We start from the raw sequence: 56,179 nt of genomic DNA on the forward strand, positions 1-56,179 counted from the left end.
TGCTGTCGGCACCGGTGTTGTTGATCGATTGGACAACGGCGTTCGGGTCGCCGTTGAGCACCAGCCTGTCCCGCATGCCCGGGCCCGCATCGAAGCCGCTGACCTGGTACAGGTTCTCATTGACTGACAGATCGATGTTGAACGCATCCTGCTCACCGATCGTGCCAACCAGCGTGAAGTCGAAGGGTGCGTTGGCCGGTTCGTTGGCGAACAGGTTGGCGTCAAAGGTACTCGTCGCCGAGTCCCCGTCCTTGTCCGTCAGCGTCGCGCTGAACGCCAGCTGGACATCGCTGGCCAGACTCTCGCTCTCCTGAATGAACTGGATCACCGGGATCTTGATATCGCCCCGGCCCATCGTCAGCTGAACCGCGTCGATCAGTGTCGTACCCGCCTTCTCGACGAGGAAGGACACCTGCCCGCCAGCCTCCGGCGTCAGGGTGTTTACCTCGATGCGGTCCGAAAACGTGCCATCCGCGTAGTAGATCCGGTAGTACAGGTCCTCGGTCGCGGTGTTGTAACCCGCCACGGAGTTGTCGATGAAGACCTTCATTGCCGTCAGCAGGCTCTCTGGATTGATGACGAAACTTTCATCGACGGCGCTGATTGCCGCCAGGTTATCGCCCTGGAGCACGTTGTTGGCGACGCCGATGCCGGATGTGCTGACGTTCATGGCCCTCGGGTCGATGTACGACGGCAGGGGGGTGGTCTGTAGCGCGGCTTCGGTAGGGTCGGGTGCTCCGAGCCCGATGCCGGTCAGGATGTCCGCGGTCGACGCCAGCGCCTTCGCGGAAAAGAACACGATCTCCTCGGATGCCGAAGGAATAGCCGGGTTGCTCGTCTGCGGAATCAACAATGTGCGCACCGGATCCGGGCCGCCGGCAGCGAGCGAGCCGTCGGCACTGCTGAGCACGATCGTCGAACGGAAGCCTTGCACCAGATCCAGTGCATAGCGACCATCGGCATAGGCGGTCAACGTGTAGTCGACGGTGGTATTCGCCGTTGCGGCGTTGTTGTCGAAATCACCGGTCAAGGTTCCCGCGAACTGGTACGCGCCATTGACATCCGGTGATGGCGACAGCTCGTTGAGTGTGCCGGTCCCGGTCGTGGTCGTGTTGTCCGGCCTGACGAGAGTGAACTGGTTATTGACCAACGAGATATCCAGACCGGCCGCCCCGAGCCCGTCGGCTCCCGTCGCCATATTCCAGAACCCGGATTGCGCAAGGACGCTACCGGTCCCGATCAGGTTGCCGAAACTGAGTGCCGGCCCGTCGTCCTTGAACACCAGGTTCTGCCCGATGTTCAGCGTCGCCTGGGCGCTGTCGCCGTCCCCGTCGGTCTTGATCGCCGTCAGCGTCACCAGGTTGTCCGAGGTCAACGATTTCGAATCATCGGGATTGCTTGGGTCGGAATGCACCACGGCGCGGAGCTGGTCGAGCGTGACGCTGCCATTGGCGGCTACGCTGACCGTGAACACCAGCAGATTACTCGTGGCCGTGCGGCCTTCCACCACGGTGCCATTGAGCGACAGGTTCACCGCCTGGTTCGAGGCCGTGTCCGTCAATCCGGAAGCCCCGGCCACCACGCCCAGCGCATAGCTCAGGGTGCCAGCCCCATCGGCGCCAAACGCCGAGGTGAAGTTGGCGGCAAAGCTCTGGGTATCATTGGTCGCCAGTACCGTCTCGTCCACTGTCAGCGTCGGTTCCGCGCCGGTGGTACTAATGCTTGGCCCGTCGTCCTTGAACACCAGGTTCTGCCCGATGTTCAGCGTCGCCTGGGCGCTGTCGCCCTCCTTGTCGGTAATGGTCGCGGTCAGCGTCACCAGGTTGTCCGAGGTCAAACTCGTCGAGTCATCGGGATTGGTGGCGTCGGGATGCACCACGGCGCGGAGCTGGTCGAGGGTGACATCACCGTTGGCAGCCACGCTGGCCGTGAACACCAGCAGGCTGGTGGTGGCCGTGCGGCCTTCGACCACGGTGCCGTTGAGCGACAGGTTCACCGCCTCGCCTGTCTCCGTGTCGGTCAACCCGGAAGCTCCGGCCACCACGTCCAGCGCATAGGTCAGGGTGCCGGCGCCATCGGCGCCAAACGCCGAATTGAAGTTGGCGGCAAAGTTCTGGGTATCGTTGGTCGCCAGCACCGTTTCGTCTACTGTCAGCATCGGTTCCGTGCCGGTGGTATTGATGCTCGGCCCGTCGTCCTTGAACACCAGGTTCTGCCCGATGTTGAGGGTCGCCTGGGCGCTGTCGCCGTCCCCGTCGGTCGTGGTCGCCGTCAGCGTCACCAGGTCGTCCGAGGTCAAACTCGTCGAGTCATCCGGATTGGTTGGGTCGGGATGCACCACGGCGCGGAGCTGGTCGAGGGTGACATCACCATTGGCGGCCACGCTGACCGTGAACACCAGCAGGTTGCCGAGGGCCGTGCGGCCTTCGACCACGGTGCCGTTGAGCGACAGGTTCACCGCCTCGCCTGTCTCCGTGTCGGTCAACCCGGAAGCTCCGGCCACCACGTCCAGCGCATAGGTCTGCGTGCCGGCCCCATCGGCGCCAAACGCCGAGTTGAAGTTGGCGGCAAAGCTCTGGGTGTCGTTGGTCGCCAGTACCGTCTCGTCCACCGTCAGCGTCGGCTCCGTGCCGGTGGTGCTGATGCTCGGCCCGTCGTCGTCGAAGATCATCTTGGAGCCGATTTCGGTGGTGGTAACAGAGGCTTTGACCAGCGTGAAACCACCGATATCAAAGTCGGCGTGGTCATTGCCCTTGGCATTGACGGCCGCACCGTTCTCGATAAGCACGCGGTTGTGATCCGCCGTAGTGGTGTATTCAATCTGGTAGCCGGCTTTAATGCCGGTGAGGGTTGCGACCCCTGCAGCAAAGCTGATGGTAATGGCCGGATCATTCACCGATCCGTCTGAATTCTCGATCACCAGCCCGGTGCTATTGTTGATCACGCGAACATTGGTGATGGCCACCGACGTATCGCCTGCGTATCCATTGATGAAATTCACGCCAGGTTCAGCCGCGGTGCTGAATGCGCTGATTTTTACGATAGCGCTCTTGCCGCTTTGCAATTGCACAACGTCGAAATTGGCCGACTTCGTGTTGTAGACGTCGGTAAAGTCGACGTTGGATTCAAGGTCGGCTTCGTTCTGATCCAGGTTGGGAATGGTCACATTCTGCCTGGCACCTGTGACGAACGAAAAGCGGATGCCCTCTTGCTCCACAATCATCTGATTGTTGGTGCCGAAGGTGGTCGGGCCACCCGCCTGGCTGGTATTGATCGTGTCGCCAGTGTTTATGTTGACGCCGCTTGACTGGTCTGCGGGGTCTTTGCCGGTGGCGATGATGGTGGGATCTGTGATCCGCAACACACCGCCGTCATCGACAACGTTTGGGTTCGCCTTCGTGAACATCAGGAACAGGTTCTGACCGGAGGGCGCATTGGCCAGGCTGAACACCAGATCCTCACTGGCTCCGATGAAAACCTTATTCAGCAGATTGAGCGAGTCATCGGCATCCGTCATATCGGGATGCTTGAGCGGTTGGTACTCCACGGTCCAGATCTTGCCGCCCGTGACCGGCGAACCGGTTTCTTCAATGTAGGCAGCGAACACGATCGCACCGGCCGGGCCCCCGGCTCGGCCCACGACGATGTTGTTGTCGTTCGTATCGGTATAGAGAAGGATGCTGGTGCCATCGAGGGTATCGAGTCCGCTGTCCAGGCCATTGAGCGGTGCGCCTAAACTGTCGGTGAAGCTGATATCGGTAATGCTTCCTCCGGGCGCGGCGGTGACGGTGAATGCATCGCTGCCCGTGTTGCCCGCGGCACCGGTATAGCCGCTCAAGGCCGCACCCGTGGCGGTGCCTGCCCCCAGTCCGGCCAAACGGTTAGCGAAGGTCGTGGGCAGGGACGCCACCAGAATGTCGTTGTCGTCAGCGTCCCCCGCAGGGGTTGGCGTGGCAGTGGCGTTCTGCAACCCCGCCGTTTCGTCCAGGGTCACGTCCTCGCCGGTCGCCACGACGCCCAAAGCGCTGGCTGTAACCGACGTTGTCACCAATGACTCGTTGAGGTCAGTGGTGAGGGGCTGGGTGGATAGAGCGATCTGATCGTTCGTTGACGATGAGTTTTTTTTCTGAGTAGCCATGACTTTCTCCAAAGCAATTGCAGTCACCAAGGCCGGACCGCGGACCTTTTTTCGGTACATGCCACAACTATGGATAAACGCCGGGCGATATACATCGGCCGATACTCCCAGACGAGGCAGGAGATTCAGACTACTGGGAAGGGGAGACGGGATGACGCGGAGTCGAATATTCCGCCTGTGAATGAGGGCATGGCGCGGGTGTTCAAGGTTACCGGGGCTTTAACCTTCAGCGTGTCGAACTGAGGCTGAACCAGCCTGTCGAACTACATCCGCTCCCTGAAGCTGGGGAAAATGATGAAGTACGAATACGTGCCCGCGTTCCAAAGTGCGCTCTACGCGCCGAAGCCGTTAGCAGCACTGGCTAACGCGTACTGATTCAACGATCCGGCAAAAAAACCTGTCAGACCTCACAAGCCTGACAGGTGACGTTTTACTTGGACGACGCAATATCACGGCCGCGTGGTGCTGCCGCCACGCCTTCCTCGCGTAGACGATGCAATAACAACTGCGTGTTGTCCACGCAACCCATGCCTTCAGGCTTACTTTCAACTCCCTCGATAACCAGAAGAAGTTGCGCTTTATTGAGTGCCAGCCGTTGCTGCAGGACTTCGATTTCCTCAACCTTGCGCTTGAGTCCACTGAGCAACTCTTCATGCCGCCAACCGTTCGCATTCATCGGCAGTAATTGTCGAATTTCTTCCAGTGAAAACCCCGCCGCCTGGGCGCCCGTGATGATCTCCAAAACCCACTCCGTATCAGGTGCATAGTCCCGATACCCATTGGCTTTGCGCCCGACAGATTTGATCAGGCCGCTCGCTTCGTAAAAGCGAATCCGTGAAGGCGCCAGTCCGCTGATTTTCGCCAGTTCGCCTATTCTCATATCCCACCCCAAAAAAGCCATTGACCTTAAAGTTGACTTTAAACCTAAAGTGATTTGGCGACCAAGCTGCGCGGATGTAATGCATTGCTAAAACGCCATGGAATTCAGGGGTGGGCGAAAACCAGACCAGGACCAATCCCTGGGAACCGCCTATTGGATGGGCTGCACGTTATTGAACAAGGGCAAGGTTCAACAAGGGGCACGATCAGGACACGATTGGTCATACCCTCCATTTCATTCGGGAGATGCGAACATGGGTTATGTCACTACGCAGGACGGTGTTGAGATCTTTTACAAAGACTGGGGACCACGCGATGCCCAAGTGATCTTTTTTCATCACGGATGGCCACTCAGTGCGGACGACTGGGATGCGCAGATGCTCTTTTTCCTGGCGAACGGCTACCGGGTCATTGCACACGACCGGCGTGGTCACGGGCGATCCAGTCAGGTCTGGGACGGGCACGACATGGATCACTATGCTGATGACGTCGCGGCCGTGGTCAACCATCTTGGGGTACAAGGCGCAGTTCATGTGGGGCACTCCACCGGCGGTGGTGAAGTCATCCATTACATTGCGCGCCACGGCGAAGACCGAGTGTCGAAGGCCGCCATAATCAGCGCCGTGCCACCCTTGATGGTTCAGACACCGAGCAATCCAGGCGGCTTGCCAAAGTCGGTTTTCGATGACTTGCAGGCACAGCTGAAGGCCAACCGCGCACAGTTCTACCATGACATTCCAGCTGGACCTTTCTACGGTTATAACCGCCCTGGTGCAAAACCGTCTGAGGGCATCATCCGGAACTGGTGGCGACAAGGCATGATGGGCTGTGCAAAGGCGCATTATGACGGGATCGTGGCCTTTTCCCAGACCGACTTTACCGAGGATCTAAAGAGCATCACGATCCCCGTGCTGGTGATGCATGGTGATGATGACCAGATCGTGCCTTATGAAAACTCCGGGCTCTTGTCAGCCAAACTGTTGCAAAACAGCACGCTGAAAACCTACTCGGGCTTCCCGCACGGAATGCCTACGACGAACGCCGATACAATCAACGCCGATTTGCTCGCTTTCCTGCGAGGTTAGGCAACTTGGGGGGTAAAAAACTGCCCCCCAGTTTCTTCAAAGCCAAAAAATCGATGCGTTGAAGATTCGACTAAGTGGCTGAAAACTGAGCTGACCGAGTGTCCGCTTGCGACTCCCTTCGTCTATGTTTCCTGTTCCTCACTGGACTAAAAAAATGGGGCTGTTAATCAATTAATTATTTGCCCTGTTTAGGCTGCCCAGCGTAGTCCGGCGACGCTCAGCAGGATCATGGGCAACCCGAAGCGTGAATTCCAGGATGGCGGCATTTAGGGCGGGTAGGGCGAGATTTGGGTTGATTTTGAAACGCAGGCATCGCTCTGGGTGCTCCGGCCTGAAGGTTCGCTGTAATTCACATCACTCAATGCTCATGGGCATGCGAATGGATGGAAAGGGCACCAGGTACCTTGGTGCGTTCGAGCCCCCCACGTTCCAGCCACCGGAGGGTCTGCTCATAGGCACGCTGCAGCAAAGACTCGGTCTGGTCAAAGTTGAAAACCGAGACATCCACCGGGCACAAGGGCGGGACGATGTGCAGACTGGTGACAGTGCGGAAATGTTCGATGTCGCTCACCAGTTGGCGCATGCTCATCAGATTGACAGTGTGCAGGGCCAAGGCGACCAGTCCTCGGGGAGGTTGCGTCAGGTCGCAACTCACTCCGGTGGGGATTACCACGACGTTGGTGGCGCCCAAGGCTACGGCAGTCGAAATAGGTGTATTGCTTGCCACGCCGCCATCAACCAGAAACTGATCGGCGATTTGTACGCAGGGGAACACCAGCGGAATGGCAGCGCTGGCCAGTAACGCCTGCTCGAGTTCGCCACTGGACAGAACCGTCTCGGCACCACTGAGCAGGTTGGTGGTGACGATGTATAGGGGCAGCACCGCATCCTCAATGCGGTGAATGGGCAGTGCCTGACCCAGCAGCCGATTCAAGGCCGACGGCTGCAACAGATAGCCACGCCGTTTGATCAATCCTCTACAGGTATCGAACCAAGAGAGGGGGAAGATGTCAGTTTTACTCAGCCCGCGCCAGAATCCGGCGAGCGCCTGGACGCCATCGGAATCGGGTCTTGCGGCAAAGTAGGCACCGTTGATAGCGCCTACCGAAGCACCAATCACCATGTCAAACCGAACATTGGCTTCGACCAGGGCCCGCAACATTCCCACCTGCACCGCCCCCAAACTGCCACCGCCAGCGAATACGATTGCGGTTTTGGTCGTCATGGCGGAAGTCTCTGTGCGGAAATGTATCGAATGAGTGTAGCTGGCGGGGCGGCATGACTTCCGGCAGCCCGCCATATGCATTCAGTGCGCGACCTATGAAGCGGCGCTCGCCTCATTGGTAGAATTCAAATAGCAGGCCATCTCCCGTTCGACAACGTCGATCTCATTTAGCCCCCAGTTTGTAAGGGGCGCGGAAAGTTTGCCGGTCGACGCAAAACTCGCCGCCAGCAGACGGGTCATCAGCGTCTTTGCCAAGTCCAGTTGCTCCTGAAGCTCCTGAACCGCGCGATCAGCCTTGTCCAGGCGCTGTCGCAGGGCATCGCGCCCGGCAGTGATCTGTCCGACACTGGCCATCGTTTCATGTAGGTCGACAATCAATGCCGCTTTTTCTTCCAAAGATTTATCACTCATCAATGTGCTCGTTCGCTCAGGTTCAAGGTCAGGCACGCGCAGGCCTTGCCTCAGTGATATCGGCACGAGAGTTTATTCCTATAGTTTTCTATCGCACTGCTGCGCAAGGTGCCGACCAACGGCAGCGGAACTCATCAGTACCCCCGGCCCGAAACGCCCGCTGAACGATTTAGCCTATTTGTTGCGTTGGCCGGTTGAATCCACAACCCATAGCTGACGGTCGGCTTGGCTCAGATTCAGGTTGAGCAAGCCGGTCTCTCGAATCAACACTTCGTAAAAAACGAACAATTCGCAACGAATAAACGATTTTTACTGATGCTACATGCCCGTTAGCATGACCTCTTCCAGCCCATTTACTTCATGCAGAGACAGTCATGCAGAAGGCCATCCAATGCCGCGGTTTCGAGATTACTTCAGCAAGCGCCTGGCCTACCGCTTAAGTCACTGCGCCGCCCGCATTGGGGCGGGTGATCGTGCGGCGCTATATGAGTATCGGCCAACCTTGGATAGTTAAATGACCACCATTAGCGTCGGCCAATCTTGGATGTGGGCCGCCTTTATCGGGTTCGTCCTCGCCATGCTGGCGCTGGATCTTTTCGTTTTCGGCGGGCGCAAGGCGCATCGTGTTTCGGTACGCGAAGCGCTGGCCTGGGTCATCGCCTGGACCAGTTTGGCGTTGGTCTTCTCCGTCCTGCTCTGGTGGTATCTGCGCAGCATGTTCGGCGCCGAAGTGGCCCAGCGTACAACGCTCGAATTCCTGACGGGCTACCTGATCGAGCAGTCGCTGTCGATCGACAACATGTTCGTTTTCGTGATGATCTTCGGCTATTTCGCCGTGCCGCCAGAGTTGCAGCGCCGCGTCCTGCTCTATGGCGTGCTCGGCGCCATCATCATGCGCGCCGGTATGATTTTCGCCGGTGTCTGGCTGGTGCAGGAGTTTGCCTGGCTGCTCTATGTCTTTGGCGCTTTCCTCCTCATCACCGGCGTCAAGATGCTGATCTTCGCCAACCAGCAGCCAGAGCTCGAAAAGAACCCTTTGCTGCGCTGGTTGCGTAGCCATCTTCGCATCACCGACGGTTTTCACGGCGAGCGCTTCTTCGTGCGCCAGAGCGGCCTGCGCTGGGCGACGCCGCTGTTCCCGGTGCTGGTGCTGATCGAGGCCAGCGACCTGGTGTTCGCGGTCGACAGCATCCCGGCTATCTTCGCCGTCACCACCGACCCCTTCATCGTGTTCACCTCCAACATCTTCGCCATCATGGGCATGCGCGCACTGTATTTTCTACTTGCCGACATGGCCTACCGTTTCCACTTGCTCAAATATGGTCTGGCCATCGTACTGGTGTTCATCGGCGGCAAGATGCTGGTCGCGCCGTGGTGGCACATGCCGATCCAATGGTCGCTGACCACGGTCGGCGGCATCATCTTGATTTCGGTACTGTTGAGCCTGACTTTGACGAAGAGCAAAACACGGGTTACGGGAGAATAAGGATGAATTTGAGACAAGAACGGGCGATGGCGGCACCGACGCTAGCTGAGCGCGACAGTGATGGTCGACTGATCGGCGTAGTCATCGACCGGTTGAATCTACAACCCAAAGCAGACGGTGGCGACAGGCAAAAGTCGGCCAATAGCGGCCTACCTGAAAATCAAGCTTTCAACAAAGCATCCGCGATTGTTCCTGAAAAAGTCGTCTCTACCGGCCCGGTGAGAAAAACTGATCCCACGCCATCCCATTGAACCGTTACAGCTCCGCCGTCACATTCGACCTCAACGCAATTGTCTAACAAGCCACGACGAATTCCGTTAACCGCGGCGCCACAAGAGCAGGAGCCTGAACCCAGAGGGATACCACCCCCGCGCTCCCAAATTCGCAACCGGATGTGCTTTCGGTCAATGATCTGGACGAAATGCACGTTCGTCCTGAGGGGAAACAAGGGGTTGGTTTCAACTCCCGGTCCAATCGTCGCAATCTCAACGGCTGTCAGATCATCCACAAAATAGGTGCAGTGCGGATTTCCCATGCTGCAAGCTGTTGGGTGACCGGCAAGTGGCATCACTAAAGTGTCCATTTCCAAAGCCAGAGGAACATCCGACCAGCCCAAAAGTGGCTTTCCCATGTTTACAGAAATGGCGCCGGTTGAAGTTCGTTCGCAAGTCAGCAGGCCACGGTTGGTTCGCAGTGCTGCCGAAGTCATATTGGATTCACGCATCAGCATATCAGCGGCCCCGCGCGTTGCGCTGCCACAAGCGTCCAGCGTTGAGCCATCTGCATTCCAGAACATCAAACGCGCATCTGCATCATCGCAATCAAACACCACCGCGAGTTGGTTGAAGCCGATTCCTCGGTTCCGATCTCCCATTAGACGAGCCATATTGCTGGTGATTGGATTCGGTGATTTTCGCGAGTCGACGATAACGAAATCATCGCCATTGGCGTGCATTTTATGAAAGCTGAGCGGCATAAATAGACCTGGCAGCAAGACATGTGATGAGTTGACGTTTTAAAGCGATCTATCCCTATTCGCATGACTTTTGCAAGCTACGTGAAAACTCATGAGGCGAATGTGTTTGGCAGACTGGACACATCGTTGTGTTTGATTCGTCACCGGCAGCTTTTGGTCGAATCAGGTCAGTTTCGACAGGCGAAGACTGACGCGATGCAGGGAGTCCCTTTCACTTTTCGAGACTCTCGGTATGGCTGACAGCTACCTGTCGCCCGCGCTCCAGGTTGACGCCGGCCAGGATCAGCAGGCCGACAACGAAATAGCTGCCGGTAATCAGCATCGCCAGGCGGTGATCGCCTCCGGACAGCCAACTGGTCAGGCCGTAAGTCATGGGGCCGAGGATTGCCGACAGTTTGACGGCCAGCCCCCAGAGGCCGAAGAACTCCGCCAGCCGCGTCGGCGGCGCGAGCAGACCGACTATCGCACGTCCGGCCGATTGGCTGGCGCCCATGCACAGACCGGCGAGGTTGGCCGCCAGCCAGAACAGCCCGGGGCCGCGCGCGACCCAGACCAGACCGACCATGCCGAGCCAGCCCAGCAAGGTCAGCGCCAGCGTGGTGCGATGGCCGAGGCGATCCTGCAGCCAACCGAACAGCACGGCACCGATGGAGGCCGTGATATTCACCACGAAGATCAGCAGCAGCGTGTCCTGGGTACTGAAGCCCATGACCTGATTGGCATAGATGGCAGCCAGGGTGATCACCGCCGAGATACCGGCCTGGTAGCAGACGGTGCAGGCAAGGAAGCGCAGCAGGTCACGATAGCGGTCGGCTTCGCGCAGTGTCTGCGCGAAGCGCGCCAGCACCGCTTGCGGGATAGGCCTGTCGCTGCTCCCTGTCTGCGGCAGGCTGCGTTCACGCAAGAACAGGAAGGTCGGTACGCTGGCCAACGCGAACAAGACCGCAGTGATCAGCATGCACACCGGCACGAACTGCGCCGCTGTCTGGCCTTGCGCCTGGGCCCAGCTGACGAAGGCCAGGCAGGCGCCCAGGCTGACCAGGCCGCCTATATAGCCAAACCCCCAGCCCCAGCCGGACACCTTGCCTAAAGCATCCGAACGGGCGAGCTGGGGCAGGAAGGCGGCAATCAGGTTCTCGCCGCTGCCGAAGCAGTAGTTGGATAGCACGATGAACAGAATCGCAACGCCGAGCTCCCCCGGCCCGGCCAACGCCAGTCCAGCGGTAAAGGTGACGCAACCGATCGTGCTGAACAGCAGCAGGCGCTTCTTGCAGGCGAACGCGTCGGCGTAGGCACCGATCAGCGGAGCGGTCAGGATGATCAGGGCGTAAGAGAGGGATATGGCGCTGGTCCAGGCCAGCGTACCCCAGGCTTCGCCCTTGGCGACCACGGCGACGAAGTAGGCGTTGAACACGGCGGTGATCACCACGGTCGTGTAGCCGGAGTTGGCGAAATCGAACATCGCCCAGGCCCAGATTTCTCGGCGTGTCACTCCGGGGGCAAGGCTGGCTGGCATGGCAGATCTCTCTGCAGGGGCTGCGTTCTTCAGAAGCCTAGCCTCGGCTCACCCATCCTGCGAGCGCTGCAGCTGATGATGGCATTCCCAGTCGCCTCCGTAGGCGCATAATGGCAGTTGGCAAGGATCTACACACACAGAGTGTTCTGTCATGAGGGGCTGCCGATGCCTCGTCCGCCTCCAGAAACCCGTGCCGTTCCCCGTTGCGATGGGGACGCGGAAAAATTGCTCGAAATTGTCCGGCGTACCGTGGTCGAGCTGCGCCCGCAAGCGGCAGAAGGTTTGCAAGTCACCTTGCACAGCGTGCTGGATCGGGATCTGGGCGTAGACAGCCTGACTCGAGTTGAGCTCTGGTCACGTATCGAGCACGAATTCGGTGTGCGCTTGCCAGAAAACCTGTTCGCCTCGGCAGACACCCCCACCGACATACTGCGCGTGCTGCACAGCAGGCATGGCGCCGAGGCCGTACGTCCGTTGCCCTCCAGCAACTCCAGCGAGACCCTGATAGCAACGGGGCAGACGCCAGATGCCGCGCGGACCTTGATCGAGGTACTCGACTGGCATGTGCGCCAGCAGCCGCAGCATCTCCACGTGCGCCTGCTAGGTGAAAGTGACCAGCAGGAAGATATCAGCTATGGCGCCTTGCACCAGGGGGCCTTGGCCGTTGCCGGAGGGCTGCAACGCAGTGGCTTGCACGCCGGTCAGACCGTGGCCCTGATGCTGCCCACAGGCCGCGACTTTCTCCAGGGCTTTTTCGGCATCCTGTTGGCCGGTGGTGTGCCGGTGCCCATCTACCCACCGCTGCGCCTGTCGCAGATAGAGGATCATCTGCGCCGCCAGGCCGGTATTCTGCGCAACGCCGAGGCCAAAGTGCTGATTACCGTGACGCAAGCGAAGCTGCTCGCCCGATTGCTCCAACCGCAGGTCCCGAGCCTGACGCGCATTGCCAGCGTGGCCGAGCTGACAGGCGAGGGGGGCGAGTGTGTCACACCGCCGCGGCAACCGGATGACATCGCCTTCCTGCAGTACACCTCGGGCAGTACTGGCCAGCCCAAGGGCGTGATGGTCAGCCACGCCAATCTGCTGGCCAATCTGCGCGCCATGGGGAGGGCTCTGAAGGTGGGGCCGCAAGACGTGTTCGTCAGCTGGCTGCCCATGTACCACGACATGGGATTGATCGGTGCCTGGCTGGGCAGCCTGTACTACGGCTACAGCCTGATGCTGATGTCGCCGCTGGCTTTCCTGGCACGGCCGGCGCGTTGGCTATGGGCCATCGACCGCTTCCGCGGCACGTTGTCGGCGGCGCCCAACTTTGCCTACGAACTGTGTCTGAACAAACTTGCTGACGGCGACCTCGAGGGCCTGGACCTGAGCAGTTGGCGCCTGGCCTTCAACGGTGCCGAACCGGTCAGCCCGCAGACCTTGCAGCGCTTCGCCGAACGCTTCGCTCGCTACGGCTTGGCGCCCACTGCGCTGGCGCCCGTCTATGGGTTGGCCGAGGCCACACTGGGCGTGGCCTTTCCTCCCCTGGACCGAGGACCGCTGATCGACCGGGTACAGCGCGACGCGTTCCAGGCCCGTGGCAATGCACTGCCCGTCGAAGCGGATGCCAGCGCAGCGCTGCGCTTCGTCTCCAGCGGTCGACCACTGCCGGGCCATCAGATTCGTATCGTCGATGGCAGCGGAATCGAACTGCCCGAACGCAGCGAAGGGCACCTGCAATTTCGCGGGCCGTCTACCTCGGCAGGCTACTACCGCAACCCCGAAGAGACCCGCCGGGTGCTGCGCGATGGCTGGTTCGACTCGCTCGACTTCGCCTACATGGCCGGCGGCGAGGTCTACCTGACCGGCCGTGCCAAGGACTTGATCATCCGTGCCGGGCGCAACATCTACCCCTACGATGTCGAAGCAGCGGTCGGCAATCTGCCCGGGCTGCGCAAAGGCTGCATCGCGGTGTTCGGCAGTCCGGAGCCGGCCACCGGCACCGAGCGCCTGGTGGTGTTGGCGGAAAGCTACGAGAAGGACGCTGCTGCGCGGCAACAGCTGCAGCAGGAGGTCAACCGTATCGTGTTCGACCTCACCGGTGTGGCGCCCGACGATATCGTTCTGGCGCCACCGCATAGCGTACTGAAAACCTCCAGCGGAAAGCTTCGCCGTGCTGCCAGTCGTGAACTGTATGAGCGCGGCGAAGTGGGGCGGCCGCACCTGGCCGTTTGGCGCCAGCTGCTGCGCCTGGTATTGCAGGCCTTGCGCGGGCATTTCGGTCGCGGCTGGCAGACCTGCCGCGCCGTGTTGTATGCCACTTACATCTGGCTGCTGTTCTGGCTGGTCACACCGCTGACCTGGCTGGTCGTTGCAATCCTGCCGCGCCAGCGTTGGTGTCGCAGCTTTACCCGTGCGGCCTCCCGGCTGTTTCTGCGCCTGGCGGGTGTTCCGTTCAGTGTCACGGGGCTCGAGCGCCTGCCTTCCTCCTCGGTGAGCGTGCTGGCCGCAAACCATGCCAGCTACCTCGATGGTGTCATTCTCAGCGCGGCCCTACCGCCGCAGTTCAGCTTCGTTGCCAAGCGCGAATTGGCTGACCAGTGGATCGCCGGCCGGTTCCTGCGCAAGCTCGGCGCCCGCTTTGTCGAACGCTTCGACCTGCAGCGCAGCGCCGCAGACACCGAACCCCTGGCCGAGGCGCTGCAGGCTGGCCAGCCCCTGGTGTTCTTTCCCGAGGGAACCTTCACCCGCGAGCCAGGATTGCGAACGTTCCACATGGGCGCCTTCGTGCTAGCTGCGCGTGCCGGCGTGCCGCTGCTGCCGGTCGCAATTTGCGGCACGCGCAAGGTGCTGCGCGACGGTCAGTGGTACCCGCGCCACGGTGCAATCCACGTCAACGTCTGTCCTCAGCTGTTGGCAGACGGGCCGGACTGGATGGAGGCAATCAAGCTGCGGGATGCGACGATAGCGGTGCTGCTAGAGCACCTGGATGAATCGGAACGAGCCCAGCGCCCAGGTTAGGCGACTACTTTGCTGCCGTCGTTTTTCCAGAGCCGTTTATAGAGTGGGCACACGTCAAAATCTAAATCCGCTGTGAGCGCCCGCTTTTGGCTGACTGCTGCCTGTCGCGAAGGGCCGAAAACGACTCAGTCACTCCGGTGCCATCATCACCACAAGCGTCATCTTGATGAATTCTTCAATCTTATCGATGGCTTCCAGGGCACCGCGTACGTTGTTAGCGACACCGGCTGACCCAAACTGCTCGACCCAGCCAGGCGCTATAGCGGAGGGCGGGCCTGCACCCGGCCCAGGGCGGTTTCATGCTCTGGGCGCAGCTGCTGGAATATTTCGACACACTGCTTGAAACGGGCTTTACTGGAACAAGTCGTGCGGACTATCGAGGGCTGCATGTGCTCGGCAGCCAGTACTGGCTGGATGCCGAGTTCAAAACTACACCCGTTGTGGTTGAGGAGCAGTCCTTACCCATGTCCCGGTTTCTCTGCGCCATGCTGTTCGCGCTGCTGCTCGTCGGCTGCGCCACCACGCGCTTGCCTCACGAATTCAGCGAGGCGATACCCGCCAGCGATTCGGCGTTCGGGCGCTCGATCCAGGCTCAGGCCGCCGAGCATGAGGGGCGCTCGGGTTTTCGCTTGCTGCCCAACAGCAGTGAAGCATTCCGGGCGCGCGCGGAGTTGATCCGCAATGCGCAGAAAGCCGTCGATCTGCAGTACTACATCGTGCATAACGGTTTCAGCACTCGGGCGCTGGTGCATGAAATGCTGCTGGCAGCAGATCGCGGCGTACGGGTACGCATCTTGCTCGATGACACTGCCAGCGACGGCCAGGAAGAAGTCATCGCTACCCTGGCGGTGCACCCGAACATCCATATCCGCGTCTTCAACCCTTTGCATCTGGGGCGCAGCACCGTGGTCACTCGAACCATGGGCCGCCTGCTTGATCTTTCCCAACAACACCGACGCATGCACAACAAACTGTGGCTGGCCGACAACAGCGCAGCCATCGTCGGCGGACGCAACCTGGGGGATGAATATTTCGACGCCAGGCCCGACCACAACTTCACCGACATGGACCTGCTGGGCATCGGCCCGGTCGCCGAGCAATTGGGGCACAGCTTCGATCAGTACTGGAACAGCGCCTTGAGCCAGTCGATCAGTGACTTCCAGCTCAACAAGCCAACAGCGCAAGACTTGCTCGAAAGCCGCCAACGCCTGGAGCAATCGCTCCAGACCTCACGTATCGAGAGCAAGGCGTTGTACAACCATCTCATGACCTACCAGACTCAACCGCAACTCGAGACCTGGCGCAAGCAGCTGATCTGGGCCCATAGCAAGGCGATGTGGGACGCTCCAAGCAAGGTCCTGGCCAGCGGCGAACCGGCACGCGCGCTATTGATGGCCACACAGCTGCGGCCTGAACTCGATAGCGTCAATAGCGAGCTGATCATGATCTCGGCCTATTTCGTCCCGCAAAAGCCGGGCATGGACTATCTCCTGGGTCGTGCCGATGCCGGCGTTGATGTGCGCCTGCTGACCAACTCACTGGAGGCCACCGATGTGCCGGCGGTGCATGGCGGCTATGCACCGTATCGCAAGACTCTGCTCGAACATGGCGTGAAACTCTATGAGCTGCGGCGCCAGCCGGACGATCCCGGTCGTAGCTCCTCGTTTGGTTTCAGTGGTGGCTCTGACTCCAGCCTGCACACCAAGGCCATGATCCTGGACAGACAAAAAGTGTTCGTCGGCTCGTACAATTTCGACCCGCGTTCAGTGTTCTGGAACACTGAAGTCGGGGTGCTGGTCGATAGTCCCGAACTGGCCGGCTACGTACGCCAGCTGGCGCTTGAGGGCATGGCGCCGGCCCTGAGTTACCAGGCCCGACTGGAAAACGGCGAAATTGTCTGGCTCACCGAAGACGACGACCGCCTGCATACCTTGCGCAAGGAGCCCGGCGGCAAGTGGCGCAGCTTCAAGGCCTGGCTCAGCGACAAGATCGGCCTGGAGAAAATGCTCTAGATCGAAACCCGGAGTACACCCACTGGCCTCACGCCCATGTGTGAGCATTCAATCAGCGCGCGGAGCTCAGGGCTTGCGTCAGGCCGCCGTGCAATAGGGACTTACAAAGAAGCCTCTCGATAAGGGTGACGCGATCAAGCTGGATGTCTTCTGACATTTTTGTCTTCACCTGCATGACTCAGGCGCCTTGCAGTAAACGGAGGGTACCTTATGCCCTTATTTTTGAGGGTAATGAATGAAACAAGGACAGGTTCTGCTGTTGGCATTGTTGATGCTGTTTTTAACGGGGTGCACGACTACACCGCCAAAAGACCAAGGCAATCTCTGCAGTATTTACCGTGAGTATCCCGACTGGTATGAGGACTCGCTGCAAATGCAGAGTGAATATGGGACGCCTCTGCATGTGGCCATGGCGATCATGAAGCAGGAAAGCAGTTACGTGGCGGACGCATTGCCGCCTCGTGACTACCTGCTCTGGGTGATCCCCTGGGGGCGAGTCAGTTCGGCCTACGGTTATGCGCAGGCTCAAGACCCGGTGTGGGGTGAGTACAAGGACAATACGGGCAACGGTGGTTCGCGTGACAGTTTTGACGACGCGATCATGTTTATCGGTTGGTACACCACTGGCACCCAACGTCAGCTCGGAATCTCCAAATGGGACACCTACAATCAGTACCTGGCCTATCACGAGGGGCGTGGGGGCTTTAGCCGCAATACCTATCGCAGTAAACCCTGGCTGATGCAGGTTGCCCAGAAAGTGCAAAAGCAGTCAGAGATTTACAACGCTCAACTTAAAGTGTGTCGCCAAGAGTTGGAAGATGATCGTAGCGGGTGGTTTTAACGCATTTACGAAAAAAAACCCGCATCTCCTGGGGGAAGATGCGGGGAAAAGTATTGCACATGGTGAGGAAGGTCGGCCTCCTCGAAAGCAGACTGGCTGTATTCGAAGCGTCCGTTAAAGGTGTCACCTGTAAACCTCACCTTGGCCAACGCCCCCTCGACGCATATTTAAAGACGAGGGAGAGGGGCGAGCGAAATCAATAATTGTCAAAGACAGATTAATAAATACGGATATGACGTCGTGGATAGCCTCTCGGTGATGGCGTCGCGAGGTCAAGCCTGTTCCAAAAGAAGTCTGGCGGTGCTGATAGGCAAGGGGTGAGGTGCATTGATCCGGCCTTCCAATCTGATCACGAACGCCAAGGCCTCTGCGTAGCTGCGAAACTCAACGCACCACGCGTTCATCCATACATTCCAGCCTTCCGGTTTGCTCGCCTTCTCGATTTTTATCAGCATCCTGGAATCCCTCCATGTGGTGGTTTAGCCTGGTCTCGAACCGGGGAAAACCGAAGTGCGGTGTGTGAATGTTTGTCTGCGTGGCCTGGGTGACGACGCAGGACAAAACAGTAAATCTGCTCAGGAAAGTCAGCCTCTGCAAATGCGGTTTTGATGGCAGTCGAAGCTTTCGTCAAAAACGTCACCTGCGGGCCCTGCCATGGCTAACCCTCCTCCTGGCACATTTAAAGCCGATAGAGGGGAGTGTTTGGAAATTAATAATTATCAAAAATGGATTTACGGCGGCGGGGGGGATTCAGACGTTGGAACCGTGTTTGCGTTCGATTGGGCATTCTCTAAAGCAAGGGCTTGCAAGCGAAAGCGGATGCAAGCCCTTGTTTTTTTCTATTCCATTATTTCTATCTTGATCGTGATTGCCTGATGCTTTTCAGGACGTCGGGTCTGCCTTGCGGCGATCGTTGCCGGCCGGGTTGCCGGTATCGATCAGCCTTCTTTCCAGCAGTACGTTTTCCAGGGCCTGGCGGTCTGACGGGTTCATCTGATGTTCTCGCTCCTTGAGTTCCAACAGGATCGGGGTCGACCACTGGCGGTAGGTTTGTTCAGCACTACGATTGAGTGACATGGGTTCCTCCTTGATCAGGCTCCTGCCAATAAAGGCGCCGCACTTCGATACGCCAAAAAACCCTAGTCGACGAAGCCTGTTCCCGCCACTGCTTTACGTCGGACGGCCATTGCCCCAGATGCCCGTAGCGGCAGTGCGCCGTACGTAGTCGCCAAAGTCGCGCGCCGGCCGTCCCAGCGCCCGCTGTACACCATCGGCCACGGGTGTGTTGCGCCCGTCCAGCACAGTCGTGAAGAGATACAACACCAGGTCGATCAACGCCGGGGGAAGCTGTTCCTGTTCCATTGCCTGTCGATAGGCGTCCCGAGGTACGGCCACGAATTCGATCTTGCGACCGGTGGCGCAAGCAATCTCGGTCACGGCCTGGGCAAAGGTCAACGCCCGAGGGCCGGTCAGTTCATAGAGCTGGTTGGTGTGTCCGGGTTGGGTCAGTGCCGCGACGGCACATTCGGCGATGTCTTCAGCATCGACAAAGGGCTCGGCGACCTGGCCGACGGGGAGTGCAAGCTCACCTTGCACAATGGGTTCAAGAAAGTGTGCCTCGCTGAAATTCTGGCAGAACCAACTGGCCCGCAGAATCGTCCAGTCAATCCCGCTGTCCTGTACGACGCGTTCGGCCTGTTGCGCTTCAACTTCGCCGCGCCCGGATAACAAGACCAGTTTGCGGACGCCGCTTTTCACCGCCAGGTCGGTGAACGCCTGGATGGTTTCAACGGCGCCTGGAACGGCGAGGTCCGGTTGAAAGGAAATGTAGACGCAATGAACGCCATCGATCACGGCGTCCCAGGTCGATCGATCTTCCCAGTCGAAGGGTGGATTGGCATCGCGCGAACCCCGGCGAACGGGCAAGCCTGCAGCCTCGAGCCGTTGTGTGATGCGACGTCCGGTTTTGCCGGTGGCGCCGAGGACCAGCGTGATGGGTTGGGCCGTTTTCATCGCGTTCATCTCCATCGATTAATGTGAGTGATGCTCATGTTCAAAAGATGATAGATGCTCATGTTTCGCCGTCAACCCATCAGATCGAATTCCCCGACGTGCGGCATCTGTTGTTGGGCGTAGGGAATGGCGATGCTAAGGTGAGTACATGTCACGTTTTTGATCGGGAACTCACTCGTGCGCAAAAAAACCTCTGAAACCCTCGAACAGCCTGCTGCACAAGCGGTTCGACGCAATCCCACGCAACAGCGCAGCCGCGATCGTCAGGAGCGGATTCTGGCCATGGCCACTCAATTGATCGCGGACAAGGGCAGCGATCAACTCAAGATGAGTGAAATCGCCGAGCGATCCGAGATCTCGATCGGTTCCCTTTATCAGTATTTCCCTGACAAGAGTTCCGTGATCCGTACGCTGGCTGAGCGCTATAACGCTGAAAGCCGTCGTTGCATTGCCGAGGCAATGGAGGCTGTCGAGGATGCCCATGGTTTGCGCGCCGCCTATTCGCAGTTGCTCGATCTGTATTACGAGATCGTGATGACGACACCGGTGATGCGTGACATCTGGTCCGGTATGCAGGCCGACAAGCAGTTGTTGCAGCTGGAACTGGAGGAGAGCCGGGTTGCCGGAGCCCTGCTGGCCCAGGCGATGCTACGCGTGTATCCCGACTGCGACGAGCAACAGGTCGAGGAGTCCGCGTTTTTGATCTGGCACCTGGGCGAGGCGACCATGCGGTTGGCGGTCACTTGTGCACCCGTTGAGGGGCGAGCACTGGTCGAGGCGTTCAAGCGCATGTCCCTGCGCGAGATCATGGAGCCCGCGCGCAGGGACATCGTCTTGCCGTAAAAACCTGACGGCTACTTCATGCTCCCTAAACGAAGGGTTGGCCGCCAAAGCCACGGGGCAGTCGTTGCAGGCCGGCCATCGCGGTCAGCCGCTCGGTCCAGGCTGAACGCCAGTCATTGGCGGTGTGCACGGCTTTGGCTTTGCGTGCTGCGCGGCGGGCAGCGTTGCGCTCAGCCTTGCGGGCTTCTTTGTAGGCGTCGGTGTTTCGGCAGCTTCGGCATTTCACCCGGTTGAGTTCGCGGGTCGATACGAGGTTGTTGCCGTGGTGACCGCAGGCCAGGTGCCCGCTGACTTTGAAATGAGTGACCATTGGAACGTCTCCTTCGTGACGTGTGAGCGGTTGACTCCACGTGAGCGGGGACGTTCGATTGGTTTTGCGCAACAAAAAATCCCGGTTCCAGGCCGGGTTGTGAGAAGGGATGGAAATCCAGCAGGCAGCCAAGGGTGTGGAGACGTACGGTCACCGATCATGCTGCCCGAATAGGGCCTTTTCCCGCACCGCGAATTCGTGACGGATCATCTGAACCGGGGCAGAGGCCGGTCGACAGGCTTGAGAGACGACAGCGTGTGCCGGATCAGCGGCGTGTCCTTCTCAATGTCGTTCAGGCGATCACGAATTCTGAGGGCGGTGGGGTGTCCGCCTTGATGATCGACCCAGTCGGCGATTTCCTTGCAGGCGGCGGCCAGGCGAGCCTGACGGGAGTCCAGCAAGGTGAGCAGGGTGGTGATGGACTCTTTTTCGGACATGGGAGGCACCTCCGTTCAAGAAACCTGGGTGTGGCAGCAAAAAGCCCGCCTGGGGCGAGCTTTCTGCCGAAAGGGGTACTGATCCTTCAACTATCTCAGTATAGACCCGTTAAAAAATGGTGACGAGCCGTCAACTTTGTCGGGCTGTCACTTGTGATTGAGCGTTCAACTGACGGCAAACACGCACAGCGTCTTCTTCACTATCGTAGCCATCTCCGATGAAGCCTTGGGTGCGGGTATCGGCGATGCGGTACCAGACCGTGGCATCCGGTGGCAGGTGGTCATTTTCACCCGCACGGCGACCATGGATGATGATCTTGTTGCAGCGTTTCACGACGAAAATGTCTTCCATGGCGTCTCCGCAGCGGATACGTGTTCAGTTCAACTATAGAAGCCATTGGTGATCGTGCAAAAAATAGGCAGGTCAATTCGTCGATTCAGGCGCTGACCTCTGCCCGGTGCAGTCGTGCCTTCGGATTTACGCCAGCACCGCGACCGCTTTGATTTGTGCCCACAGTGGCTGGCCGGGGTGGATGTTCAGTTGATCACGGGAATAACGCGTGATCCGCGCAAGCAATGGCGTGCCGGCGGCGTCCAGGCGAATCAGCACGTGAGCAGCGTTGTCGGCGCTCATTTCGCTGACCACAGTGACCGGCAGGCGATTGAGAATGCTGCTTTGCCCGGTATTGTCCAGGCTCAGGCTCACATCTCGCGCCTGGACCTTGCAGCGCAGTGCCTGGCCCGCATCCAGTGGCGTATGAGGCACACGGATGTTGAGGGTAGTGTCGGGCAATTGCAGGCTCAGCAATTGATAGTCGGCGTCATAAGCGCTGACGCGACCTTCGATCACCACACCCGCGTCATCCCCCATTGCCAGCGGCAAGTCGAGGCGTGCCAGGGTCTGGCCGATCGGGCCGCTGGCCAGTGCCTTGCCGTTGCTGAGCAACACGATATGGTCGGCCAGCCGCGCGACTTCATCCTGGGAGTGGCTGACGTACAGCACCGGGATGTCGAGTTCGTCGTGCAGGCGTTGCAAGTAGGGCAGGATTTCACCTTTGCGTTGGGCATCCAGCGCCGCCAGAGGTTCGTCCATCAACAACAGTTTCGGGCTGGTGAGCAAGGCGCGGGCGATGCCGATGCGCTGTCGCTCACCGCCTGAAAGGTGTTGCGGGTGCCGGTCCAGCAAATGGCTGATGCCCAGCAACTCGGTGGCGTGGGCCATGTCGACCCGGCGTTGCGGCTTGGGGATGCGCTTGAGGCCGAATGCCAGGTTGGCCAGCACCGACAGATGAGGAAACAGGCTGGCTTCCTGGAACACGTAGCCCAGCGCGCGCTTGTGCGGCGCGACGAAGATCCGGTTGTCGCTGTCTTGCCAGATTTCATCGTTGACCTGGACAAAGCCTTGATCGGCCCGTTCCAGGCCGGCGATGCAGCGTAGGCAAGTGGTCTTGCCAGAGCCGGAGTGGCCGTAAAGCGCAGTGACGCCACGGCCAGGCACCTGCAGATCGACATCCAGGGCGAAGCCCGAATAACGTAGTTTCAGACGCATTTGAATCATCGGTCAGCTCCAGCCCGCTTTGGTTTTACGACTGGAATACAGCGCCAGCAGGACGACAAACGAGAACACCAGCATTGCCCCGGCCAGCCAATGGGCCTGGGCATACTCCATGGCTTCGACGTGATCGTAGATCTGCACCGAGACCACGCGGGTCTTCTCGGGAATGTTGCCGCCGATCATCAGCACCACGCCGAATTCGCCGACGGTGTGGGCAAAGCCGAGAATGGCCGCGGTAATGAAGCCGGGGCGGGCCAGGGGCAATATCACGCTGAAAAAGGTATCCCAGGGATTGGCCCGCAAGGTCGCGGCCACTTCGAGCGGGCGCGTGCCAATCGAGGAAAAAGCGTTTTGCAGCGGCTGGACCACAAACGGCATCGAATACAGCACCGAACCGATGACCAGCCCCGCAAAACTGAACGTGAGGGTGCCAAGGCCCAGTGATTGGGTGAGCTGGCCAAGGTACCCGTGAGGGCCGAGGGCCAGCAACAGATAGAAACCAATCACCGTCGGTGGCAACACCAGGGGCAGGGCGACAATCGCCCCGACCGGACCGCGCAACCAGGAGCGGGTGCGCGACAGCCATAACGCAATCGGAGTGCCGACAATCAGCAGGATGACGGTCGTCAGGGACGCCAGTTTCAGGGTCAGCCAGATGGCGGAAAAATCGGCACTCGATAGCGACATTTAGATTTCGTAACCGTAGGACTTGATGACAGCTGCCGCTTTCGGCCCCTTGAGGTAGTCAACCAGTGCCTTGGCGGCCGGGTTGTCCTTGCCCTTGTTGAGAATCACCGCGTCTTGCTTGATCGGGTCGTGCAGGCTGGCGGGAACGATCCAGGCCGAACCGCTGGTGATCTTGCCGTCCTTATAGATCTGCGACAGGGCGACAAATCCCAACTCGGCGTTGCCGGTGGAGACGAACTGGTAGGCCTGGCTGATGTTCTGGCCTTCGACGATCTTGTCCTTGACCTTGTCGGTCAAACCTTCCCTGGCCAGTACCTGGGTCGCCGCCAGGCCATAAGGCGCGGCTTTGGGGTTGGCGATGGACAGGTGCTGGTATTCGTTCTTTTTCAGCACATCGCCCTTGGCATCGACGTAGCCTTCCTTGGCCGACCACAGCGCCAGCGTACCGACGGCGTAGGTGAAGCGCGAACCCTTGACGGAGTCGCCTTCGGCTTCAAGCTTTTTCGGGGTGCTGTCGTCTGCCGAGAGGAACACTTCGAACGGCGCGCCGTTTTTGATCTGGGTGTAGAACTGGCCGGTGGCGCCAAAGGAGGCGACCAGTTTATGCCCGGTGTCTTTTTCGAAATCAGCGGCGATGGCCTGGATGGGGGCGGTGAAGTTGGCGGCGACGGCCACCTGGACTTCGTCCGCCTGGGCTGAGCCGAAGGCGAATACGGCGAGAAGGCTCGCCAGGCAGGTCGGGGTAAAACGTGAGGCACGAATGGTCATGAAACGGCTCCGTTAAAGGCAATGGCGGCAGGTTAATCGTTATGTACAAAAATATATAGCGAATTGCCTTTGAACGGAATGTGTTGCCGCAAAATTGTATACAATTTTGATGGGAGTGATGCTCAGGGACGACCTAGCAGTCTCGCTAATCCTTCTTCAGCCAGCTTTCTAGTCAGTGCCTCGGTGGTCAATTCGACCCCGAGGGTAAATGCCTGGCCGGCCCAGAGGTTGCTGAAGTCCGCTTCACCTTTGGCCCGCAACGGCATCAGCGCGCCACCGGCAAAGGGGAAGGCCGGGGCCTTGGCGCTCATGGGCCCCAGCTCACGCATCACCCGATTGAGGATGCCCCGGGCCGGGCGGCCGGTGAACACGTTGGTGACGGCCGTCTCGCTTTCCCGGGCGGTGCGCAAGGCTTTGTGATGGGAAGGGCTGACCTTGGCCTCTGGCGTGAACAGGTACGCCGTACCCACCTGCACCGCCGAAGCACCGAGCATGAAGGCCGCGGCGACGCCTCGTGCGTCAGCGATGCCGCCGGCGGCAATCACCGGCACCTTCACCGCATCGACGACTTGGGGCACCAGGGCGAAAGTCCCCACCTGACTGCTCAGGTCATCGCTGAGAAACATTCCGCGATGGCCCCCGGCTTCGTAGCCCATGGCAATGATTGCATCACAACCATGCTGTTCCAGCCACACGGCTTCTGCGACGGTGGTGGCCGAGGACAGCACCTTCGCGCCAGTGGCCTTGACCCGGTCGAGCAGGGATTTTTCCGGCAGGCCAAAGTGAAAACTCACCACTTCAGGGCGAAACGCTTCGACCACTTCGCAGGCCGCATTATTGAACGGCGCCCGGTTGGACACCGGCGTCGGCGCATCGAAGTCGGCGCCGAGTTCCTGGTAGTAAGGTTGCAACAGGTTTTTCCAGTCCTGCGCGCGTTGCTCATCCGGAGCCGGTGGCCGATGACAGAAGAAGTTGACGTTGATCGGGCGCCGGGTGTGCTGGCGGATGGTTTTGAGCTCTTCGCGCAGTTGATCCGTGCTGAGCATCGCCGCTGGCATCGAGCCCAGGCCGCCGGCATTGCAGGTTGCAATCACCATGGAAGAGTTTGTGGCACCGGCCATCGGCCCCTGAATGATCGGCAGTTCGATCCCGAGCAGGTCAAGAATGCGGGTATCTGGCCATTGGTTCATGCGCTGTGTTCTCCGACGTTGAATCCGGGTAGGGGCGGTAGAACAGGATTTGTAACGCAACGACTGGCGCAAGGCCAGTCGTCATTTCAGCGGGTGAGGCTTATGTGTTATTTCAATTGCACCACCCACAGACTGATTCCATTGAGAGGCCGTAATGTTCAAAGGCATTTTGATCGACAAAGACGACAGCGGTTACCGGGCCACACTGCAAGAGATCCAGGACGATCAGTTACCCGAGGGCGATGTCACGGTGCGTGTGGCCTACAGCACGCTGAACTTCAAGGATGGCCTGGCGATTACCGGCAGCAGTCCGGTGGTGCGCAAATTCCCGATGGTGCCGGGGATCGACCTGGCCGGTGTCGTCGAAGTCAGCGCGCATCCGGACTACAAGGTCGGTGACCAGGTCCTGCTCAATGGCTGGGGCGTGGGTGAAGGGCATTGGGGTGGATTGGCACAGAAGGCTCGCCTGAACGGTGACTGGCTGATCGCGCTACCCAAGGCGTTTACCGCGGCCCAGGCGATGGCCATCGGTACGGCGGGCTACACGGCCATGCTGTGCATCCTGGCACTGGAGCACAACGGCGTGAAGCCCGGGCAGGGCGAAATTCTGGTGACTGGCGCCAACGGTGGCGTCGGCAGTTTTGCCATCGCCTTGCTGAGCAGGCTCGGCTACCGGGTGGTCGCGTCCACTGGACGGACCTCGGAGCACGACTACCTGAAGCAACTGGGCGCCAGCGAAATCATCGATCGCGCCACCTTGTCCGCGCCGGGCAAGCCGTTGGCCAAGGAGCGCTGGGCGGCCGTCATCGACTCGGTCGGCAGCCACACCCTGGCCAATGCGTGTGCCAGCACCCAGGCCAACGGCACCGTCGCGGCCTGCGGTCTGGCCCAGGGCATGGACTTTCCCGCATCCGTTGCGCCGTTCATCTTGCGCGGCGTGACCCTGGCTGGCATCAACAGCGTGACCCAGCCCAAAGCCAAGCGCGTGGAAGCCTGGAATCGCCTGGCCCGGGATCTGGACTTCAATCTGTTGCCGCTGATCAGTCACGAAATCGGCTTGAGCGAAGCCATCGAAGCCGCGCCACGCTTGCTGGCCGGGCAGTTGCGTGGGCGCGTGGTGGTGGATGTGAACCGCTGATCACTGCGATTCGCGCTGCAGCAATTGACGTTTGCGCTCGACACCCCAGCGATAGCCCGACAGATTGCCATCGCTGCGCACCACGCGATGGCAAGGGATCGCCACCGCCAGGCTGTTCGCGCCGCAGGCCTGGGCCACGGCGCGAACGGCTTTTGGTTGACCGATGCGCTGGGCGACATCGGCGTAGCTGGCAGTGCTGCCCACGGGAATCTCTCGCAGCGCTTGCCAGACACGCTCCTGAAACGCCGTGCCGCGTACGTCCAGCGGCAAATCAAGGCCAATGGCCGGCGCCTCGATAAAGCCGACGACCCGGGCAATCAATTGCTCGAACTCATGATCGGCACCAATCAGGTTGGCGCGGCGGAATTTGTCTTGCAGATCACAGACCAGTTGGTGCGGATCATCGCCCAGCAGGATCGCACAGACCCCGCGCTCACTCTGCGCCACCAGAATCGCTCCCAGCGAACACTGGCCGACGGCAAAACGAATGTCGTTGTTTTGACCGGCCGCGCGGTAGTCCCCGGGTTTCATTCCCAGCAGTTGGTCTGCCGCTTCATAAAACCGGCTGTTGGAGTTGAAGCCGGCGTCATACAGGGCATCGGTCACCGAGCCGCCGTCCGCCAGTCGCTCGCGTACCTTGCGTGAACGATGGGCATCGGCGTAGCCCTTGGGCGTCAGGCCGGTGACGGCTTTGAACACGCGATGGAAGTGGAAGCTGCTCAGGCCCGCCGCCTCGGCCAATTCGCCCAGGGCGGGCAGCGTTTGCGCGCTTTCGATCTGGCGGCACGCGGCGGCCACGGTGGTGGCATGTTGCGCGGCGAGTTCGCTCTGATCCTTCGTCGCGCGTTTGCTCGGACGATAACCCGCGGCCCGGGCCTGTTCGGCGCTATCGAAGAATTCCACATTGTGTGGCCTGGGCAAGCGCGCGAGGCTGCTGGGGTTGCAGTAGATGCCTGTGGTCTTCACGGCATAGACAAACTGCCCGTCAGCCTTGGGATCGCGCGCAACCACGGCGGCCCAGCGCGGATCGTTTTCAGTGGCGATTTTGGTCGATCGGGTTGTCATGGCGTCACGTCCATTGAGGGGTTGCCTGCACATTAACCGTGGGGCAGTTGCCACACACTCCGGCGCTTGCGGTCAAACTCGAAGGCTTTATCCGGCGGTACGGAAGGTGAAGTTGATGCGTTGCTCGCCCAGTTTCGGATGATGGCCGTCCTTGATCGGCAACACGCCGTGATAACGCAGGCGATCCACGCCACCCCAGACCACGATGTCGCCATGGAACAGGGGAACGCGCTGACTTTTGTCGCTGCGTGCAAAACCACCGAACAGGAACATCGCCGGCAAACCCAGGGATACCGAAACGATGGGGGCGGCGTAGGAATGTTCGTCCTTATCCTGATGCAATGACATTTTTGCCCCGGGGATATAACGGTTGATCAGGCAGGAATCCGGCGCAAAACCGGTGAATCCTGCTGCCTGTGCCGCCGCTAGTGCCAGTTGGAAAAACACCTCGGGCATCATTGGCCAGGGCTTTGCGGTGTCTGGATCGAGGCGGGTGTACCGATAACCGCTGCGGTCAGTGGTCCAGCCGAATTGGCCACAACTGCTCAGGGCGACCGACATGGTGAAACCGCCGGGTGTGACCATCTGCCGAAACGGCGCGGCCGCCAGCACTTCTTCCAGGGCAGGCAGCAAACGCTCCAGCCAGGGCAGGGCGAAGCCTCTGAGCACGTAGGACTGTTCGCCGATCTGCTCGCGCCTGGGCTGTTGCTCGGGTTCTGCATCGGCAAACAGATCGAAAGTCTGCGGATTCATGGGTTCATGACGCATCGTGAAAGATGATTCCAAGGGTATGCCGTTTACCGCTGTGCAGGCGACTCACGCCGTGACGCAGGGTAACGCGGTAGTAACCGCGAGTGCCTTTGACTGGACGCTGGTTGACCGCAAAGATCAGCCCGTCGCCTTTCTTCAGATCGATGACCATCGGGCGTGACTGCATTCGCGGGCGCTGTTCAGTCAGGACAAATTCGCCGCCGGTGAAGTCTTGATCCGGGTCTGACAGCAGGATCGCCACTTGCAGCGGGAAAACGTGCTCACCGTACAGATCCTGATGCAAGCAGTTGTAGTCCTGCGGACCATATTGCAGCAACAAGGGGGTCGGACGGTTCTGACCAGCGGCATGGCAACGTTCGAGGAAGGCTGGAAGGGTTTCAGGAAAACGCTCCGGCAAGCCCATCTGTTCATGCCAGCGATTGGCGATGGGCAACAGTCGTGGGTAGAGCGCGCTGCGCAAGCGAGCCACAAGTTCCGGCAAGGGGTAGTTGAAATACTTGTACTCGCCTCGGCCGAACCCGTGGCGAGCCATCACCACGTGGGAGCGAAACAGTTCGGTGCGAGGGTACCAGGCGCTGACCTGCCCGCAAGCCTTGTGACTCAGCAGTGACGGGATGACGGCGCAGCCGTCCTGATCAAGTTGCTGCTCCAGCCGGGGCCAGTCCAGTCTGTCCAGATATTGCTCGCTCATTGCCGGGCCTCTTGTGATGGAGGTGGTCAGTCTGCAAGGCAAAAATAAAGCTGGCACTCCGCTGCTTGCGGTCGAACTGCGAGCGGGAGCCGACGTCCATTGTCGCTCCGGATCGTGTTACAACGCTTTGCTGACGCTGATGTCGCTGATGACGTCGTCCTGTCCATGAATGGCATCCAGCGCCGCCTTGGCTTCTTCCTGGGTGCCGTTTTCAAGCTGGGCAAACTCGAAGCGGCGCTCACCGTTGAGTTTGTATTTGATGACGTACTTGGTCGTTTGGGCCACGGTTGTATCTGCCTGTCTTGTGTTTCGGGTTCGCTGATCAGCTCAGTTTCGTGCTGGAGCGGCGAATGATTTTGATCGAGTGCGTCAGGGTGGGTTTGCGCGTCACGCTGATAGCGCGGCGGTTGACGGTGTCGATCGTGATGTTCCAGAAACCGGTGCTCGGGGCTGTGATGCGGGCTGGAAACGTGTCGAATGCACCGCCGTGATAGGTGTGACGACCGCCATTCTTGAAGCTGCGGAAGTTGGCGTCGTTCATCAAGCGGATGTTGCACATTTGGGAGCATTGAATGACGACGATGTCGTCTTCATTGAGGTGCTCGCGCTGATGGATAAATTTCATGAGGCGCCTCCAGAAGGGCTTTTTCTACAAAATCAAAACGATAGCATGGGCGATTGGCGCAGTTTATCAGCCCGAAGGCCTTATTATCCGGCCGCTTCGACAATTAAGAACGCTTATTTCACATTTGATGAGCGATAAAGCAGTTTGTCTCGGAGAAAAATCGCAGTTGCGCTGTCCGAGGGTCTTTAATGGAGGTTTGGTATGAAGTGGGGTTTGTGGTTGTTGCCGATGGCATTGACGATCAGTGGTTGCGCGAACGTCTCGGACATCAACGAGTCCTTGCCGACGATGAACGTGATTTCTGGCAAGAAGCCCCATGAATACGCGCAATGTCTGAGCGAAAAACTGGCCGATAGCCGAGGCGCCTTGCAGATCCAGTCGCACAAGGATGGCTTGCGCGTGATCGTGCCGCTCAAGTTTTCCGTGGGGCCGTCTGCCGTGTTTGACATCGAAGAACGCTCCGGCGGCAGCAGCATCAAGCTGCACGAGAGCATGTCCAATGTCCCGGTGCGGCCAAAGGATGTACAGAAGGCTGCCAACGAGTGCATTTCCGGCTGATAGACTATCGACCATCAGCACCGATGCCGCCAAAGCCCTGCTTTGGCGGCATCGTTATTTCTGGAGTCGAACATGAAGCGAGAGCAGGTCCGGGAGCGGCATGCAGAGGGTTTAATCTCTGCCACCCATGTGATTCAGAATCCGGCGGAGCTGGGGGAATGGATCGTGTTTTTCAAGAAAAGCGCCGGGCGCAGCTATTTCCTGGTGGATGACAATGATGAAGTCGAGTCCTTCAGCCGCCTTGATGATCTGATCGATACCGTGCGCGGGCTTGGAATCAAATTCGCCGAAATCCATATGTAGGGCGTGGCGCGTTACCTGCAGATCACCACGACGTTGCGGCTCTTGTAGTTACCGACGTCGGCGCCGAGGGTCTTTTCGCTCTCCTTGAGCGAGGGGGTGCCATCGGTTCCGACAATCTTGTAGCCGGTGCCCGCGCAGGACGCATCGGCCTTTTCGTAACAGGCAGCCCAGGAGTTGGCTTCCCCGGAGCAGTCAATCGATAGACCTTGCTCTCCGTTGGCCAGGTAGGTTTGTTCCGACGTTGCGCAGCCGCTCAGGGCCAATACCGTCAGCAAAGGCAAAACTTTATTCATGGCTTGATCATCGTCAGGGGGGGTGGGCTAAGGCTGAGACAGCGCCGGATTCAAAAGGTTATAGCCAAAGGCCACTTATTTTTCGGTATTCATAAAAAAGCCCTGTGCCATGGCAGGGCTTTTCGCATCGGGCGTCGATCAGCTCTTGTCTTTGCCGCGTCGCTTGGGTTCCGGGTGCTCAAGTTCCAGCACCGAGGCCACTTCGATTGCCAGGGCTTCGGAAGGGAACGGTCCGGCGATATTTTCACCGGCGACACTGGCCACCCACCATTGGCCGTCTTTCTCCTGATTGATCAGGAATCCGTTGACGCTTTTTACTGCCGACATCTACTTGCCTCGTTGTCTGGTTCAATCGCGCCATGATACCGCCAAACACACTCAAGGGGTGTCGATGGGCGTATGGTGATGGGTTCCGGGCGGTAGAAACCGTGCATTTGCGCAAGTCTCTGCTATGCATAAGAGGCTGCGCAGCGACCTGCGCACTCCCGCAGGGAACTATCGGCAAGAATATTTCTCTATGTTGGCATCGGTTAGCCAGCGCGGGGCATTGTAAGGTGCACGCCGCCTGATTAGACTGCGCCGAAACTCGTACACACAGCCCTTTCAAGGACTTATATGATCAAGAAATGCTTGTTCCCAGCAGCCGGTTACGGTACTCGCTTCCTGCCAGCGACTAAAGCCATGCCCAAAGAAATGCTGCCGGTGGTGAACAAGCCACTGATCCAGTACGGCGTCGAAGAAGCACTGGATGCCGGCTTGACCGAAATCTCCATCGTCACCGGTCGCGGCAAGCGCGCCCTGGAAGACCACTTCGACATCAGCTACGAGCTGGAAAACCAGATCAAGGGCACCGACAAGGAGAAATACCTGGTCGGCATCCGCAAGCTGCTCGACGAGTGCTCGTTCTCCTACACCCGCCAGACCGAAATGAAAGGCCTGGGCCACGCGATCCTCACCGGCCGTCCACTGATCGGTGACGAGCCGTTCGCCGTGGTGCTGGCGGACGACCTGTGCGTCAACCTCGAAGGCGACGGCGTTCTGACCCAGATGGTCAAGCTGTACAAGCAGTTCCGCTGCTCGATCGTGGCCATCCAGGAAGTCGATCCGTCCGAGACCAACAAGTACGGCGTAATCGCCGGCGAGATGATCCGTGACGACATCTACCGCGTACACAGCATGGTTGAAAAACCAAAGCCGGAAGACGCACCGTCGAACCTGGCCATCATCGGCCGCTACATCCTGACCCCGGACATCTTCGACCTGATCGAACAGACCGAGCCAGGCAAGGGCGGCGAAATCCAGATCACCGACGCCCTGATGAAGCAGGCCCAGAACGGCTGCGTGATGGCCTACAAGTTCAAGGGCAAGCGTTTCGACTGCGGCGGCGCCGAAGGCTACATCGACGCGACCAACTTCTGCTTCGAGAACTTCTACAAGACGGGCAAGGCGTACTGATCGCTTTCGACCTGACTGTATTGAAAAGCCACCTTCGGGTGGCTTTTTCATTTTCAGGCCCCATATCGACTGCAGCGCTTGCCCAACAAATGTCTGCGGGTATGCTGGTCACCTGCCGAGGAGATTGAAAATGGCCTACGATTTTGACCTTTATGTGATTGGCGCCGGTTCCGGTGGTGTGCGGGCTGCGCGGTTTGCCGCCGGGTTCGGTGCGAAAGTGGCCGTGGCCGAAAGCCGCTATCTGGGCGGGACCTGCGTGAACGTCGGCTGTGTGCCGAAAAAATTGCTGGTCTACGGTGCGCACTTCGCCGAAGACTTCGAGCAGGCTTCCGGTTTTGGCTGGGGCCTGGATGAGGCGCAGTTCGACTGGCCGACGTTGATCGCCAACAAGGACCGCGAGATCAATCGCCTCAATGGCATTTATCGCAACCTGCTGGTCAACAGCGGCGTGACCTTGCATGAAGGTCACGCGAAGATCGTCGATCCGCATCAGGTCGAGATCAATGGCGAGCGTTTTACCGCCAGGAACATCCTGATCGCCACCGGCGGCTGGCCGCAGATTCCGGAGATTCCGGGGCATGAGCATGCCATCAGTTCCAACCAGGCGTTCTTCCTCAAAGAGCTGCCCAAGCGGGTGCTGGTGGTGGGCGGTGGCTACATTGCGGTCGAGTTCGCCGGGATCTTCCACGGCTTGGGTGCCAAGACCACGCTGCTGTATCGCGGCGAACTGTTCCTGCGTGGCTTCGATGGTTCCGTGCGCAAGCATTTGCAGGAAGAGTTGACCAAGCGCGGCATGGACCTGCAGTTCAACGCGGACATCGAGCGCATCGACAAGCTGGCCGATGGCAGCCTGAAAGTCACGCTCAAGGATGGTCGCCAGCTGGAAGCCGATTGCGTGTTCTACGCCACGGGTCGTCGTCCGATGCTGGACAATCTGGGGCTGGAAAACACCGGGGTCAAACTCGACAGGAAAGGCTTTGTCGAGGTCGATGAGCTGTATCAAACCGCCGAGCCGTCGATCCTGGCGCTGGGCGATGTGATCGGCCGTGTTCAGCTGACGCCGGTGGCCCTGGCTGAAGGCATGGCGGTGGCGCGACGCCTGTTCAAGCCAGAGCAGTATCGTCCGGTGGATTACAAGATGATCCCGACGGCAGTGTTCAGCCTGCCGAATATCGGCACCGTCGGTTTGACCGAGGAAGAAGCTCGCGAAGCCGGTCACGAGGTGCAGGTCTTCGAAAGCCGCTTCCGGCCGATGAAGCTGACCCTGACCGAATGCCAGGAGCGCACGCTGATGAAACTGGTGGTGGACGCCAACACCGACAAGGTCCTGGGTTGCCACATGGTCGGCCCTGAAGCCGGTGAAATCGTCCAGGGCCTGGCGATTGCCTTGAAGGCCGGCGCCACCAAGCGCGACTTCGACGAAACCATCGGGGTGCACCCGACGGCCGCCGAAGAGTTCGTCACCATGCGTACGCCGGTCGCCGGTTAAGCGTCCTTCGCTGCGTCTGCCGCTGCCGCAAGGGTCGCGGCCAGACGTACGCGTTCTTCCAGATCCGTCCGGGTCTTGGCCAGATCCATTTCCAGTGACCTGTTGAGCTGTGACTGCTCGTCGACGTTCTGCTTGAGTGCCTGGCTTTCCAGCAGGGCGACGCGCAGGCGTTCCTGGAGGAGGGTGCGCTCACCGTCGACGCGGGTGGCCTGTTCCAGCAACTGATCCTGACGGGTATTGCTTTGCTTGAGCTGTTCTTGCAGCAGGCTCAGTTCGCGTAGCGTGCCGCGGTTTTCGGTCAGCAAGCGTTCGTTGTCGCGGTGCAACTGGGTGATTTCATCCTGGCGTACCAGTGCGCTTTGTTGCGCCTGACGCAGTTCCATCTGTATCTGTTGCACCTGGCCTTCGTGGCGACTCATTTCCTGTTCGCGCTGTTCCTTGACCGCATTGCGGTAGTGCTCCAGTGCGTCGCGAGTGTGCAGGTGTTTTTCTTCAAGGGAGCGGATCTGCTCGTCCTTGTCTTTCAAGCGCAATTCGAAATCGGCCAGCGCCTGATTCAACCCGGCGTTGCGGGTTTGCTCCGTTTGCAGCATGGCTCGGGTTTCTTGCAGGGCCTCGGATTCCTGAGTCAGCGCCAGGCTTTGAAACTCGTATTGCTGGTGCAGTTCGCTGTTGTCCTCTTGCGCTTCGCCGAGCTGGTTTTCCAGCGCCTTGCGTTGTTCTTCGTACTGCGCGCGCGCCTGGTCGATGGGCTCTTGCGCCTGCTCCTTGAGTCTTTGCGCGAGCCGCGCCACCAGCGCCATCAGTTCGTCGTCGATCGGTTCTGTCGGCGCCTCGACAGGTTCGACCCGGTCATCGAGCTCCTTGAGGTAGCGATGAATCGTGGTTTTCGAGCCGGTATTGCCCATTTCGATGCGTACGGCATCGATGCTGGGGTTTTCGCCGCGGGCGAGGATCGCCAACCGAGCGGCTTGAACCACCGCTTTATTTACACCGCCGCGTGCCATGAGATCTCCCGGGTTTTGATGATGTGGTACGTACCACGTAAATACACATTGTACCATTCAATCAAAAAAGTTAAATGCTGAATGTGATTAACACGGGATATACTGGTATTACCCCGTGTGATCGAAGTTTCTAGGTATTCCTCGCACTGTTTCCGTACACCAACCCTTGTAGGAGCGAGCTTGCTCGCGAAAAACCCGAGAACGCCCCGGGGGCACCTGCCAACCAGCGTTATCGTTGACGACCATCGCGAGCGGGCTCGCTCCTACAGCGTTTTGTGTTTTTAACGCCAGCGGCCGATGCCCCTTGTAGGAGCGAGCTTGCTCGCGAAAAACCCGAGAGCGCCGCGGGGCACCTGGCAGCCAGCGTTATCGTTGACGGTCATCGCGAGCGAGCTCGCTCCTACAGTCGGTTAAAACAGGTTCATTTCCTATGAGCGATATGGATCGCTATCTGCAAGCAGCGACTCGCGACAACACCCGTCGCAGCTATCGAGCGGCCATCGAGCACTTCGAAGTCACGTGGGGCGGTTTTCTGCCAGCAACCGGCGACAGCGTGGCGCGCTACCTGGTAGCCCATGCCGGCGTGTTGTCGATCAACACGCTGAAATTGCGTTTGTCGGCATTGGCGCAGTGGCACAACAGCCAGGGCTTTGCCGATCCCACCAAGGCGCCTGTGGTGCGCAAAGTTTTCAAGGGCATTCGCGCGCTGCACCCGGCCCAGGAAAAACAGGCAGAACCCTTGCAGCTTCAGCACCTGGAACAGGTGGTCAGTTGTCTGGAGCAAGAAGTGCAGACCGCCAGGGCCACAGGCGACCGACCGGGTTTGCTGCGGGCAAGGCGCGACATGGCCCTGATCCTGTTGGGCTTCTGGCGTGGCTTTCGCAGTGATGAGTTGTGCCGGCTTCAGGTGGAACACGTGCAGGCCAGCGCCGGTTCCGGCATCAGTCTCTATCTACCGCGTAGCAAGAGTGATCGCGATAACCTTGGCAAGACCTATCAGACACCGGCCTTGCAACGCTTGTGTCCGGTGCAGGCTTATATCGACTGGATTACCGAGGCGGCTCTGGTGCGTGGGCCGGTGTTCCGTGGCATCGACCGCTGGGGGCATCTGGGCGAGGGGGGCTTGCACGCCAACAGCGTGATTCCGTTACTGCGTCAGGCGTTGGCGCGAGCAGGTATCGCCGGTGAGCTTTATACCAGTCATTCCTTGCGTCGCGGCTTTGCCACCTGGGCGCATCAAAGTGGTTGGGATCTGAAGTCGCTGATGAGCTATGTGGGCTGGAATGACATGAAGTCGGCCATGCGCTACATCGAAGCCAGTCCGTTTCTCGGCATGGCGCGTATCACGGAAAAGCCCGTCTCACCCTAGATACCGTTTTCTTCTATTAATACAGCTGGCTAATAGCGAAAGCCAATCAGCAGCATCAGGTTTGCCAATGAGCCTTCCGTTCGTCGAGTGGGTAAAGTTCTTTCCATCAACTTCTTAACCCCCTGACGGAGAGTCAACGATGCCTATCATCAACAGCCAAGTTAAACCGTTCAAAGCTGACGCATTCAAAAATGGCGACTTCGTAAAAGTCTCGGACGCAGACCTGAAAGGCAAGTGGTCTGTGGTGTTCTTCTACCCGGCCGACTTCACCTTCGTCTGCCCGACCGAGCTGGAAGACCTGGCTGACAACTACGACGCGTTCCAGAAACTGGGCGTCGAGATCTACAGCGTTTCCACCGACACCCATTTCGCCCACGCTGCCTGGCACAACACTTCGCCAGCCATCGGCAAGATCCAGTACACCATGATCGGCGACCCGACCCACGCCATCTCCCGCAACTTCGACGTGCTGATCGAAGAAGCAGGCTTGGCTGACCGTGGCACCTTCGTGATCAACCCTGAAGGCCAGATCAAGATCGTTGAACTCAACGACGGCGGTGTAGGCCGTGACGCTTCCGAGCTGCTGCGCAAGATCAAGGCTGCCCAGTACGTCGCTGCTCACCCAGGTCAGGTTTGCCCAGCCAAGTGGAAAGAAGGCGAGGCCACTCTGGCGCCGTCCCTGGACCTGGTCGGCAAGATCTAAGTCTGTGATCGCACCATCAGGGCGGAACTCCGCGCCTACTCGGTAAGCTGCACCGCCCAATAAAAACGCCCGGGCGAGATTCGCTCGGGCGTTTTTTTATGCCTGCTCTAAATGAATCATTCAAAAGGAAATCGCCCGTATGTTGGACGCCAATCTTAAAGCCCAGTTGAAATCGTACCTGGAACGGGTCACCCAGCCGATCGAGATCGTTGCATCCCTCGACGACGGTGCGAAATCCCAGGAAATGCTTGAATTGCTGAAAGACGTTGCCAGTCTTTCCAGCCAGATTACTTTGCTCGACAACGGTGACGATGCACGCAAGCCATCGTTCTCGATCAATCGCCCGGGTGCCGATATCAGCCTGCGTTTCGCCGGCATTCCGATGGGCCACGAATTCACTTCGCTGGTGCTGGCCTTGCTGCAAGTCGGCGGCCACCCTTCGAAGGTCAGTGTCGATGTGATCGAACAGATCCGCTCGCTCAAAGGCGAGTTCAACTTCGAGACTTACTTCTCGCTGTCCTGCCAGAACTGCCCGGACGTGGTCCAGGCGCTGAACCTGATGGCGGTACTGAACCCGAACATTCGCCACGTCGCCATCGACGGCGCGCTGTTCCAGGCTGAAGTCGATGAGCGCCAGATCATGGCGGTCCCCAGCATCTACCTTAACGGTGTGAACTTCGGCCAGGGCCGCATGGGCCTGGAGGAAATCCTCGCCAAGATCGACACCAGCGGCATCGAACGCCAGGCCGAGAAGATCAGCGCCAAAGAAGCCTTTGACGTGCTGGTGGTCGGCGGTGGCCCGGCCGGTGCTTCGGCGGCAATCTACGCGGCCCGTAAAGGCATTCGCACCGGTGTCGCGGCCGAACGTTTTGGTGGGCAGGTGCTGGACACCATGGCCATTGAGAACTTTATCTCGGTGCAGGAAACCGAAGGCCCGAAACTGGCCGTGGCCCTGGAAGAACACGTCAAGCAGTACGACGTGGACATCATGAACCTGCAGCGTGCCGACAAACTGGTACCCGGCAAGAATGGGGAGCTGCACCAGATTCACTTCGCCAGCGGCGCCTCGTTGAAGGCCAGGACCGTGATTCTGGCGACCGGTGCGCGGTGGCGTGAAATGAACGTTCCCGGTGAGCAGCAATACCGCAACAAGGGCGTGGCGTACTGCCCGCATTGCGACGGTCCGTTGTTCAAGGGCAAGCGCGTGGCGGTGATTGGCGGCGGCAACTCCGGCGTCGAAGCGGCCATCGACCTGGCCGGTATCGTATCCCATGTCACGCTGCTGGAGTTCGATGTGCAGTTGCGAGCCGATGCGGTATTGCAGCGCAAGTTGCACAGCCTGCCGAACGTCACCGTGATCACCAGTGCGCAAACCACTGAGGTCACCGGTGATGGCCAGAAGGTCAACGGCCTGCGCTACAAGGATCGTCAGAGCGACGAATTGCGCAGCGTGGAGCTGGAAGGGATCTTTGTGCAGATTGGTCTGTTGCCCAACACCGATTGGCTCAAAGGCACCATCGAATTGTCGCCCCGTGGCGAGATCATCGTCGACGCTCGCGGTGAAACGTCGGTGCCGGGTGTGTTCGCTGCCGGTGACGTGACCACGGTGCCGTACAAGCAGATCGTGATCGCAGTGGGCGAGGGTGCCAAGGCTTCCCTGAGCGCTTTCGATCACTTGATCCGGACCTCGGCTCCGGCATAAATCGGACGCTGAAATACAAAACCTTGTAGGAGCGAGCTCGCTCGCGATGGTCGTCAACGATAACGCTGGCTGGCAGGTGCCCCGCGGCGTTCTCGGGTTTATCGCGAGCAAGCTCGCTCCTACAAAGGGGTATCGGCGCCGGCGCCGCAAATACACAACCTTGCAGGAGCGAGCTCGCTCGCGATGATCGTCAACGATAACGCTGGTTGGCAGGTGCCCCGCGGCGTTCTCGGGTTTATCGCGAGCAGGCTCGCTCCTACAGAGGGGTATCGGCGCCGGCTCTGAAAACACAAAACCCCATGATTGATCATGGGGTTTTGTGTTTCACACATTCCAAATGTGGGATTTGTTGTGCGGGTTACAGCGGTGCTGGCTGAATGATCTCTACCCAATAGGCGTCCGGATCCTTGATGAACGCCAGGCTCTTCATGCGGCCATCGCTCAAGCGTTTCTGGAAATCGCAGCCCAGTGCTTCAAAGCGCTCGCAGGCGGCGACGATGTCCGGCACCGAGATGCAGATGTGGCCAAAACCGCGCGGGTCGGTGTTGCCATTGTGGTAGGCGAAATCCGCATCGTTCTCGGTGCCGTGGTTGTGGGTCAGCTCCAGGATGCCTGGGATCGATTTCATCCACTCGGTGCGCGCGGTGGCGTCGGCCGGGATCTGGTTCTTGTCCACCAGCGCCAGGAAATACAGGCTGAACTCGGCTTCCGGGAAATCGCGTTTTTCCACCAGGGTAAAACCCAGGATGCGTGTGTAGAAATCCAGGGACTTGGTGATGTCCTTGACCCGCAGCATGGTGTGGTTGAAGACAAATTTCTGTGTAGCGGCGTCCGGTTGGGCGGTGACGCCGGGGAAGGTGTTCAATTCGTGCAGGCTCATGGGCCCTCCGGGAAATATGTGGGCTAACGAATGGAAACAATGATACGCAAGGGTTCGGACATCACCAAACCCAAACAGTCGGCTATTGCCTGACAGCCGGCCTGGGCCCAGACTTTACGGCTTGAACCTTGAGTGCCCATTGCAATGATTCGATTCCGTAACGTGCTGTTCATCCTGCTAAGCGTGCTTTCGCTGGCTGGCGCTGCTCGCGCCGATGCGCCAGTGGTGACCTGGCCGCAAGGCTGGCAGGTCGAAGACGTGCCTGAATCGGCGTCGGGGGTCAGTCGCCAGCGGGCGGTGAAAAATGATCAGGATGGATCGCCGCTCATGGTGATGGAACTGACCATGAGCCCGGTGCAAAGCGATCACCAGGTAAACCTCGAAGGCGTACTGCTGGAGATGCGCAAGTCGGTTCAAAAAGACTTCTTTCAGGGCGGATATCAAAGTGTCTGCACGCGCATTCATTCGACTACGTTGAGTCGATTGGCCGCGCTGGAAACAACCTGCACCATCACGCAAAACGGCAGGCATGTGCTTTCTCAAACATTGGTGGCTGCGGTGGATGCCGATAAGGCCTATGTTCTTTCCTACGCAGGGCAGGCCGAGGCTTATAAGGCGAGCCAGGATGAAATAGACGCTGCCCGTAACAGCTTGAAACTTTAGTAAGCGCCAGTGCTTTTTCGATGCATGAAAAATATTTTAGATATCCAAATGGATTAAGCACAAAGTTGATGGCAGTTAGTAATTGTCGGGTGCCGGCCCCGGGCATTTAGATAGCCCATGAAAAAGCCCTGCATAAGCAGGGCTTTTTTGTCGCCGCGAGAGTTAGCCGCGCAACCAGGAATCAACGGTGGCTGCACCGTACTGTTCTTTCCAGGCTTTCAGGCCGCGGTGGTTGCCGCCCTTGGTTTCAATCAGCTCGCCGGTGTGCGGGTTCTGATAAACCTTGACCACACGGGCGCGGCGGGTTTTAGGGGCGGCTGCCTGCAGCAGGCCGGATTTTGCCGGGTTAGGATCGAGAATGGCGATGATGTCGCGCAGGCTCTTGCCATAGGTTTTCATCAAGCCCTGGAGCTTCTCTTCGAATTCGATTTCTTTCTTGAGCCCGGCATCGTTCTTCAGGGATTCCAACTGCTTGAGCTGTTCTTGAAGGGCCTTTTCGGCTGCACGAAATTCAGCGAGTCTGGACAATATCTTTACTCCAATAGTGTGTTTGGTTGATGCCAACCGCAAACAAAGCTATAAGCCAAGAGCCTTGAAGCGACTCGGTGATAGTGGCTCACCTGCCAATTTAGCGCAGGCATCAAAAATTGTAGTAGTTAATTGGCCAAGAGTAAATCCTGTCTTTTTCTTCATGTAACGTCAGTAGTGTTTTGATTCAAATTGGTGCGGCTAATCGTTTGTTTTGGCGATTGAATTCGCGAGTTAATGGTCGCTTAATGCACTAATGAATTCCGCGCCGGGCATGGGTTTGCCGAACAGATAACCTTGCAGGAAGTTGACCTGGTGAACGCTCAGGTAATCACTCTGTTCGCGGGTTTCGACACCTTCGGCCACCAGGGCAAGGTCGAGTTTGACCGCCAGTTCGATGATGCTGTCGAGGATGTGGCTCGACAGTGTGTCGACGCCGATCATGGCGACAAAACTCTGGTCGATTTTCAGAAAATCGACATTGAACTGCCGCAGGTAGCCAAGGCTTGAGTGGCCGGTGCCGAAGTCATCGATGGCGATTTTCACGCCCAGTTCGCGAAGTTGTTCGAACAGTTGCAGGGTGATGGCCGTGGGCTCGATCAATTCACGTTCGGTCAGTTCCAGTACCAGATGGATCGAGCCTGGCTCGAACGCATCGAGAAACTCGCGGCAATCCTTGACCAGTTCCAGGTCCTGGCAATGGCTGGCGGTGATGTTGATGCCAATGTGAAACGGCTTGTTGAAGCTGGCCGATTGCGGTGCGAGCAGGGCGGCGGTTTGTCGCATCAGTGAGCGGGTCATCGGCACGATCAGCCCGGAGTGCTCTGCAAACGGAATGAACAGATCCGGACGCACCAGGCCTTCCTTTGGATGTTGCCAGCGCATCAGCACTTCAGCGCCGGACCAGCTTTTGCTGTCGCCATGCACCACGGGCTGGAAATACGGAATGAACTCTGAAGCTTCCAGTGCCCGCTGCATTTCCTGGGTAGGTGCCGAGGAGCGCTTTTGCAGGACGTGACCAATAGCCCCGGCAATCACACCGAAGAAAATCAGCAGACTGAGCAGCGGCGGATATTCGCTGCGTATGTATCGCCAGATTTCGCCTTTGGGAAAACCGGCTTCCACGGCAAAAGCATAGCGCCCGGAGGTCAAGCGACTTTGCGCAACGGGCAGGTCAGGCGCAGTGCCGGTATGAACCTTGCCATCGGCGGATATCCAGTCCGGGCCAACTTGCAGCACCAGCAAGGTATTGCGACCAATCAGGCGCAGGGTATTAATCAAGTGATAACCATCGAGGGTCGACAGTGCGCCTTTGTTTCCTTCGCTCAGCCGGTACACCAGCACGGCGGTGTTGGGCGTTACCGGATTGCCGCTCAAGAGCCATAAGGCGCCCTGGGTGTAGTCACCAGGGTTGACCTTCTCCTGGTAGTCGCCGAACAGAGAGCTGCAATAGAGGTTGTTGTCCCACACCAGATTGGTTGAACGCACGAAGGGGCGGCGAGTGACCTGCTCGCGCAGCGCCAGTGTGACTTCACCGCAACTTTGGCCTGCCAGCGGCAGCAATTCACGAGCAGCCTGGGCGTTGTTGTCGAGCATCAGGTCGAACTGACGAATCGATTCTTCGGCGGTTTGTTCGGCGTCTTGTTTGAGCGCACGCCCTGCTTGCATGTAAAGAATGGCGGCCCCCAGCAGCACCGGGAGCAAGCCACTGATCAGAGTGACGGCAATTCTTGTGCTGCGACTGCGGGTTTTGGCTTTCAGCGGCATTCGCGAGTCCTGTCACGAAGATGTAAGGCTCTCAATTGATGGCGGGGCAAAACGCCTCCCATGAAGAGTTCGGGTATGGGCCATGATAGTTGGCCGTTGGCGGTTATGCCGCTCAACGCAAATCAAGGCTTTCGGCCAGCCTGATAAAGGCCAGCGTCGCGGGTGATGCCTGGCGTCGATCGAGCACCGCCAGGCCGACCTGGCGCAACACCGCCGGCGACAGCGGTTTTTTCACGCAGCGGCGGTCAATCTGATTAGGCAATGAACCTTCGGCAACCACCGTCACCCCGTCGCCACGAGCGACGACATCCAGGGTGCTGATCAACTGCGAGCAGCGATAACGGATATTGGGCGTCAGTCGGGCCACGGTGAACAGACGTGAAACCAGCTCCGAGGAACCGGCCTCGGTCAGCACGAACGGGAAGTCGCACAGATCCTTCAGGCTCAGGCTGTCGTGAGCCGCCAGCGGATGGTCGGCGGGCAGCAGCGCGACCATCTGGTCTTCGATCAGCGCAACCGTGTCGAAACGCTCCTCGGGCAATACCACAAAGCCAATGTCGATCCGTCGTTCCTCCAGCCACTGGAGTACCTGACGGTCGGGGCCCTCGTCGATATGCACCTCGATGCCGGGATGGGCGGCGCGGTACTGCTGCAGAATCAACGGCAGCAATTTGATCGATGAAGTCGGGCCGAAGGAGCCGATTCGCAGCGTACCGCGTTTCATGCCCCTGGCATCGGCCGCTTCCTGGCGCAGGGTGTTGGCCAGGCCGAGCATCGCCCGGGCGCGCAGCAACAACTGCTGGCCAATGTCGCTCAGTTCGACCTGAGATTGATGCCGGCGCAGCAGTTCGACACCCAACTCCAACTCCAGAGACTTCAAGGCATGGGACACCGCCGATTGGGAAATACCCAAGCGATTGGCCGCTGCCGTGAAGCCGTGGAGTTCGGCCACGAGGGAGAAAATCTCCAGTTGAGTAAGGGTCATGAGTGTTTGCTCATTTTACGATGACTGGGTATTAACCGAATGATACGGCATCTCTCCGACATCCGGTCCTGGAATCTATGACGATCTGCGAGCAAAGCCTGTCAAAACCATCGGATCTTCCGGTGTATCTGAAACTGGCGGCGGTCACCATGGTGTGGGGTGGCACCTTCGTTGCCGGACGCTATCTGGCCGCTGGCCTCAGCCCACTACTGGCTGCCAGCCTGCGGTTTCTGCTGGCCAGCGTGGCGTTGCTGCTGTTTATACGCATGGCACGCACACCGCTGGTCCGACCCAGCCCCCGGCAATGGCTGCAATTGTCATTGCTTGGCTTTTTCGGGATATTTTTTTACAACCTGTGCTTCTTTTATGGCCTGCATTACATCAACGCTTCACGGGCATCCTTGATCGTGGCGCTGAATCCGGCGGTGATCGGCCTGGCTTCCTGGTTGCTGTTCAAGGAGCGTTTGAATCGGGCGAAAGTCGTCGGCATTGCGATCTGCGTGGCGGGCGCGAGCATGGTGATCGTCAGTCGCGACCCGCAACTACTGGCCGGCGGTGCCGATGTCTGGCTCGGCGATTTGCTGATTTTCGGCTGCGTCCTCGGCTGGGGTGTCTACTCGCTGTTCTCCAAAGAGCTGAATCACACCCTGGGCCCGGTGCAAACGGTGACCTATTCGATCCTGCTGGGCACCGTCATGCTCTGGATGACCTGCATCGTGCGCGGCGAGGTGAGTGTCGCCGCGATCGCCCAGCTGGGTGCGCAGCAATGGTTGAGCCTTTTGTACCTGGGCGTGCTGGGGTCGGCGCTGGCGTACATCGGATACTACGACGGCATTCGCAAAATCGGCGCGACCCGTTCCGGGGTGTTCATTGCCTTGAACCCGTTGACGGCGGTGATCCTTGGCGCGCTGCTGCTGGATGAGCCGCTGACGCTGGCCATGTGCCTGGGTGGCGGGCTGATACTGGCGGGGATTTTCCTCTGCAACAAACCGCTTGCGCGGGCATGGAAAAAGGGGATTTGATACAGAAGGCGGACAAACTGATTTACGCTGTGTAGAATCGGGTTACGCATACAATAATAATCGTCTTCTGGCAGCAGAAGCCTCGCCCGCAAGAGCCTTGGGTCGAAAATGAAGATATTCGGGTTTCAACTGATCTACGGTGACTTTCTCGCCCGCAGTGTGCGGGGCATCTCCTGTGCGCCACCCACCGGTCTCAGCATTGCTTACAACTAACCTTTGTTAATTGATAAAAAAATGATGAGGCGCCGACCATGGCAGATTTATACGAAAACCCAATGGGCCTGATGGGCTTTGAATTCATCGAGCTCGCATCGCCGACCCCGAACACCCTGGAGCCGATCTTCGAGATCATGGGCTTCACCAAGGTGGCGACCCACCGTTCCAAGGACGTGCACCTGTATCGCCAGGGCGCGATCAACCTGATCCTCAACAACGAACCCCACAGCGTGGCTTCGTATTTCGCGGCCGAGCATGGTCCGTCGGTGTGCGGCATGGCGTTTCGCGTCAAGGATTCGCAAAAAGCCTACAAGCGTGCCCTGGAACTCGGCGCCCAGCCGATCCACATCGAAACCGGCCCGATGGAACTGAACCTGCCGGCGATCAAAGGCATCGGCGGCGCACCGCTGTACCTGATCGATCGTTTCGGCGAAGGCAGCTCGATCTATGACATCGACTTCGTATTCATCGAAGGCGTCGACCGCCATCCGGTCGGTGCCGGCCTGAAGATCATCGATCACCTGACCCACAACGTGTATCGCGGTCGCATGGCCTATTGGGCCAACTTCTACGAGAAGCTGTTCAACTTCCGCGAAATCCGCTACTTCGATATCAAGGGCGAATACACCGGCCTGACCTCCAAGGCCATGACCGCACCCGATGGCATGATCCGCATCCCGCTGAACGAAGAGTCGTCCAAGGGCGCCGGGCAGATCGAAGAGTTCCTGATGCAGTTCAACGGCGAGGGCATCCAGCACGTTGCGTTCCTGTCCGATGACCTGATCAAGACCTGGGACCACCTGAAAAGCATCGGCATGCGCTTCATGACCGCGCCGCCAGAGACCTACTACGAAATGCTTGAAGGGCGTTTGCCGAACCACGGCGAGCCGGTGGACCAACTGCAGGCGCGGGGCATTTTGCTGGACGGTTCGTCCGAGTCGGGCGACAAGCGTCTGCTGCTGCAGATCTTCTCGGAAACCCTGATGGGGCCGGTGTTCTTTGAGTTCATCCAGCGCAAGGGCGACGACGGTTTCGGCGAAGGCAACTTCAAGGCGCTGTTCGAATCCATCGAGCGTGACCAGGTGCGTCGTGGTGTTCTCTCCACCGACTAAGCCGTTACACCGATAAAACTGTGGGAGCGGGCTTGCTCGCGAAGGCGTCGTATCAGGCTACTTGAATAGTGACTGACACACCGCATTCGCGAGCAAGCCCGCTCCCACATTTTGTTTTGCGTGTGCTTAAGGTCTGCGCTGCCGCACCAGATGCTTGAACCCTTCAAACACCAGCACCAGCACGGCCATCCAGATCGGGATGTAGGTCAGCCATTCCCCGGCCTTGATGCTTTCTCCCAGCAGCAACGCCACGCCCAGCAACAACACCGGTTCGACATAGCTCAACAAGCCGAACAGGCTGAATGGCAGCAGGCGGCTGGCAATGATATAGACCACCAGTGCCGATGCGCTGATCACGCCGAGCATCGGGATCAGCAGCGATAACCATGGATGCTGTTCAAACACACCAAAACCTTGCGCGCCGCTCTGGACGAACCAGACTGCCACCGGCAGCGTCAATGCCATGTCCAGCCATAAGCCACCGAGATTGTCCGCCGCCAGTCGTTTGCGCAGGACGAAGTAAGCCGGATAACCCACGCAGACCAGCAAGGTCGCCCAGGAAAAACCACCGACCTGATACACCTCGTTGACCACCCCCAGGCAGGCGAACACCACCGCGACTTTTTGCAGATAGGACAGGCGCTCGCCGTAGGCCAGGCGACCGGTCAAGACCATGGTCAGCGGCAGCAGGAAATAGCCGAGCGATACGTCGAGGCTGTAGCCGTTCAACGGTGCCCACATGAACAGCCACAATTGCACGCCGAGCAGGGCAGAGGAGGCGATCAGCGCGCCCATCAGTTTCGGATTGGCCATGGCGCGCCGAACGATCTCCAGCACGCGCTTCCACTCCCCGGACACCACCATGAACACGGTCATGCACGGGACGGTCAGCAGCATGCGCCAACCGAAGATTTCCACGCCGCTCAAGGGGCTGAGCAGCGATGTGTAGTAGTACATGACGGCAAACAGCACCGAGGCTGAAACCGATAGAGCGATACCTTTAGACAAGCTGTCCTCGCGAGGTTGAAGGTGAAACGGGGGGCGGAGGATACGTGGTTTTTGTGCTGAATATTGTCCGGATGATCAATATTTCCAACATCCACCCTGTAGGAGCGAGCTTGCTCGCGATGAACGACCAGACACCGCGGGCAGGCAGGCTCCCCGCGTTATCGTTGACCACCATCGCGAGCAAGCTCGCTCCTACAGTGGCTTATGTTTCTTCAGTTAAACGGTCTGCGGCCGGATACAAAGTGGCTCACATCATTGAACCCCGGTGTCGACGCATGCCCCGGTGTCACCAGCGAATCGATGAACGCCTCATCCTCGGCCGTGATCTTCACCGCCTGCGCCTTAGTGTAGGCGTCCCATTGTTCTTCCGTGCGCGGCCCGACAATGGCCGAGGTCACGGCGCTGTTGTTCAGCACCCAGGCAATCGCGAACTCGACGATGCCGACGCCGCGCTGCTGGGTGTATTGCTGGATTTGCTGGGCGATGCGCAGGGATTCGACGCGCCATTCGGTTTCCAGGATGCGTTTGTCCTGGCGTCCGGCACGGCTGTTGGCATCAGGTTTCACATCCGGTGCGTATTTGCCACTGAGCACCCCGCGCGCCAGCGGGCTGTAGGGCACCACGCCAAGCCCGTAGCTTTGCGCCGCCGTGATCTGCTCGGTTTCTGCCTGGCGGTTGACGATGTTGTACAGCGGCTGGCTGATCACCGGCCGGTCAACGCCCAGTTTGTCGGCGACGCGAATGACTTCGGCGATGCGCCAGCCACGGTAGTTGGACAGGCCCCAGTAACGGATTTTCCCTTGGCGGATCAAGTCACCGATGGCCGATACCGTGACCTCCAGCGGCGTATTGTGGTCTTCGCGGTGCAGGTAATAGATGTCGAGGTAGTCGGTGCCCAGGCGCGTCAGGCTGGCATCGATGCCGTTGAACAGGTGCTTGCGGCTCAGGCCGCTGCGGTTGGGAACACCGTCCACGGGACCGAAGCCGACCTTGGTGGCCAGCACCCATTCATGGCGGCGGCTGGCGATGGCCTCACCGACGATTTCCTCGGAACGGCCGTTGGTGTAGACGTCGGCGGTGTCGATGAAATTGATACCCTGGTCCCAGGCCTTGTCGATGATCCGCAGGGAATCTTCGGTGCTGGTCTGTTCGCCGAACATCATGGTGCCCAGGGTCAGGGTGGACACCTGCAGACCCGAATGACCCAGCGTGCGGTAGCTCATGAGCAAATCCTTTTACCAGTGGGAAAGGCTCAATCAGATACCAGAACAGTCGCATGGATCAAACAGAAATATCGAACACCGCAGATCGAATGTGGGAGCGGGCTTGCTCGCGAAGGCGCAGTGCTAGTCAACATAAATGTCGTCTGATACACCGCGTTCGCGAGCAAGCCCGCTCCCACAGGGGATTTGTGTTGATCAGGTGCGCAGGGTTCGGGTCATGCGCAACGCCAGCAAGCTGCCGCAGACAATCACACCCGCCAGCAGGTACAGCGCCGCATCGGTCGAGCCGGTGCTGTCCTTGACCCAACCCACCAGGTACGGGCTGAGGAAACCGGCCATCTGCCCCATCGAGTTGATCAGCGCCAGGCCACCGGCGGCAGCGCCGGCACTCAGCAGGGCAGTCGGCACCGGCCAGAACATTGGCAGGCCGGTGAGGGCGCCCATGGTGGCGATGGTCAGACCAAGAATCGCGATGGCCGGGTTGGCGGCGAAGTTCACCGCGATCAGCAGCCCCAGCGCCCCCATCAGCATCGGCACCACCAAATGCCAGCGGCGTTCTTTGCGCAGGTCGGCTGAACGGCCAACCATTAGCATGAATACGGCGGCGAGCAGATACGGAATCGCGCTCAACCAGCCGATCACCAGGTTATCGCTGAAGCCCAGGTTCTTGATGATCGACGGCAGCCAGAAGTTGATCGCATAGACGCCACTCTGGATGCAGAAATAGATCAGGCCGAAGGCCCAGATCGCCGGGTTCTTGAACACCGCCAGCAGCGAATCGGTCGTGGTTTTCGGTTTGTTGGCCAGATCTTGCGCGTGGTCGGCTTCGAGTACCGAGCGCTCGAATGGCGTGAGCCACTTGGCATTGGCGTAGCTGTCGCTGAGCAGGAAGTAAGCCAGCGCACCCAGGATGACGGTGGGAATGCCTTGCAGCAGGAACATCCACTGCCAGCCGGCGAGACCGCCCTGGCCGGCGGCGAAGTGGTTGAGAATCCACCCGGAGAACGGGCTGCCGAGCAGGCCGGATACCGGGATCGCCGACATGAACAAGGCCATGATGCGGCCACGGCGGAAGGTCGGGAACCACTGCGAGAGGTACAGCACCACGCCCGGGAAGAACCCGGCTTCGGCCGCGCCGGTGAACAGGCGCAGGGTATAGAACTCGGTCGGCGTGGTGACGAACAGCAGGCAGGTCGACAGCGTGCCCCAGGCGATCATCATCAGTGCGATCCAGCGTCGCGGGCCGAATTTGGTCAGGGCCAGGTTGCTTGGCACGCCGCACAGCACGTAACCGATAAAGAAGATGCCGGCGCCGAGGCCGTACACGGTTTCGCTGAACTTCAGCGCGTCGAGCATTTGCAGTTTGGCAAATCCAACGTTTACCCGGTCGAGGTAGTTGAACAGGTAGCAGATGAAAATGAAGGGGATCAAACGCAGGGTGATGCGCTTGTAGACGGCGTTTTTATCGTCAGCGATGGCCTGGGACGCTACGGCGCTCTGTGTCATGGCGGCTCTCTCTTTATTATGATTTTTTGCGATGCAAAGGGTAACGTTGATCGCCCAGAGAGTCTCGACCACCCTCAGGGTGGCTGTCTTTGTGCCTGAGCACAGGGTTTGCAACCAAGGCCTGTGCGGGTGAACAACCCGTTCCATCACTGTCTTCAAGGATCACTTGCATGTTCGAACTCGATCACGACCTGGCCCAGGACATCGTCGACCGGGCGATGGCTATCCTGCCGTACAACGTCAACGTCATGGACAGCCAGGGCTTGATCCTGGGCAGCGGCGAACCGGAGCGGGTCAACACCCGGCATGAAGGCGCGCAACTGGTATTGGCCAATGGCCGGGTGGTGGAGATCGATGCGCAGACGGCGATTCATCTCAAGGGCGTACAACCGGGGATCAACCTGCCATTGATGCTCGACCAGCGCTTGATCGGCGTGCTGGGCATCACCGGCGAACCCGAGCAACTGCGCACCTACGCCGAGCTGGTGCGCATGACCGCCGAAATGCTGGTGGGCCAGCGCAACCAGCAGGCCGAACAGCAATGGCGGCGCCAGCGCTGCGATGACTTGCTGGCGCTGCTTCTGAGCGAAGCCGGGGATTCTCCACGACTGGTCGATGAAGCGCAGCAGTTGGGCCTCAAACCACAAATGACTCGAGTGCCGTACTTGTTCGAACTGGGCCTGGAACACGCACCAGGACAAACCGTCGAGGCACTGAGTGCCTGGTTGACGAGCCGTCATCCGGACAGTTGGTGCGTGAGTTCGGCCAAAACCTCGTTGCTCTGGTGCCGGCCGGCGAGCCAGACGGTCGAGAACGAGCGCTTGCTGGACAAGCTCGACGGCCTGGGCTGGAACATCCTGCGCATTGCCGTGGGTGGGCAGGCCGATGGACTTTCCGGATTGCGTCGCTGCTATCGCCGGGTCGGTGACTTGCTGGCCTACGGGCGCGAAGTGCTGCCGCGCTCCCGATTGCTGACGCTCAACCGCTATCGGCTGCCGGTGATGCTCTGGCGCCACCGCAACGACGACGCCCTCGACGAATTGCTCAATCCGCTGCGCAAGGTCATTGCCAAAGACAGCAACGGCCAGTTGCTGGCCACCCTGCGCAGTTGGTGCGAACACGACGGCCAGAGCCAGGCCTGCGCCGATGCACTGGGCATCCATCGCAACAGCCTGCGGTATCGCATGGAGCGGATTGCCGAACTCAGCGGAGTTGATCCACTGCGTCTCGATGGCATGCTCGCGTTGTATCTGGGGGTGCAACTGCTGCCCGAGTCAGACTCAATTTCGTGAGCGACAAAATCCCCTTGTAGGAGCGAGCTTGCTCGCGAAAAACCAGAGGACGCCACGGTAAGTCTGATTTCCCGCGTCATCGTTATCCTCCATCGCGAGCAAGCTCGCTCCTACAGGTGAAACGTCTGCCTCGGGTTTTGTGGAAATGAACAATAATCCTCAACACCGCTTGTGCAGCGGCCCGGCGTTATTGTTCATGGCGGCTGGCAGCATGTGGGCATTGGAACTGGAGAATTCCCATGAAAATCGTGATCGCCCCCGATTCGTTCAAGGACAGCCTCAGCGCCCAAGGCGTGGCCGATGCCATTGCATTGGGATTGGCGCAGGTCTGGCCTGATGCCCAACTGATCAAATGCCCGATGGCCGACGGCGGGGAAGGGACTGTCGAGTCGATCCTGGCCGCGTGCGAAGGCCAGCAGCGCCGCACCTTGGTTCGCGGGCCGCTGGGGGCCACGGTGGAAGCCGCCTGGGGCTGGTTGCCCCAGAGCCACACCGCGATCATCGAAATGGCCGAAGCCAGCGGTTTGCAGTTGGTCCCGGTGGCGCAACGGGATGCGTGCATCAGCAGCACCTTCGGGACCGGGCAATTGATCCGCGCCGCGCTGGATGCCGGTGCGCAACGGGTGATCCTGGCGATTGGCGGCAGTGCGACCAATGACGGTGGCGCCGGTGCCATGCAGGCCTTGGGCGTGAAATTGCTCGACGCCCAGGGGCAGACCCTGTCACCGGGCGGCCTCGCCCTTGGGCAATTGGCCCGCGTCGACCTGAGCGAGATTGATCCGCGCCTGGCCCAGGTGCGCTTCGACATCGCCGCCGACGTCAACAACCCGCTGTGCGGCCCCCACGGTGCCTCGGCGATTTTCGGCCCGCAAAAAGGCGCCTCGCCCGTGCAGGTCGAGCAACTGGACCGCGCCCTGGGGCACTTTGCCGACCACTGCGCGCGAGCCTTGAACAACGACGTGCGCGACGAGCCGGGCAGTGGCGCGGCGGGCGGCCTGGGGTTTGCCGCCAAGGCCTTTCTCGGTGCGCAATTTACGGCCGGGGTCGAGGTGGTTGCCGAACTGGTGGGGCTGGCCGACGCCGTTGCAGGCGCCGATCTGGTGATCACCGGTGAAGGACGTTTCGATGCGCAAACCCTGCGCGGCAAGACGCCGTTTGGCGTGGCGCGGGTCGCCCGGGAACACGGCGTGCCGGTCATTGTCATCGCTGGCACGTTGGGCGAGGGCTATCAGGCACTGTACGAGCACGGTATCGACGCTGCGTTTGCCCTGGCGAGCGGGCCGATGACCCTGGAGCAGGCTTGTGCCGAAGCGCCGCGCTTGTTGCGTGAGCGGGCGACCGATGTGGCGCGGGTTTGGCGGCTGGCCAGTCGCTGACCTTTCGAACACCCCAATCCCTGTGGGAGCGAGCTTGCTCGCGATGACGGTGTGTCAGCGACATCAATGCTGACTGACATACCGCTATCGCGAGCAAGCTCGCTCCCACAGGTTTTTTGAGTGTTGGCGGACTATTCAGGCGGATCAATCTGATCCAGCACCCGGTTCGCCGCGATCTCCGCCAGCATCACGCTGTTGGAAATCCCCAGCAGCGCATTGCGCGATCCGCCGTCCAGATGATCCACCAACTGGTGAACCATCACGTCGACTGAGGCCAGCGTTTCCACCAGGTAAACCATTAGGGTTTCGGTCGTGGCTTCTGGGTTCACGGTGAACAGTGTGCCGGGAGTACGCGGCGTGGCTTTGATATCGGCGATCGAGGGGAAGTGAAAGGCGAGGGCGCGTTCGGCGGCTTCGTTGAGTTTTTTTGAATCGGGCTCGTACGGGGAAACCGGATCGGTGCCCGGCGGGTTTGGTGTGACCTTGAACATCAACTAGATCCTTATATGGAGTGCCATCCCTTTTGCTGCTAAACGAAAGAGGAGGCAGCTGTATGCAGGTTAGCAGACCGGGGATCTAGTAAACCGGCGCGCCCGAAGGCGTCCTGCGCACAGCTACCATCGAGTGCAGACATGGGAATGCCTGACTGATAGCGCCTATGCACTTCACTAGAAAACCACTGGGCGACCAAACCCGATCACTGATGAGCAGTGACGCGAATCAAGTTACCGATGGCCCCCCAGGCGCACAAGCCGGCGGATTCTGGCGTAAGCGTAGGCAACGGCGCAAGGTCCTGTGGCTTTCATGAAGTAACCTTAAACACCATTAAACACGCGCTCGCGAGGTGCCGTGTTGCGCGATTTGAGATAGGGTTGTGGCCAGGAATACGCGCGACAGGAGAACGCCATGCGCTACTCAGCCTTGACCCAACGAATCGCCGGTGACGGAGCCGCGGCCTGGCAGATTCACGATCGAGCGCTGGCGCTGCGCGAGCAGGGTGTCGATGTCTTGCTGCTATCGATCGGCGACCCGGATTTCGACACCCCGCAACCCATCGTCCAGGCCGCGATTGGCAGTTTGCTGGCCGGCGACACGCACTACCCGGCGGTGCGCGGCAGCCAAGGCCTGCGCGACAGCATCGCCCGCCATCATCGTCGGCGCAGCGGTCAGGCCGTGGATGCGCAGCACGTGATCGTATTCCCCGGGGCGCAATGCGCGGTGTATTCGGTTGCGCAGTGCCTGCTCGACCCGGGGGACGAAGTGCTCGTCGCCGAGCCGATGTACGTGACCTACGAAGGCGTGTTCGGTGCCTGCGGGGCGAAAGTGGTGCCGGTGCCGGTGCGCTCGCAGAACGGCTTTCGGGTCGATCCGGCCGATGTCGCGGCACTGATCACGCCGAACACCCGCGCGATGTTGCTCAACAGCCCGAACAACCCCTCCGGCGCCAGCCTGCCGCTGACGGCCTGGAAAGCGCTGGCCGCATTGTGCATTCGCCATGACCTGTGGTTGATCAGCGACGAGGTGTACAGCGAGCTGCTGTTCGAGGGCGAACACATCAGCCCCGCGAGTTTGCCGGGCATGGCCGAACGCACGGCGACGATCAACAGCCTGTCGAAATCCCACGCCATGAGTGGCTGGCGGGTGGGTTGGGTGATCGGGCCGCAATCGCTGTGTGAACATTTGGTGAATCTGTCGTTGTGCATGCTGTTCGGCATTCCGGATTTCATCCAGAACGCCGCGCAATTGGCGCTGGATGAAAACCTGCCGCACGTGGCGCAGATGCGTGAGGAATATCGCCAGCGTCGCGACCTGGTGTGTGCCAGTTTGAATCTGTGCCCTGGCATCCAGGCGATTCGCCCCGATGGCGGCATGTTCGTGATGGTCGACGTGCGCCAGACCGGGTTGTCCGCCCAGCATTTTGCCGAACGGCTGCTGGACGGTTATGGCGTGTCGGTGCTGGCCGGCGAAGCCTTCGGGCCGAGTGCGGCGGGGCATATTCGCATCGGTCTGGTGGTGGATCGGCCGAAGCTGGCGGACGCCTGCCGACGTATCGTGATGTGTGTGACGAACATGCTTGAAGGGCGGCGGGCCTGATTGTTTCGTCGCGGCCTTGAGCTCTTCTTCACCGTTTTAAACCCTGCGCCCCCCATCCTTCCTGCGCAGGGAATCGGTACCCACCTGTCAACTTTGACAGTATCGCTTTTCTTTTCATGAGCGTTTAATCCGCCCAAGGTCAGTTTGGCTTGCTGCGCTGGACCATTTTTTGGCTTGCCCGCAACGCCCACGCTGTTGACCTATGGATCAGCCGTAGCGCTGCCTATGGCTCAAATGGCGTGACAGGAGGGTAAGAGCATGTCGATCGATCAGGACATCCGGGCGCAACAGGAAGCGAACAGCGCCTATCTGAAAATGCGCTCCAAGTATCGGGCAAAGCTTGCCGACATGGAGTTGATTATTGCTTCGGGCGCTTTTGCGGACCCCGCAACCAAGCTCCTCCATGGGCCAAGACTGAAGGACAATGGCGGGCTCAAGGTCAAAGTCCCGGAGTGGGAAAACAAGGCGCCATTCGTTGGTATGGAAGAAACAGTCGAACTGCAGATTGACCCTGGTTCAGGCACCTTTTCAACAGTAGCCTCTCATGTGTTCACGATGCCAACCGATGGTGGCACGTATCCCGAAACCTTCCCGTTTGACATGTTAATCCCGACCAATGCGCTGCCGGATTACGCGACGTGCCACCTGCGCTACAAACTGTTTGATTTTGCGGGGGACGAATTTGACTCGTTTATCACCACGGTCATTTGCGATCGACTGCCGCCTTATAAACACGATGCGCCAAAGGCGCCGGTATTTGCAGGGGACTACCTCGACGATGTGTTGCTGCCGGGCGGTGGCAAATTGTCCATGACCATCCCTGGCTACGGGGATTGGCAAGCCACTGATGTAATTGCCGTGTACCTGGTTGATGAAGACAACATCCCGGAAGACCCCACCACTACCCCCCGATTTATGTCGGGCCGGCGCCCGCACCGGGCGTCACCGATAGCAAAGTCGACATTGACGCAGACAAGATCCGCGCGTTTGGCGATGCCAAGGTGCTGGTTACCTATGCCTTGCGCGATAAAGCGTTCAACGATAGCCCGCCGGCGCTTTACAAAAAACTCAGCCTCACGTTCGGCCCGTTGCCCACCAACTTGTTCGCGCCGCGTGTGCCGCAAGCCAACCCCGGCCCCTTGAACATGCAGCATGTTGCTCACGGTGTGAGTGCATGGCTCTTCAGGTTTGACAACGCCAAAGGCGGGGATCGCATTCGTTTGCAGTGGGGGAGCTCAGGTCTTGGGCGACCACGATCTGGGAAGCGTTCCACCCTCAGATATTGAAATACAGGTGTTGCCCAACAACCTGATGCTTGAAGACTATGGACAGACGACGACCGGGGTGAAATCAACGCGGGTAAGCTACCACGTTGTTCGCCAGGGACGCTTGTTCGGTCCAGTGGGTGACGACTTTGACGTCAACTTTGAGGTGGCTGTGCCATGGCCCGACCCATGGCCGCCGGTAGACTGGCCCAACCCGATCCACCCGGGCCTGCTCGAAGGTGAAGTCAAGAACTTCGATGCGAGCCGGACCAATGAACTGACCCGGGCCGATAAGGACAAGGACGCCACCTACCACTTCGATTGGTACAGCGACGCGAAGAATGGCCACATCATCGACTTTTACTGGAACGGCGAGCGTGTGGTCGAGGCTCAGGTCAAATTTGACGATGCCGATCCCGAGCATGTGCCGGGCGGTCCTTACCAGGTCGACATTCCCTGGTCGTACATCAAGAAAGGCGGCAACGGTAATCCGGTGCCCGTCCACTACCGGGTGAGCGCGCCGGGCCTGGTGAACGATCTGTACTCGCCAACAACGAATGTCGTGGTCAATGCGATTGCAGTAGAACTGCCCCGTGCGAGTTTTCCCACCATTCCCGTTGCCGATGGCCTCCCGCGTTGTAGCGCTCTGGAACCCGATGGATCGCTCAAGGCCGATATACCGGACCTGACCGGTTTGC

55 protein-coding genes and 1 pseudogene (1 of these 56 cut by a window edge) are annotated in these 56,179 nt (G+C 59.3%); 24 read left to right on the plus strand and 32 right to left on the minus strand.

What is annotated here, in order from left to right:
• Positions 1–4,138 (minus strand): DUF5801 repeats-in-toxin domain-containing protein (locus J4D25_RS00005; protein WP_207253303.1); only part of this gene is annotated, 4,138 nt, incomplete at its 3' end.
• 252 nt (positions 4,139–4,390) lie between these two features.
• Here J4D25_RS00005 and J4D25_RS26850 point away from each other — a divergent pair.
• A pseudogene (locus J4D25_RS26850) lies at positions 4,391–4,513 on the plus strand (acetoacetate decarboxylase (ADC)); the annotation flags it as partial.
• Positions 4,514–4,568: 55 nt separating this feature from the next.
• Here J4D25_RS26850 and J4D25_RS00010 read toward each other — a convergent pair.
• The gene (locus J4D25_RS00010; RefSeq protein ID WP_057716598.1) at positions 4,569–5,018 is read right to left on the minus strand and encodes a MerR family transcriptional regulator; all 450 of its coding nucleotides are present in this window, start codon (positions 5,016–5,018) and stop codon (positions 4,569–4,571) included.
• A gap of 253 nt (positions 5,019–5,271) precedes the next feature.
• Between J4D25_RS00010 and J4D25_RS00015 the strand changes: the two genes are divergently transcribed.
• Positions 5,272–6,102, plus strand: a complete 831-nt coding sequence (locus J4D25_RS00015) for an alpha/beta fold hydrolase (protein ID WP_057714628.1) — start codon at positions 5,272–5,274, stop codon at positions 6,100–6,102.
• Positions 6,103–6,460: 358 nt separating this feature from the next.
• On the opposite strand, the gene J4D25_RS00020 is transcribed toward J4D25_RS00015, so the two are convergent.
• Positions 6,461–7,327, minus strand: a complete 867-nt coding sequence (locus tag J4D25_RS00020) for a patatin-like phospholipase family protein (RefSeq protein ID WP_057714630.1) — start codon at positions 7,325–7,327, stop codon at positions 6,461–6,463.
• Positions 7,328–7,420: 93 nt separating this feature from the next.
• Positions 7,421–7,738: a hypothetical protein gene (locus J4D25_RS00025; protein ID WP_057714631.1), complete on the minus strand. Its 318-nt coding sequence runs from the start codon at positions 7,736–7,738 to the stop codon at positions 7,421–7,423.
• 514 nt (positions 7,739–8,252) lie between these two features.
• Between J4D25_RS00025 and J4D25_RS00030 the strand changes: the two genes are divergently transcribed.
• Entirely contained in the window at positions 8,253–9,224 is a 972-nt protein-coding gene (locus J4D25_RS00030) for a TerC family protein (RefSeq protein WP_057714633.1), read from the plus strand.
• 160 nt (positions 9,225–9,384) lie between these two features.
• On the opposite strand, the gene dapF is transcribed toward J4D25_RS00030, so the two are convergent.
• Positions 9,385–10,200 carry a diaminopimelate epimerase gene (gene dapF / locus J4D25_RS00035; protein WP_079246744.1) on the minus strand — a complete coding sequence of 272 codons (816 nt, stop codon included), beginning with the start codon at positions 10,198–10,200 and terminating at the stop codon, positions 9,385–9,387.
• Between the two features lie 211 nt (positions 10,201–10,411).
• Positions 10,412–11,716 carry an MFS transporter gene (locus J4D25_RS00040; RefSeq protein WP_057714635.1) on the minus strand — a complete coding sequence of 435 codons (1,305 nt, stop codon included), beginning with the start codon at positions 11,714–11,716 and terminating at the stop codon, positions 10,412–10,414.
• Between the two features lie 165 nt (positions 11,717–11,881).
• Here J4D25_RS00040 and J4D25_RS00045 point away from each other — a divergent pair, with 165 nt between their 5' ends.
• The 3 genes from J4D25_RS00045 (at position 11,882) to J4D25_RS00055 (ending at position 17,572) form a co-directional block, all read left to right on the plus strand.
• On the plus strand, positions 11,882–14,719 hold the full coding sequence (locus J4D25_RS00045; protein WP_057714637.1) for an AMP-binding protein: 2,838 nt from the start codon (positions 11,882–11,884) through the stop codon (positions 14,717–14,719).
• 464 nt (positions 14,720–15,183) lie between these two features.
• Positions 15,184–16,731, plus strand: a complete 1,548-nt coding sequence (locus J4D25_RS00050) for a phospholipase D family protein (protein ID WP_057716599.1) — start codon at positions 15,184–15,186, stop codon at positions 16,729–16,731.
• 235 nt (positions 16,732–16,966) lie between these two features.
• Positions 16,967–17,572 (plus strand): hypothetical protein, encoded by a 606-nt coding sequence (locus J4D25_RS00055; RefSeq protein WP_057714639.1) that lies wholly within the window; start codon positions 16,967–16,969, stop codon positions 17,570–17,572.
• A gap of 272 nt (positions 17,573–17,844) precedes the next feature.
• Here the strand turns inward: J4D25_RS00055 and J4D25_RS00060 are convergent, their stop codons facing one another.
• Positions 17,845–18,027, minus strand: a complete 183-nt coding sequence (locus tag J4D25_RS00060) for a hypothetical protein (RefSeq protein ID WP_057714641.1) — start codon at positions 18,025–18,027, stop codon at positions 17,845–17,847.
• Positions 18,028–18,226: 199 nt separating this feature from the next.
• Between J4D25_RS00060 and J4D25_RS00065 the strand changes: the two genes are divergently transcribed.
• Entirely contained in the window at positions 18,227–18,448 is a 222-nt protein-coding gene (locus tag J4D25_RS00065) for a hypothetical protein (protein WP_131726862.1), read from the plus strand.
• Positions 18,449–18,454: 6 nt separating this feature from the next.
• Here the strand turns inward: J4D25_RS00065 and J4D25_RS00070 are convergent, their stop codons facing one another.
• Together J4D25_RS00070 and J4D25_RS00075 are read right to left on the minus strand one after the other, a co-directional pair.
• A complete protein-coding gene (locus J4D25_RS00070) occupies positions 18,455–18,649 on the minus strand; it encodes a hypothetical protein (RefSeq protein WP_057714643.1) in 195 nt (64 codons plus the stop codon).
• 93 nt (positions 18,650–18,742) lie between these two features.
• Positions 18,743–19,585, minus strand: a complete 843-nt coding sequence (locus J4D25_RS00075; protein WP_057714645.1) for an NAD(P)H-binding protein — start codon at positions 19,583–19,585, stop codon at positions 18,743–18,745.
• A gap of 177 nt (positions 19,586–19,762) precedes the next feature.
• On the opposite strand from J4D25_RS00075, the gene J4D25_RS00080 reads away from it, so the two are divergent.
• Positions 19,763–20,428, plus strand: a complete 666-nt coding sequence (locus J4D25_RS00080) for a TetR/AcrR family transcriptional regulator (protein ID WP_057714646.1) — start codon at positions 19,763–19,765, stop codon at positions 20,426–20,428.
• A gap of 25 nt (positions 20,429–20,453) precedes the next feature.
• Here the strand turns inward: J4D25_RS00080 and J4D25_RS00085 are convergent, their stop codons facing one another.
• From J4D25_RS00085 to J4D25_RS00115, 7 genes are all read right to left on the minus strand, one after another.
• Positions 20,454–20,738: a hypothetical protein gene (locus J4D25_RS00085; RefSeq protein ID WP_057714648.1), complete on the minus strand. Its 285-nt coding sequence runs from the start codon at positions 20,736–20,738 to the stop codon at positions 20,454–20,456.
• A 206-nt stretch (positions 20,739–20,944) separates the two neighbouring features.
• Complete coding sequence (locus J4D25_RS00090) at positions 20,945–21,175, minus strand: hypothetical protein (protein ID WP_057714650.1); 231 nt, start codon at positions 21,173–21,175, stop codon at positions 20,945–20,947.
• Positions 21,176–21,305: 130 nt separating this feature from the next.
• Entirely contained in the window at positions 21,306–21,527 is a 222-nt protein-coding gene (locus J4D25_RS00095) for a hypothetical protein (protein WP_057714651.1), read from the minus strand.
• 126 nt (positions 21,528–21,653) lie between these two features.
• Positions 21,654–22,733 (minus strand): molybdenum ABC transporter ATP-binding protein, encoded by a 1,080-nt coding sequence (gene modC, locus J4D25_RS00100; RefSeq protein ID WP_057714652.1) that lies wholly within the window; start codon positions 22,731–22,733, stop codon positions 21,654–21,656.
• Positions 22,734–22,736: 3 nt separating this feature from the next.
• Entirely contained in the window at positions 22,737–23,417 is a 681-nt protein-coding gene (gene modB / locus J4D25_RS00105) for a molybdate ABC transporter permease subunit (RefSeq protein WP_057714653.1), read from the minus strand.
• Positions 23,418–24,185: a molybdate ABC transporter substrate-binding protein gene (gene modA, locus J4D25_RS00110; RefSeq protein ID WP_057714654.1), complete on the minus strand. Its 768-nt coding sequence runs from the start codon at positions 24,183–24,185 to the stop codon at positions 23,418–23,420.
• Between the two features lie 122 nt (positions 24,186–24,307).
• Entirely contained in the window at positions 24,308–25,375 is a 1,068-nt protein-coding gene (locus tag J4D25_RS00115) for a nitronate monooxygenase family protein (RefSeq protein ID WP_057714655.1), read from the minus strand.
• Between the two features lie 154 nt (positions 25,376–25,529).
• Between J4D25_RS00115 and J4D25_RS00120 the strand changes: the two genes are divergently transcribed.
• Entirely contained in the window at positions 25,530–26,513 is a 984-nt protein-coding gene (locus tag J4D25_RS00120) for an MDR family oxidoreductase (RefSeq protein WP_057714656.1), read from the plus strand.
• On the opposite strand, the gene ada is transcribed toward J4D25_RS00120, so the two are convergent.
• The 5 genes from ada to J4D25_RS00145 all read right to left on the minus strand — a co-directional run bounded on the left by ada (position 26,514) and on the right by J4D25_RS00145 (position 29,665).
• Positions 26,514–27,578 (minus strand): bifunctional DNA-binding transcriptional regulator/O6-methylguanine-DNA methyltransferase Ada, encoded by a 1,065-nt coding sequence (gene ada, locus J4D25_RS00125; protein WP_057714657.1) that lies wholly within the window; start codon positions 27,576–27,578, stop codon positions 26,514–26,516. It lies immediately after the preceding gene.
• Positions 27,579–27,665: 87 nt separating this feature from the next.
• Complete coding sequence (alkB, locus tag J4D25_RS00130) at positions 27,666–28,346, minus strand: DNA oxidative demethylase AlkB (protein WP_057714658.1); 681 nt, start codon at positions 28,344–28,346, stop codon at positions 27,666–27,668.
• Positions 28,336–29,040 carry a 2OG-Fe(II) oxygenase gene (locus J4D25_RS00135; protein WP_057714659.1) on the minus strand — a complete coding sequence of 235 codons (705 nt, stop codon included), beginning with the start codon at positions 29,038–29,040 and terminating at the stop codon, positions 28,336–28,338. Before J4D25_RS00135 ends, alkB begins: the two co-directional genes overlap by 11 nt.
• Positions 29,041–29,157: 117 nt before the next feature.
• The gene (locus J4D25_RS00140) at positions 29,158–29,325 is read right to left on the minus strand and encodes a hypothetical protein (protein WP_090455470.1); all 168 of its coding nucleotides are present in this window, start codon (positions 29,323–29,325) and stop codon (positions 29,158–29,160) included.
• A 37-nt stretch (positions 29,326–29,362) separates the two neighbouring features.
• Positions 29,363–29,665: a DUF1883 domain-containing protein gene (locus J4D25_RS00145; protein ID WP_007912251.1), complete on the minus strand. Its 303-nt coding sequence runs from the start codon at positions 29,663–29,665 to the stop codon at positions 29,363–29,365.
• Positions 29,666–29,866: 201 nt separating this feature from the next.
• Between J4D25_RS00145 and J4D25_RS00150 the strand changes: the two genes are divergently transcribed.
• Complete coding sequence (locus J4D25_RS00150; RefSeq protein WP_057714660.1) at positions 29,867–30,223, plus strand: hypothetical protein; 357 nt, start codon at positions 29,867–29,869, stop codon at positions 30,221–30,223.
• A gap of 72 nt (positions 30,224–30,295) precedes the next feature.
• Complete coding sequence (locus tag J4D25_RS00155; protein WP_008053025.1) at positions 30,296–30,526, plus strand: hypothetical protein; 231 nt, start codon at positions 30,296–30,298, stop codon at positions 30,524–30,526.
• An 11-nt stretch (positions 30,527–30,537) separates the two neighbouring features.
• Here the strand turns inward: J4D25_RS00155 and J4D25_RS00160 are convergent, their stop codons facing one another.
• Both J4D25_RS00160 and J4D25_RS00165 read right to left on the minus strand, forming a co-directional pair.
• A complete protein-coding gene (locus tag J4D25_RS00160) occupies positions 30,538–30,819 on the minus strand; it encodes a hypothetical protein (protein WP_057714661.1) in 282 nt (93 codons plus the stop codon).
• A 138-nt stretch (positions 30,820–30,957) separates the two neighbouring features.
• On the minus strand, positions 30,958–31,146 hold the full coding sequence (locus tag J4D25_RS00165) for a hypothetical protein (RefSeq protein ID WP_007985505.1): 189 nt from the start codon (positions 31,144–31,146) through the stop codon (positions 30,958–30,960).
• 288 nt (positions 31,147–31,434) lie between these two features.
• Here J4D25_RS00165 and galU point away from each other — a divergent pair, with 288 nt between their 5' ends.
• Together galU and gorA are read left to right on the plus strand one after the other, a co-directional pair.
• The gene (gene galU, locus J4D25_RS00170; protein WP_056724500.1) at positions 31,435–32,274 is read left to right on the plus strand and encodes a UTP--glucose-1-phosphate uridylyltransferase GalU; all 840 of its coding nucleotides are present in this window, start codon (positions 31,435–31,437) and stop codon (positions 32,272–32,274) included.
• A 130-nt stretch (positions 32,275–32,404) separates the two neighbouring features.
• Entirely contained in the window at positions 32,405–33,763 is a 1,359-nt protein-coding gene (gene gorA, locus J4D25_RS00175) for a glutathione-disulfide reductase (RefSeq protein WP_057714662.1), read from the plus strand.
• Here the strand turns inward: gorA and J4D25_RS00180 are convergent.
• On the minus strand, positions 33,760–34,770 hold the full coding sequence (locus J4D25_RS00180) for a DNA-binding protein (protein WP_057714663.1): 1,011 nt from the start codon (positions 34,768–34,770) through the stop codon (positions 33,760–33,762). The two genes, gorA and J4D25_RS00180, sit on opposite strands and share 4 nt — an antisense overlap.
• Before the next feature lie 430 nt (positions 34,771–35,200).
• On the opposite strand from J4D25_RS00180, the gene J4D25_RS00185 reads away from it, so the two are divergent.
• From J4D25_RS00185 to ahpF, 3 genes are all read left to right on the plus strand, one after another.
• Positions 35,201–36,139, plus strand: coding sequence for a site-specific integrase (locus J4D25_RS00185; RefSeq protein WP_057714664.1), 939 nt, complete (start codon positions 35,201–35,203; stop codon positions 36,137–36,139).
• Positions 36,140–36,278: 139 nt separating this feature from the next.
• A complete protein-coding gene (gene ahpC / locus J4D25_RS00190; protein ID WP_007975937.1) occupies positions 36,279–36,842 on the plus strand; it encodes an alkyl hydroperoxide reductase subunit C in 564 nt (187 codons plus the stop codon).
• A 139-nt stretch (positions 36,843–36,981) separates the two neighbouring features.
• A complete protein-coding gene (gene ahpF / locus J4D25_RS00195; RefSeq protein WP_057714665.1) occupies positions 36,982–38,544 on the plus strand; it encodes an alkyl hydroperoxide reductase subunit F in 1,563 nt (520 codons plus the stop codon).
• A gap of 358 nt (positions 38,545–38,902) precedes the next feature.
• On the opposite strand, the gene gloA is transcribed toward ahpF, so the two are convergent.
• Positions 38,903–39,424 (minus strand): lactoylglutathione lyase, encoded by a 522-nt coding sequence (gene gloA, locus J4D25_RS00200; RefSeq protein ID WP_057714666.1) that lies wholly within the window; start codon positions 39,422–39,424, stop codon positions 38,903–38,905.
• A 144-nt stretch (positions 39,425–39,568) separates the two neighbouring features.
• Here gloA and J4D25_RS00205 point away from each other — a divergent pair, with 144 nt between their 5' ends.
• Entirely contained in the window at positions 39,569–40,087 is a 519-nt protein-coding gene (locus J4D25_RS00205) for a DUF4946 domain-containing protein (RefSeq protein ID WP_057714667.1), read from the plus strand.
• A 162-nt stretch (positions 40,088–40,249) separates the two neighbouring features.
• On the opposite strand, the gene J4D25_RS00210 is transcribed toward J4D25_RS00205, so the two are convergent.
• The 3 genes from J4D25_RS00210 to J4D25_RS00220 form a co-directional block, all read right to left on the minus strand.
• Positions 40,250–40,615 (minus strand): histone-like nucleoid-structuring protein, MvaT/MvaU family, encoded by a 366-nt coding sequence (locus J4D25_RS00210; RefSeq protein ID WP_008051761.1) that lies wholly within the window; start codon positions 40,613–40,615, stop codon positions 40,250–40,252.
• A gap of 234 nt (positions 40,616–40,849) precedes the next feature.
• Complete coding sequence (locus J4D25_RS00215) at positions 40,850–42,382, minus strand: EAL domain-containing protein (protein ID WP_057714668.1); 1,533 nt, start codon at positions 42,380–42,382, stop codon at positions 40,850–40,852.
• Between the two features lie 112 nt (positions 42,383–42,494).
• A complete protein-coding gene (locus J4D25_RS00220; RefSeq protein ID WP_057714669.1) occupies positions 42,495–43,367 on the minus strand; it encodes a LysR family transcriptional regulator in 873 nt (290 codons plus the stop codon).
• A 77-nt stretch (positions 43,368–43,444) separates the two neighbouring features.
• Between J4D25_RS00220 and J4D25_RS00225 the strand changes: the two genes are divergently transcribed.
• The gene (locus J4D25_RS00225; RefSeq protein WP_057714670.1) at positions 43,445–44,389 is read left to right on the plus strand and encodes a DMT family transporter; all 945 of its coding nucleotides are present in this window, start codon (positions 43,445–43,447) and stop codon (positions 44,387–44,389) included.
• 251 nt (positions 44,390–44,640) lie between these two features.
• Complete coding sequence (gene hppD / locus J4D25_RS00230) at positions 44,641–45,717, plus strand: 4-hydroxyphenylpyruvate dioxygenase (protein WP_057714671.1); 1,077 nt, start codon at positions 44,641–44,643, stop codon at positions 45,715–45,717.
• Positions 45,718–45,843: 126 nt separating this feature from the next.
• On the opposite strand, the gene rarD is transcribed toward hppD, so the two are convergent.
• The 3 genes from rarD to J4D25_RS00245 all read right to left on the minus strand — a co-directional run bounded on the left by rarD (position 45,844) and on the right by J4D25_RS00245 (position 49,454).
• Entirely contained in the window at positions 45,844–46,725 is an 882-nt protein-coding gene (gene rarD, locus J4D25_RS00235) for an EamA family transporter RarD (RefSeq protein WP_057714672.1), read from the minus strand.
• A gap of 212 nt (positions 46,726–46,937) precedes the next feature.
• Positions 46,938–47,948, minus strand: a complete 1,011-nt coding sequence (locus tag J4D25_RS00240; RefSeq protein ID WP_057714673.1) for an aldo/keto reductase — start codon at positions 47,946–47,948, stop codon at positions 46,938–46,940.
• 195 nt (positions 47,949–48,143) lie between these two features.
• A complete protein-coding gene (locus J4D25_RS00245; RefSeq protein ID WP_057714674.1) occupies positions 48,144–49,454 on the minus strand; it encodes an MFS transporter in 1,311 nt (436 codons plus the stop codon).
• Between the two features lie 170 nt (positions 49,455–49,624).
• Between J4D25_RS00245 and J4D25_RS00250 the strand changes: the two genes are divergently transcribed.
• Together J4D25_RS00250 and J4D25_RS00255 are read left to right on the plus strand one after the other, a co-directional pair.
• Positions 49,625–50,746 (plus strand): sugar diacid recognition domain-containing protein, encoded by a 1,122-nt coding sequence (locus J4D25_RS00250; protein WP_057714675.1) that lies wholly within the window; start codon positions 49,625–49,627, stop codon positions 50,744–50,746.
• Between the two features lie 239 nt (positions 50,747–50,985).
• The gene (locus J4D25_RS00255) at positions 50,986–52,122 is read left to right on the plus strand and encodes a glycerate kinase (RefSeq protein ID WP_057714676.1); all 1,137 of its coding nucleotides are present in this window, start codon (positions 50,986–50,988) and stop codon (positions 52,120–52,122) included.
• Between the two features lie 131 nt (positions 52,123–52,253).
• On the opposite strand, the gene J4D25_RS00260 is transcribed toward J4D25_RS00255, so the two are convergent.
• A complete protein-coding gene (locus J4D25_RS00260; protein WP_057714677.1) occupies positions 52,254–52,613 on the minus strand; it encodes a DUF6124 family protein in 360 nt (119 codons plus the stop codon).
• A gap of 415 nt (positions 52,614–53,028) precedes the next feature.
• On the opposite strand from J4D25_RS00260, the gene J4D25_RS00265 reads away from it, so the two are divergent.
• The 3 genes from J4D25_RS00265 to J4D25_RS00275 form a co-directional block, all read left to right on the plus strand.
• Positions 53,029–54,216, plus strand: a complete 1,188-nt coding sequence (locus J4D25_RS00265) for a pyridoxal phosphate-dependent aminotransferase (RefSeq protein WP_057714678.1) — start codon at positions 53,029–53,031, stop codon at positions 54,214–54,216.
• 258 nt (positions 54,217–54,474) lie between these two features.
• The gene (locus J4D25_RS00270) at positions 54,475–55,359 is read left to right on the plus strand and encodes a hypothetical protein (RefSeq protein WP_057714679.1); all 885 of its coding nucleotides are present in this window, start codon (positions 54,475–54,477) and stop codon (positions 55,357–55,359) included.
• Positions 55,360–55,458: 99 nt separating this feature from the next.
• Positions 55,459–56,179: the 5' portion of a hypothetical protein gene (locus J4D25_RS00275; RefSeq protein ID WP_131726864.1), read on the plus strand. 323 nt of this gene lie beyond the right edge of the window; 721 of the gene's 1,044 nt are visible here — the first part of the coding sequence; its start codon is at positions 55,459–55,461; its stop codon lies off the right edge, out of view.

It is taken from the genome of Pseudomonas sp. GW456-L13, from assembly GCF_017350115.1.
GTDB lineage: Bacteria > Pseudomonadota > Gammaproteobacteria > Pseudomonadales > Pseudomonadaceae > Aquipseudomonas > Aquipseudomonas jessenii.

Bases quoted from the DNA above. Each gene is read 5' to 3' on its own strand.
- J4D25_RS00010 (WP_057716598.1), bottom strand. From the start codon at position 5,018: ATGAGAATAGGCGAACTGGCGAAAATCAGCGGACTGGCGCCTTCACGG.
- J4D25_RS00015 (WP_057714628.1), top strand. From the start codon at position 5,272: ATGGGTTATGTCACTACGCAGGACGGTGTTGAGATCTTTTACAAAGAC.
- J4D25_RS00020 (WP_057714630.1), bottom strand. From the start codon at position 7,327: ATGACGACCAAAACCGCAATCGTATTCGCTGGCGGTGGCAGTTTGGGG.
- J4D25_RS00025 (WP_057714631.1), bottom strand. From the start codon at position 7,738: ATGAGTGATAAATCTTTGGAAGAAAAAGCGGCATTGATTGTCGACCTA.
- J4D25_RS00030 (WP_057714633.1), top strand. From the start codon at position 8,253: ATGACCACCATTAGCGTCGGCCAATCTTGGATGTGGGCCGCCTTTATC.
- dapF (WP_079246744.1), bottom strand. From the start codon at position 10,200: ATGCCGCTCAGCTTTCATAAAATGCACGCCAATGGCGATGATTTCGTT.
- J4D25_RS00040 (WP_057714635.1), bottom strand. From the start codon at position 11,716: ATGCCAGCCAGCCTTGCCCCCGGAGTGACACGCCGAGAAATCTGGGCC.
- J4D25_RS00045 (WP_057714637.1), top strand. From the start codon at position 11,882: ATGCCTCGTCCGCCTCCAGAAACCCGTGCCGTTCCCCGTTGCGATGGG.
- J4D25_RS00050 (WP_057716599.1), top strand. From the start codon at position 15,184: ATGTCCCGGTTTCTCTGCGCCATGCTGTTCGCGCTGCTGCTCGTCGGC.
- J4D25_RS00055 (WP_057714639.1), top strand. From the start codon at position 16,967: ATGAAACAAGGACAGGTTCTGCTGTTGGCATTGTTGATGCTGTTTTTA.
- J4D25_RS00060 (WP_057714641.1), bottom strand. From the start codon at position 18,027: ATGCTGATAAAAATCGAGAAGGCGAGCAAACCGGAAGGCTGGAATGTA.
- J4D25_RS00065 (WP_131726862.1), top strand. From the start codon at position 18,227: ATGGCTAACCCTCCTCCTGGCACATTTAAAGCCGATAGAGGGGAGTGT.
- J4D25_RS00070 (WP_057714643.1), bottom strand. From the start codon at position 18,649: ATGTCACTCAATCGTAGTGCTGAACAAACCTACCGCCAGTGGTCGACC.
- J4D25_RS00075 (WP_057714645.1), bottom strand. From the start codon at position 19,585: ATGAAAACGGCCCAACCCATCACGCTGGTCCTCGGCGCCACCGGCAAA.
- J4D25_RS00085 (WP_057714648.1), bottom strand. From the start codon at position 20,738: ATGGTCACTCATTTCAAAGTCAGCGGGCACCTGGCCTGCGGTCACCAC.
- J4D25_RS00090 (WP_057714650.1), bottom strand. From the start codon at position 21,175: ATGTCCGAAAAAGAGTCCATCACCACCCTGCTCACCTTGCTGGACTCC.
- J4D25_RS00095 (WP_057714651.1), bottom strand. From the start codon at position 21,527: ATGGAAGACATTTTCGTCGTGAAACGCTGCAACAAGATCATCATCCAT.
- modC (WP_057714652.1), bottom strand. From the start codon at position 22,733: ATGATTCAAATGCGTCTGAAACTACGTTATTCGGGCTTCGCCCTGGAT.
- modB (WP_057714653.1), bottom strand. From the start codon at position 23,417: ATGTCGCTATCGAGTGCCGATTTTTCCGCCATCTGGCTGACCCTGAAA.
- modA (WP_057714654.1), bottom strand. From the start codon at position 24,185: ATGACCATTCGTGCCTCACGTTTTACCCCGACCTGCCTGGCGAGCCTT.
- J4D25_RS00115 (WP_057714655.1), bottom strand. From the start codon at position 25,375: ATGAACCAATGGCCAGATACCCGCATTCTTGACCTGCTCGGGATCGAA.
- J4D25_RS00120 (WP_057714656.1), top strand. From the start codon at position 25,530: ATGTTCAAAGGCATTTTGATCGACAAAGACGACAGCGGTTACCGGGCC.
- ada (WP_057714657.1), bottom strand. From the start codon at position 27,578: ATGACAACCCGATCGACCAAAATCGCCACTGAAAACGATCCGCGCTGG.
- alkB (WP_057714658.1), bottom strand. From the start codon at position 28,346: ATGCGTCATGAACCCATGAATCCGCAGACTTTCGATCTGTTTGCCGAT.
- J4D25_RS00135 (WP_057714659.1), bottom strand. From the start codon at position 29,040: ATGAGCGAGCAATATCTGGACAGACTGGACTGGCCCCGGCTGGAGCAG.
- J4D25_RS00145 (WP_007912251.1), bottom strand. From the start codon at position 29,665: ATGAAATTTATCCATCAGCGCGAGCACCTCAATGAAGACGACATCGTC.
- J4D25_RS00150 (WP_057714660.1), top strand. From the start codon at position 29,867: ATGAAGTGGGGTTTGTGGTTGTTGCCGATGGCATTGACGATCAGTGGT.
- J4D25_RS00155 (WP_008053025.1), top strand. From the start codon at position 30,296: ATGAAGCGAGAGCAGGTCCGGGAGCGGCATGCAGAGGGTTTAATCTCT.
- J4D25_RS00160 (WP_057714661.1), bottom strand. From the start codon at position 30,819: ATGAATAAAGTTTTGCCTTTGCTGACGGTATTGGCCCTGAGCGGCTGC.
- J4D25_RS00165 (WP_007985505.1), bottom strand. From the start codon at position 31,146: ATGTCGGCAGTAAAAAGCGTCAACGGATTCCTGATCAATCAGGAGAAA.
- galU (WP_056724500.1), top strand. From the start codon at position 31,435: ATGATCAAGAAATGCTTGTTCCCAGCAGCCGGTTACGGTACTCGCTTC.
- gorA (WP_057714662.1), top strand. From the start codon at position 32,405: ATGGCCTACGATTTTGACCTTTATGTGATTGGCGCCGGTTCCGGTGGT.
- J4D25_RS00180 (WP_057714663.1), bottom strand. From the start codon at position 34,770: ATGGCACGCGGCGGTGTAAATAAAGCGGTGGTTCAAGCCGCTCGGTTG.
- J4D25_RS00185 (WP_057714664.1), top strand. From the start codon at position 35,201: ATGAGCGATATGGATCGCTATCTGCAAGCAGCGACTCGCGACAACACC.
- ahpC (WP_007975937.1), top strand. From the start codon at position 36,279: ATGCCTATCATCAACAGCCAAGTTAAACCGTTCAAAGCTGACGCATTC.
- ahpF (WP_057714665.1), top strand. From the start codon at position 36,982: ATGTTGGACGCCAATCTTAAAGCCCAGTTGAAATCGTACCTGGAACGG.
- gloA (WP_057714666.1), bottom strand. From the start codon at position 39,424: ATGAGCCTGCACGAATTGAACACCTTCCCCGGCGTCACCGCCCAACCG.
- J4D25_RS00205 (WP_057714667.1), top strand. From the start codon at position 39,569: ATGATTCGATTCCGTAACGTGCTGTTCATCCTGCTAAGCGTGCTTTCG.
- J4D25_RS00215 (WP_057714668.1), bottom strand. From the start codon at position 42,382: ATGCCGCTGAAAGCCAAAACCCGCAGTCGCAGCACAAGAATTGCCGTC.
- J4D25_RS00220 (WP_057714669.1), bottom strand. From the start codon at position 43,367: ATGACCCTTACTCAACTGGAGATTTTCTCCCTCGTGGCCGAACTCCAC.
- J4D25_RS00225 (WP_057714670.1), top strand. From the start codon at position 43,445: ATGACGATCTGCGAGCAAAGCCTGTCAAAACCATCGGATCTTCCGGTG.
- hppD (WP_057714671.1), top strand. From the start codon at position 44,641: ATGGCAGATTTATACGAAAACCCAATGGGCCTGATGGGCTTTGAATTC.
- J4D25_RS00240 (WP_057714673.1), bottom strand. From the start codon at position 47,948: ATGAGCTACCGCACGCTGGGTCATTCGGGTCTGCAGGTGTCCACCCTG.
- J4D25_RS00245 (WP_057714674.1), bottom strand. From the start codon at position 49,454: ATGACACAGAGCGCCGTAGCGTCCCAGGCCATCGCTGACGATAAAAAC.
- J4D25_RS00250 (WP_057714675.1), top strand. From the start codon at position 49,625: ATGTTCGAACTCGATCACGACCTGGCCCAGGACATCGTCGACCGGGCG.
- J4D25_RS00255 (WP_057714676.1), top strand. From the start codon at position 50,986: ATGAAAATCGTGATCGCCCCCGATTCGTTCAAGGACAGCCTCAGCGCC.
- J4D25_RS00260 (WP_057714677.1), bottom strand. From the start codon at position 52,613: ATGTTCAAGGTCACACCAAACCCGCCGGGCACCGATCCGGTTTCCCCG.
- J4D25_RS00265 (WP_057714678.1), top strand. From the start codon at position 53,029: ATGCGCTACTCAGCCTTGACCCAACGAATCGCCGGTGACGGAGCCGCG.
- J4D25_RS00270 (WP_057714679.1), top strand. From the start codon at position 54,475: ATGTCGATCGATCAGGACATCCGGGCGCAACAGGAAGCGAACAGCGCC.